This window comes from uncultured Brevundimonas sp. (assembly GCF_963977465.1).
Taxonomy (GTDB): Bacteria; Pseudomonadota; Alphaproteobacteria; order Caulobacterales; family Caulobacteraceae; genus Brevundimonas.
On record NZ_CAXBOQ010000001.1, the window covers coordinates 611,476 to 666,980 of the forward strand.

Consider the following 55,505-nt stretch of genomic DNA (forward strand, 5'->3'; position numbering starts at 1 on the left):
CGGCAACGCGGTGCGGCCGGGTCAGACCTCTAGACGGGCCTACGTCGCCCGTGACGACCGCCTTCCTCCGGGTGATCCCGGGGGAAGGCGCTATATCGACTGGAGGTCCGGTCGATCCTCAACAGGGCGGATTGATTGCCCCATAGCGCCCGGTCACCGCATGGGCCCCGGTCGGCGTCAGCGTCAGCACCGTCAGCCGGTCATATTCACATTCGTCCATCGCCGCCGCCCCGGTCGCGCCCAGGGCCCGGGCGATATCGGGCACCGTATTACTGTGCCCGACCACCAGCACCACCGCCTCGGGCGACAGCCGGCGAACCTCGCCCACCAGCCGCGCCACATGGGCGGCAGCCCCGCCGTCCAGCGACACCGCGACCGGTTCGGACTCCGCCGCCACGGCACTGGGGCCGGCGGTCAGGCCGGTGCGCTGCAGCGGGGTCACAAAGACATGCGTCACCCCGGCCCCGGCCAGCGTCTCCGCCAGAGCTGCAGCCCGGGCCTCGCCCAGGTCGGACAGCACCGGGTCGGCGCTCTGTTCGGCCTTCTCGGCGTGACGAACGACAATCACGGTCTGGGCCGCCGCCGGTGCGGCCAGCATCACGATCATGGCCGCGGCCAGGAGCAGTCTCTTCATCAGGATTCCCTCTCGCTGCCCCGACCCTGACCCGCCGACGGGGTCGCTGTCCAGCGCGCGGTCTAGGGAAGGATCCGGGCCTCGGCCGGGGCGGCGAACGCTGCCTCACCGCTGACGTCGGCGTACACGGTACACAGGTCCTCGAACACCCGGTTCCAGGCGAAGCGTTCGACGGTCCGGGCCCGGGCCGCCTGGCCGATCGCCTCGATGTCCCGTCTGAACAGGGCCTCAATCGCCTCGGCATAGTGACCGGGGTCGGCGCTGCGGGCCAGCTGGCCGACGGTCTCGTCCACCGTTTCGGCCACACCGCCGGCGTTGACCCCGACCACCGGCCGGCCGCAGGCCATGGCCTCCAGCACGATCAGGCCGAACGGCTCCTTGTCATTGGCGTGCACGAAGGCGTCGCAGCTGGCGATGATCTTCGCCACGATCTTGGGATTGGCCTCATACGGCAGAGAGATGACCCGCTCCTCGGCCGGCATGCCGGATCCGGCCCCGACCAGCACCAGATGATAGGGCGCGCCCAGCTTCTGCACCGCCTCGATCAACACGTCGATGTTCTTCTCCCGCGCCGGTCGCCCGGCGAAACACAGCAGTCGCGCCGAATCGGGCAGGTCCAGCTTCTTCAGCAGCCAGGCGCGATCGCGCCGGTCCGGGTGGAAGGTGTCGATCTCGACTCCCAGCGGCCGAATCACGATGTCACGCACCCCGGCCTCTTCCAGCCGCCGGGCGATAAAGCGACTGGGCGAGACCACCCGGTCGAACTGCGAGAACAGCTGGGCCCAGCGCTTCTCGACCGGCTTCTTGGCCCATTCGCCGAAATGCAGGGCCGCCAGACCCGCAGGATCCGAGTGACAGAAGCCGACGACCGGACAACCCGCCCTCTGGCCCGCCTCCAGCGCCCCCTGCCCCGGGGTATAGGGGTCACCGGCCTCGATCACCGAGGGCTCCAGCGCCGCAACCCACGCCCCCCAGCGCCGCACCGACGACGGCCAGCGATAGCCGTCACCGAACGGCATCTTGGTCGCATGCAGCTTGATCACGCCGTCGTCCCCGGCCTCGTGCCGGGGCCCCGGCACGACCAGACTGTGGGCCACGCCCGGTCGATTGCTCTCCAGCCACGCCTTCTTTGACAGCAGATAGCGTTTCACCCCGCCCGAACGCGGCGCGTACAGCATGGTGGTGTCGACAAGCCGGGGCCGGGCGTCCGCCGTCGACGCCCGCAGGCAGCGCAGCGTTTCCGAGACCTCCTCGTCCAGACCGGGAATCAGGCGGAGTTCGCTTTCCTCGACCTTGACCCCGACCATACTCAGCAGTTCGCTCTCGGTCGGGGGACGGCTTCCCGTGCGAATAGAACGCTTCTGGATGCGACGAACGCGGCGGACGGTAGCCAGTCTGGACTTCACCATATCGCCGCCCTAGCCCCGGAACCGGCTCAGCTCAAGTGTCCTCAGTCGGCGGAGGCGTATCCGTCACCCGGATGCCCCGCCGGGACAGGGCTTCACGCAGCAGGGTCTCGACCTGGGCATTGACCGAACGCAGCTCGGCGGCGGCCAATCGCTCGACCGCCGCCATCACGCCCGGCGTGGCCCGCATCAGAAAAGGCTTCCGGGGTCGCGCCATGTCAGCTGTACAGGGTGCCTGTATTGACGATCGGCTGGGCGTCGCGGTCGGCGCACAGCACGACCAGTAGATTCGAGACCATCGCCGCCTTGCGGTCCTCGTCCAGCTCGACCACGCCACGTTCGCCCAGATCCTGCAGGGCGTTCTCGACCATGCCGACCGCGCCACGGACGATCAGACGCCGCGCCGCCAGAACCGCTTCGGCCTGCTGGCGACGCAACATGGCTCCGGCAATTTCCGGCGCATAGGCCAGATGGGCCAGACGCGCCTCGTCGATAGCCACACCCGCGACCCGGACACGACCGACCAGTTCGTCCCGCAGCCGGGTCGCCACGTCCTCGGCGTCGGCCCGCAGGGTCATCTCCGGCACGTCCTCGTCCGCGCCATGGTCATAGGCATAGTGGGAGGCGATATCGCGCAGCGCCGTATCAACCTGGATGTTGACGAAGGCCTGGTAGTCATCGACGTCGAACAGGGCCTGGGCCGAGTCCTCGACCCGCCACACCACATTGGCGGCGATCTCGATCGGATTGCCGCGCTTGTCGTTCACCTTCAGCTTGTCACTGGTCAGGTTGCGGACCCGCACCGACACCTTCTTGCGGCTGTACCAGGGCAGGACCCAGCGCAGTCCGTTGGTCCGGTCAGTGCCGCGATAGGCCCCGAACAGCATGATCGCCACCGCCTCATTGGGCTGCAGCGAATAAAGGCCGGTCAGGAACAGAACCCCCACGCCCGACACCGCCAGCCCGCTCAGAATGACCGGCTTGTCGCCGAGATTCATCCCGATGATCACCGGCCCGGCGACGATGATCGCCAGACCGACCAGCAGCATGCCGATCCCGCCCATAACCCGTGCCGGCCGCTCGGCTGTTTTGAAATGTTCGTTGCCCATCAAACCCTCCTGTTTCGTCAAAAGTGATATCACTTTGATAGCTGGTTTGGCAAGGCTGGCGGGGAGGATTTCCCCACCGAAACGTCCTTAGGCCTTGCATTCGCCTCAAATTCGCGAAACTTGAGGCATGCTCGCGCAGTCCCTGTTAGAGGTGACCTGCGTCCTTGCGCGTCTGTCCACCAGGGGTTTTTTTCGAATGCGTAGACTGCTCGCGACCGCAGTGGCGATCGCCCCCCTGATGATCGCCTCCGGTGCCCACGCCGAGATTGTGATCTCGACGACCCGGACGACGCCGATCCAGACGTCCAACGCCACCGGCTCCGGCGCGGATTCCATCCGCATCGCCAGCGGTGGCGCAATCAGCGTTCTGACGGGCAATCTCGTCACGCTCGACTCCAGCCACAGCATCACCGTCGACTCCGGTGGCTCTATCGGTGGCGCGAATACGGCCAGCGGCACGACGGGCATCCTTGCCAACGGCGGCAATACCGGTTCGATCACCGTCAGCGGCGGCATCACCGTCGGCGACGATATTGACGCCTATCCTGACAGTGATTCCGACGGCGATACCGATGGCCCCTGGGCGACCGGCAGTGATCGCTATGGCATCCGTGTCGTCGGCGCATCGCCCCTGATCGGCAATATCCTCCTGAACGGCGGCAGTTCATTGCTGGTCGACGGAACCAACGCCGTCGGTATCTCGATCGAATCCGGCCTGACCGGCAATCTGACCACCCTCGGCGGGATGCGGGTCGTCGGCGACAATGCCATCGGCGTGCGGTCAACCGCGCCGATCACCGGCAATGTGATGCTCAGCGGCACCATGGCCAACTTCGGGGCCAACACCTCGGCCGTCGTGCTCGAGGGCGATGTGGACGGCCAGGTCGCCATCCAGGGCAACCTGATGTCGACCGGCTATCGCTATACCACGCGTCCGCCCGCGGCCTTCATCGCCCATCTCGACGCCGACGACCTGCTGCAGAACCGCTCGACGGTGATCATCGCTGGCAACGTCAGCGGCGGCGTGGTGTTGGACAAGCCTCCGCTCGATGCCGACACCGCCAATCCCGATGAAGACGGCGACGGCGTGCCGGATGCGACCGAGACGACGGGCTTCGTCACCAGCTTCGGCGCGGCCCCGGCCGTCACGGTCGGCTCAGCCACCCGGTCCATCGCGCTCGGCGTCGCCGGTACCGGCGATTCGGCCTACGGCTTCATCAACCGCGGCACCATCACCGGCCAGGGTATCTACGACGGTGTCCAGGGCAACGGCCTCGTGTTCGGCGTTGCCGGCGGCAACACCGTCACCGTGGACGGCGGCATCCGCAACGAAGGCACGATCTCGGGTCTGTCCTTCGAGGCCAATGCGACCGCCCTGCGCCTGGCGGCGGGGGCGATTACACCGCAAATCGTCAACTCCGGCAGTATTTCAGCGGGGGGCTCGTCCGACTTGGCCACCCAGACCACCGCCGTTCAGATCGATGCCGGGGCCTCGGTCCCCACCCTGACCAACAACGCCGTGATCCTGGCCACCGCCATCGGGTCAACGGTGAACGTCACGGCGATCCGCGACCTCAGTGGTACGTTGAACACGATCAACAACACCCGGATGATCCAGGCGAACCTGACCGCCAACGCCGCCGGGGATCCGATCACCGGCACCGCGACCGCCATCGACGCCCGCGCCAACACAACCGGCGTGACCCTTCTGCAGACAGGTGTGGTCAGCGCGAGTGGTCTGGACAGCGACAATGACGGCGTGCCCGACGTCTTCGAGCCAGTGATCACCGGCAATATTCTCCTCGGCAACGGCAACAATATCGTCGACATCCGCAACGGTGAGGTCCGGGGCGGAATTTCGTTCGGTAGCGGCCTCGACCAACTGCTCATTTCCGGTGGGGCAGTGGTAAGTGGAGCCCTGTCCGATTCGGCTGGAAACCTCGACATCACCGTTAGCGACGGCACGCTCCAGGCGCGCCAGCTGACCCCGTTGAACATCAGCAACCTTAACGTCGGCACCGACGGTAACCTGATCGTGACACTGGACCCGGCGAACGGGACCAACTCGGGATTCGTGGTCTCGGGCACCGCCACCCTGGCCGACGGCGCGGGCGTGGGCGTTCAGTTCAACTCCCTGATCGGTGCCCCCGAACGTTTCACCATCATCCAGGCGGCGACGCTGAACTACGGAGCCATCGACCTGTCGTCGGTGACCGACAATTCGCCCTACCTCTACATCATCGACGCCGGGGCGAACGTCCCGGCCGGTGAGGTCTATGTCGACGCGCGTCGGCGGACCGCCGCCGAGGCCGGTCTGGAGACGGTCGAGGGCGCGATGTTCGATGCCTTCTACGGTGCCCTGGGCACCGACCAGACGCTGCGTGACGTCTTCCTGTCGCAAACGGCACGCCCCGGCTTCATCGATATGTACGAGCAGCTCCTGCCCGACCATTCGGGCGGCCCCCTGCTCTCGCTGGCCAGCGGCGTTGATGCCGTGACCCGGGCCCTGACCGGACGCAACTCGTCAGCCGCGCCCGGCGAGGTCAGCGCCTGGGTGCAGGAGATCAATTTCTACGCCGACAAGGACCGCACCGACACCTACGGCTTCCGCTCGGAAGGTTTCGGCATCGCCGGCGGTGTCGAGCGCGGCAGCGACCTGGGCGCGATCGGCGTCTCGGTGGCCTTCACCTCATCGGACCTCGAGGATCCCGAGGCCGAGGCCGAGGAGATCCTGTCCGCCAGCCTGCTGGAGCTGGGCCTCTACTGGCGCGCCCAGGGCCAGAACTGGACCACCTGGGCCCGCGCGGCGGCCGGCTACGCCACCTTCGACGCCACCCGTCAGTTCGTCGGCGGCGGCCTGAACCTCAGAAACGAGTCGAGCTGGAACGGCTTCACCCTGGCGGCGGCCGGCGGGGCCTCCTACGAGCGCAGCTTCGGCCGCTTCAGCATCCGTCCCGAAGTCTATGCCGAGTATTTCTCGCTCAGCGAGGACGCCCGCAGCGAAACCGGTGGCGGGGCCGGCTTCGACCTCGACATCGACGCGCGTGACGGCCACATGTTCTCCACCGTGGCCGCCGTCAACATCGGCATGGGCATGGGCGAGAACAGCTGGTTGCGCCCCGAGGTCCGGGTCGGCTGGCGCCAGAACATCTCGGTTGATCCGGGCGAAACCATCGGTCGCTTCTCCAGCGGCGGCCCCGACTTCCGCCTGACGCCCGACACCATCGAGGGCGGTGGTCCGATCGTCGGCTTCCGCCTCAACGTCGGCAACGAACTGGGCATGCTCTCGATCAGCGCCGATGCGGAAATGATCGAGGACTACGTACGTTACATGCTTCTGCTGCGCGCCAGCTTCCGCTTCTAGGCCGGACGCAAACCCGAAACACGAAAGGCCGCCGGATCGCTCCGGCGGCCTTGTTCGTGGGGTGATGCGGTCTGGTAGGCGGCGACGGGTTCGAACCGCCGACCCTCTCGGTGTAAATGAGGAGGTGCACCGTGTCACGCTGTTTCCTGCCGATTGACCTATCGTCGCAAAGTCAGAGCTGGCGGGAATAATCGGAGGACTGCGTTGCATTCTGATTCCCTCGCTTGCCTCTAATGTGGTATCTGTCTGGTATCTGGCGAGGGGTCAGATACCAGGAGGCGGCGCGATGGCCAGGCACAAGGCGAAGCTGACGAAGCGGACGGTGGATGCGGTCACGGCCCCTGCCGAGGGCGAGACGTGGGTGTGGGACACCGAGATCAAGGGCTTCATCCTCCGGGTCCGCCCCAGCGGCCGGAAGGTCTATGCCGTCCGCTACCGCCTCGGCACCCGTCAGGCGACCTATACGATCGGCACGCACGGTTCGCCCTGGACGCCTGACACGGCGCGGGAGAAGGCGCTTTGGGCGCTCGATCGCGTGCGCAATGGTGAAGATCCGACCACCGAGAAGCGGGCCGCCCGCGAGGTGGTGACCGTCCTCCAACTGATCGAGGCCTATATCGCGGACGGCCCGGCAACGAAGCCGAACAAGCGTGCCAGCACCTGGACGAATGACGCATCGAACCTGAGACGCCATGTGGCCCCGCTCTTGGGCCGCAAGCTGGCCGACTCCGTCACGAACGGCGATGCCGCCCGCGCCTATCGTGACATCGCCAACGGCAAGACGGCGGCCGACGTGAAGACGGGCCTCCGGGGCCGGGCGATCATCACCGGCGGCGAGGGCGTAGCCCGCCGCACCAGGACCACCGCCGCCGCCATGTTCGCTTGGGGCATCGCCCACGGCCTGGTGAAAACGAACCCGTTCGCCACGGTGAAGTTGACGGCAGCGCCGACGCGCGAGCGGTTCCTGTCCCGCCTCGAGGCCGCGACCTTCCTCGGCAAGCTGACGGAGCTGGAGGCGTCAGGTGTCGTCGCCAGCGCCTTCGCCGACGCCACCCGGCTGCTGTTGCTCACTGGCGCGAGGAAGACGGAAATCCTCGGCCTCCGGTGGTCGGAGGTCGATACCCAGCGACGATCCCTTAGGCTCCCGCCCGAACGCACGAAGGCCGGGGGCACGTCGGGCGAACGGCGAGTGGTCCTGTCCCCGGCGGCGCTGACCATCCTCGCCCGTCGGATGGAAGACCGGGATGCCGCTGCCGCGAAGGCCACGGCCGCCGGCGACGCCCCCCGACTGTCGCCCTATGTCTTCCCGTCCAGCCGGGGTGAGGGTCATGTCATCGGCCTGCGCCGGCCGTTCAAGCTGGCGATGGAGGCGGCGAAGCTGACGGACGTTCGGATTCACGATCTCCGTCACTCGTTCGCGTCGTTCGCCATGGCGGACAAGCAGAGCCTATTCATGGTCGGGAAGCTGCTGGGCCACGCCAGCACCCGGACCACCGAGCGATATGCGCACCTGGCCGACGACCCCATGCAAGACGCCGTGGCGCTGATCGGCAAGCACCTGTTCCCCACGGTGGTCGAGGACGGCGGCGAGGTCATCGCCTTGCCCCGGCGCGCCTAGCGCAAGGCCTCTTGGGTCGCCTGCCGTTCGGCTTCAGGGCGGGACCGACCGCACTGATATTCAAGGATCGCGGCCCGTTCCGCCCATTCCAGCCAGGCTGAAACGTGGGCGTCGAGCACGTCTGAACGCGGACCCTTCTCATTTTGGGTGGGGACGGTGGGTGCGGTGGGGACTGAGGCCTTATCCCGTTGGCCGGAAACCCCTTTTTCGGTCCCCACCTCGCGCGAGACCGGTCCCCACCGCGGCGGTGGTGGGGACGCGTCGCCGGGGTAGACGAACGCCGTTCGTGCCCGATCCTCAACTTGCCCGAAGCCCCCTTTTCCGGGCTCCGCCTCTTGCGGACCGGGCATTCGCCCGGTCCCCGGCAGACCCCGGCCGGGACGCCACCGAGACCGGGCGCGCTCGATCGCGGCGGCCAGCGGGTCAGTCAGTGTCCAGCTCCAGGATCGAGGCCTTGACCCAATAGAACCGGCGATTTTGGGACTGGACCTTCTTTTGCTTCTTCATGTGCTTGCCGTCGCCCTTCTCCAGGTATCCGACCTCCAGGAGAGTTTGAGCGGCGAAGCGCAGATCGAAGCCCTTGAAGACCTCGGCCCAGCCGGCATCGTGGAAGAGATAGTAGGTGTCGGGCCCGAAGACGTGGCGGAAGCCCAAGGTCTTCAGCGAGCGGGCCTCCCCAGCCCGATCGCTGGCGGGCTCTTCCCATTCCGCGCCGCGATCCTCGCCCAGGTTGGCGAACCGGCTCAGGTCTTGCTCGATGGCCCCTTTCAGCGTCCGCAGCACGTCACGCTCTTCCCGAGGCGCGGACCGGCCGAAGGCGTCGGCCCAACGGTTGAACAGCATCAAACCCGCCGCCGACGCCTCTCCGCCCTCCCACGGCGCGACACCGAAGGCGGAGGCCAGCTCGCCCGCCGCCGCCACCAACGCGAAGCGGAGGGCGGCGCGGTGCACCTGGCCGTGATCGTCAGCCCGCTTCGCCGTGGCCATGAAGCCCGCCATGACTTCCCCAGCGATCCGCTTCGCGTCTTCGATGTCCCTGACGAAGTGCTCCAGGAACGCCGGCCCCGCGTGGCCGTAGTGGTCCCGCGTTGCCGCCTTCAGGGCGTCGGACAGCTCAGCTGGCCCGGTGAAGGCGTGCAAGGTCTCCCACACGCCCATGCTCTTGCCGGCGTCGGCGGCGATGTCCAGGAGCCGCAGCTCTTGCCCCGCCATTGCACGATCACCCCGGCGGCTGGACCGAATGTGGTCGGCGAGGCCGATCTCCCCCGTCGACAGCATGATCGCCCGCCATTCCGACCGCTTGCGCAGCTGGCCGTCCGTTTTCGAGCGCGCCTTCCCTTGACCCGTCGCCAGGGCATAGGCCGCCTGTCCGGCTTCCTCCGGGGCGACCAGCGCCAGTTCGTCCAGCACCAACAGGGTTTCGGAGTGGCCATAGGCGATCATCTCCAGCGCGTTCGCTGTGGCGCGCCAGGAATGGGCCGAGCCGAGCGGGCCACCGCCGCCCCAGATCGAGCCGGCGGCCAGGCCGAGCGTCGTCTTCCCGCTTGAAGATCCTCCCCGGAAGTGAAAGCCGCCGCCCTCCATCCCCAGCGGACGCAGCAGCGGCCCGGCGAAGCCGATCGACAGGGCCAGCAGCAGGAGCGGGTTGCCTGACGCCTTGGCGGCGACGTCCTGCCGCCACCCGTCCAGCGTTCCGGCCGCCCGATAGTGCAGCGCCCCGGCGTCGCCGGTGAACAGAACCTGTTCCGCGCCCGGCGGTCCGACGACGCGCGCCGGCAGCACGAAGCGGTCACCCGGAGCCCAGCCGGTGGCGTTCACGAGCGTTATCCGGCGCGTGCACCGCAGCTCCGCCAGACAGGCGGTGAAGCGGTCATACTGGCCTCGGCCGGGGACGATCATCAGCCCCTCGCTGGCGAGCCGTGCGCGCACGCCGGCGCCCTCGGACACCAGGGCGGCACGGGAGACCACCTCCGTCTTCACGCGGCCGTCTGGATCGCGGAAGCGGATCACCACCGCCCAGCCGCTGCCGTCAGGGTCGCGGGCTTCGCCCAGCGGCTCAAACGGCGCTGAGACCTTCACCGCGAACTTCTCGCCCTTCTTGCCCGGCACCTCGAACCACAGGCCCTCCGCGTCCAGTTTGAAGCCGTAGGGCAGCTCGACACCACCGGCGATGCCCTCGAAGCGCGCTTCCTCGATCGCGGTGGTGGCGTCGGCCAGGCCAAAGCCCACCGTCCAGTCATCGGCCAGGTCCCAGCCCTCCGGGAGGAAGGTCGGAACGTTCACCACGGCCACCGAGTCCGCCCCGATGGCGCTGGCGCGGCGGGCCACGTCGTCGGCGGCCTTTCGGCCCGGCGCGTCGGCGTCCGGGAAGATGATGACCTCACGCCCGGCGAGGGGCGTCCAATCGACCTTCCCCGTCGCCTTGGAGCCGCCGGGCCAGGTCACCACCGCGAAGCCGGGGAACCGTTCGCGGGCGGCGTCGGCGGTTTTCTCGCCTTCCACCACCAGGACAGGCGCGGTCGGCGCTTTCGCCAGCTGATCGAGGCCATAGAGCGGACGGGGATCAGCGAAGCCCTTCCACCGCCACCGCAAACCCCCGGCTTCGCGCCAACAGGTCAGGGGCAGCACCTGCTTTCCATCGTCCCCGTCGATCCGAACCACATGACCGAGGACGGCCCCGGTGGCGTCACGGTAGGTCCAGCGCGCGGACCACCGCCCCTTGCTCGGGTGGCGGTCGGGCGGGTCAGGTGCATCGGCCGGAACCGGCATAGCCAGCTCGCCTTCGGCTTTGCCGCGAACGGCGTTCGTGTCGCCGCCGGCCTCGGCCGCCGCCTTCACCCGATCAAAGGGGTTCGAGGATTCGGTCACAGGCGCCGCCCAACCCCGCGCTGAAACTCGACAATGCGAGCGGTGGTCGCCTGGTCTTCCATGCGACCGGCGTCGTGACGGCCCACCGTCCACGGGGCGTAGATCAGACCGCGCCACCCAAACCAGCTGAACAGGCGCACCTCATAGATGCCCCGGCGGTTGAAGAAGCGCCGGAGTGCCTTCTGCTCATGTGGCTTCAGGGCGTCGCTCCAGTCCTCAACATACTGGCGGATGCGCGCGATCGGCACGTCGATCTCAGCGGCCAGGAAGCCCTCGGACTTGTCGGCCAGGGCGAGGCCGGCGGTCAGCAGATGGCCGTCAAACGGGGCATCGGGAAGATTGTCGGCCCAGCCCTGGACGCTGCGCGCCGTGCGCTCGCCCAGGTCGGCCACCTTGCGGACAACGGTGGTCAACATCGGTGTTTTCCTTGAAGCCGACGCACGCCGTGCGTCGGGCGTGATCGGATCAGGAGCGGGTGTCGAACGGATCGACCCCGAGGCTTTCAGCCAGACGGATAGCGGCCTCGCGCTGGGGCAGGGCGGCGACGAAGGCGGCGAGGCTCACCAGATCGCCACCCCGGTCGGATGTGGCGAAATCCCCCCACTTCCCCGTCATCAGGTTGACCTTGAAGCTGCCGGGCTTGCGGTCATCGCGGAGCGGATTCCGGGCCACCCACTCGGCACCGTCGCGGCGGCCGTCGGGCAGGAGGCCGCGCACCACCGCTTCCGAGCTGCGAAGCGCGGCGGCGTTGACGCGGTCGAAGTCGATCCGCCGGGGCTTGGAGACGCCGGCCGTCACGCCGGGGCTCCATATTCCGAGGTCGATCCGGCGGCACCGGCCTTCGCCCACGACTCCAGGTCTTCAATGCGGTAGCGAATGGACCGGCCCAGGCGAACGAATTTCGGACCGCCGCCCGTCAGCCGCGCCTTATTGAGGAAACTCTCAGAGACCTTGGCCCACCGGGCGGCCTCCGAAACGGTGAAGAGTTCAGACGACATTGGCTTTCCCTGCATTAGCGGGTCCACCTCGGACCCATGCAGGAGAGAAAGCCTCAGCCGCTGGCCGTGTAATCCCCGGAGATAACCGCCGGGGAGGGTTCAACGTGCCCCATCGTTACGGTCGGGGACCGCCGGACTTTATCAGGCTGGAAATGCGCTCGCCGACCTTCTTAGAACTGGCCGAAAGCCCTTGGGCCGCGAGTTTCACGCCGCGCTCATTCTGGCTGTCGCGATCGGCAACGAGCTGGTGGGCGAGGACATATGGCTTCACGGTGGACGGGCCGCCCTCAGCTTCGATGATTTCCCACAGAAGCTGATCCAGGCCGACCTTCCCTGGACTCCGGGCGGCCTCGCTCGCTCGGGCCGCACCGGCGGCGCTCAGGTATCCCAAGACATCGCCGGCCCGGAAGCCGGTGCGATAGGCGTCCGCCAACACACTCTGGATGCCCCCCTGATCGATCCAGTAGCCCAGATTGTGAAGGGCGTTATTGACGGCCAAATCTCCCCGGCGAGAAGCAGCGGCGGCGAGTGTCGCCCACTCCGGAGTCCCGGTCAGCTGCTGAAGGTCTCTCAGGCGGTCCGCGACAACGCCTCTCATGCGACGGGCGTAGGAGACGTGCTCCAGCACTTCCATCGCCCATTCAAGAGGCCCATCGACCCCACCCAGGTCTTCAAAGAAGGGATAGGGAACATCGGCGGGGCTGAACGTGTCCAGCGGCCCGATAGGCCAGCATTTGGAGCTGTCGTCGTCATCCGGTCCCAAGAGATCACCGAAGTAGTCGGGCAGCATCCACCATGTGCCGCCGGCATCGCGAAACACCCACTGCATGGGTGCGTGGAAATCGAGGCCCACTGATCGTGCGATCTTCAAGGCCCGGAGATAGGCTCGAGGCAGCTGCTTTACTGACCACCGGAAAGGCGTGATGGCCGTCCAATCGTGAGGTTCAGGCGGCCCATAGATGTCCGGGGCGGGCAATAGCCGCGCCACCTCGGATGGGTCTGGCTTAAACCTCCAAGTCTCGAACTGGCGGCCGAGACGCTTCAGGCCAACGGGCTTCTGGCGCAGCATCTGGGCCGGATCGTCGCCGGCAAGCAGATGATACGGCGGCGGGGCTTGCGGGACCCGATCAGTCCCGTGCTCGCCCTTTGGACGGTAGGGACTGGCCATCGCATCGGGTGGGTAGAGCCTTTGCCACCGCCCGACATCGACCGGCTCCGTTTCCCACGGCTTCACCCCGCCCGGCTGACGGAAGCCGGGAATAGGCCCCGCCGGCCCGGGAGCGGTCGCGGTCGCGGACAAGTCTTAGCTCCGGTCAGGGAGCAGCGACACGGTTGCCCCGGTCCGGTGGTCCGTGTGCAGCAGCTCGACACCGCGAGCCTCAAAGGCGGCGAGGATCTTCGCCGCTGTCGCGTCCCGCGCGCCGGCTCCGGCCTCCAATCGGTTGATCGTGGTCCAGGCAACTCCGCTGTGCTCTGCAAGGTCGCGCATCGACCATTTCAGGATCGCCCGTCCGGCGCGGCAGGCTTCCGGTGTGACCGCCATCGTATCGCTCCGTCTAACTCAAAGACAAAGGATACGAGTGTATCAATCTCGTTGACAAGCGGTGAATGAAGTAGATACAAGTGTATGCGTAAGGAGACGGTTATGCAGACCACCAACGAGACCCGCCGCAGCGTTATGAAGATCGCTTGGAGCCTCTTCCGTGAAGCCATGACGGCTGGCGATCCCCGCTCCTTCGCCGATGCCCTCGCCGGGGCGTGGCGCTGGATCAAGAAGCTCGCGATGATGAAGCGCCCCAACTGGTCACGGGGTGGTGGCATTGCTCGCAGCGCCATCGGCCGCCGCTACGGCGCTGCTGCCTACATCGGCGGCCGGTCGAGCGTGGCTTACCTCGCCGCCCGCGTCGGTTCGTGAGGGAGGCCGACATGGCGCGATCATTGCCCAAGAAGCCGTCAGCCGGCCCGTCCCGGCGTCAAACCAACCCAAAGGGAGACACTTCCATGTCCGCAGCAGTCGCCTTCCATCCCCAGGCCGCCACCGCCCGCCAGCGGATCGCCGCCGAAACCTGCCCCGTCGCCACCCTCGCGGACGAAGCCGCCGCGCTGATCGACGCGTGGGCGGGCATGAATGCCGCGATCGCCAAGGCCCGTGAGGCCGGCGATGGGGACCAAGCCCCGGTCGGTCCGATGATCGGCGACACCGCCGGCGACGAAGACGCGGAGCAGCTGACCGCCAAGGTGGTCCGGAAGGAACTTAGCGACCGGATCAAGGCGGTCGGTCTGATCGCGACCCACCGGCCAGCGGCCAGCGCCAAGGGGGCGGCGTATCAGGCGCTGATCCTGAATCACCAGCTGATCGCGATGCTCGATGCCGGAATCGACGGCGGGGCGAAGGCGGCGGATCGAGATCGCCTTCAGAACGCCACCTGTGAGGCTGAACGCGCGCTGGTGTCGATCGTCCGGTACCTGGACGACGCTTCAGGCGGCCTTCCGCCCCCCCTGGTCGACTATTATTGCCTTAGTGCGACCGAGCGCGCGCCCGACGCCGCTGATCGAGCCGTGGTGCACTTCTCTCGTCGGTGATCCCAACGAACGCCGTCCGTTAGCATTGAGCCCGCCGGTCCTGCCGGCGGGCTTTCTGCATCCTCAATCCAATCCGGAGACGTCGGGCGTGGCCCTTCGCGAGATCGCGACCACGGGGGGCTTGGGTCCCCGGTGACTCTTTCCCGCTGTCATCGGTAGGGGGCGGTTGTCCGGGCCTCCTACGGGACGGCCAGTGCCCGGAGCGGACGACGGGGCGGGGCGGCCGTCTGATAGACGAGCGCACCGCTTTGCCAGTTCCCCCCACTCTGTCACGCAACAGGGGCGATCGTGTCGCCTTGAGCCTTTACCGCTTGCCGCGCCGCGCCCGCCGGGGGTGAGGGGGCCACACTCGCGCGGGGATTTTGGGCCGTCGCGGGAAGGATCGTGCCGAGCTGGCGGCCGGCGGTCGGCCGTCGCCGGATCACAACCCGGAGCCGGTTCCCACCGGTCCCCACCGACCAGACCCAAGTGGGGACCGACGAGGACGATAGATAAGATAGATAGATCAGTTAGTTAGAGGGAAGGTTCCCACTAGCCCCCACCGTCCCCACCGGTTTTATCACAACCCCGCACAAGGCAAACCACAAGGTTTCGGTCTAAGGAGGCACTGCGAAAGGGTTACGCTCGGCTCTACCGTATAGGGTCGAGCACCCTGGGAAGGACCCGCGACGCCGCTGGCCGCACCTCGCGCGCGAGTGGGGCCTCCCCGCCCCCCCGCGCGGCGGCTGGACGAAGGCGTCGACCCAGGTGACGAACATCGTCCGTGCAGCTTCGAAACCGTGCGTGCGGGTATCTATTTGGTATCTGGCCCGGCCACGCTTCGCCCGTGCGCTCGGGCGTCAGATCGTATCTAGCTGTAATCGCTAGAGAACGATGGTGGGCGGCGACGGGTTCGAACCGCCGACCCTCTCGGTGTAAACGAGATGCTCTGACCAGCTGAGCTAGCCGCCCGTCCAGATACGCCACCCTGTCATGCCCGTCCGGGGGCCACCGTTCAAGCCGCTTTCGACCGTCTCCCGCCCACGCGACCAAACGAGAACGCGGCCCGGGTTGCCCCGGACCGCGCCGTGTCATTCACTCGCGCCGGATCAGTGGCTGACGGAGGCCGAACCGCTGGACAGGGGGGCGGTCGGCATCGGCAGCGGATCGGCTATCTCGTCCCATTCCGTCGGCGTCAGGGTTCCGGTCAGGGCCCATTTCAGGGCCTCGTCCGCGGTCGAGATCGGAATGATCTCCAGACCCGACTTCACATTGTCGGGCACCTCGGCCAGGTCCTTCTCGTTCTCCTGCGGGATCAGCACCGTCTTGACCCCCGAGCGCAGGGCCGCGAGCAGCTTCTCCTTCAACCCGCCGATGGCCGTGACCCGGCCACGCAGGGTGATCTCGCCGGTCATGGCGATGTCCTTGCGGATCGGCACCCCGGTCAGGACCGAGACCATGGCCACGGTCATGGCCACACCGGCCGAGGGACCGTCCTTGGGCGTCGCGCCGTCCGGCACGTGCACATGGATGTCGGTCTTCTCGAACACCGGCGGCTTGACCCCGAAGGTCAGGGCCCGGGCCCGCACATAGGAGGCCGCGGCCGAGATCGACTCCTTCATCACATCCTTGAGGTTGCCGGTCACGGTCATGCGACCGCGGCCCGGCATCTTGATCGCCTCGATGGTCAGGATGTCGCCGCCGAACTCGGTCCAGGCCAGTCCGGTGACGATGCCGACCTGATCCTCCTCGTCCATCTCGCCGTAGCGGTATCTCTTGACCCCGGCGTATTCGGCCAGCTTGGCCTCGTCGACCGTGATGGTGGTCGCCTTGGTCTTGGCCATCTCGCGCACGGCCTTGCGCGCCAGACTGCCCAGGGACCGCTCCAGCGACCGCACACCGGCTTCCCGGGTATAGTAGCGGATCAGGGTCCGGATGGCGTCATCCGGCACGATCAGTTCCTCGGCGCTCAGGCCGTGATCAGTCAGCAGTTTCGGCAGCACGTGACGCTTGGCGATCTCGACCTTCTCGTCCTCGGTGTAGCCACTGACCCGGATGATCTCCATCCGGTCCATCAGCGGCTGCGGCATGTTCAGGCTGTTGGCCGTGGTCACGAACATGACGTTGGACAGGTCGTAATCGACCTCCAGATAGTGGTCGCCGAAATTGGCGTTCTGGGCCGGGTCCAGCACCTCGAGCAGGGCCGAGGACGGATCTCCGCGCCAGTCGGCACCCAGTTTGTCGATCTCGTCCAGCAGGATGAAGGCGTTGGTCGTTTTGGCCTTCTTCATCGACTGGATGATCTTGCCGGGCATGGAGCCGATATAGGTGCGGCGGTGACCGCGGATCTCCGCCTCGTCCCGCATGCCGCCCAGCGACATCCGTACATATTCCCGGCCGGTCGCCTTGGCGATCGACTTGGCCAGCGACGTCTTGCCGACGCCCGGAGGGCCGACCAGGCACAGGATCGGGCCCTTCAGCGCGCCGGTGCGCGCCTGGACGGCCAGATACTCGATGATCCGTTCCTTGACCTTCTCGAGGCCGTAGTGGTCCTCCTCGAGGATGTCCTCGGCCTTCTGCAGGTCGATGGGCTTGGCCTTCGCCTTGCCCCACGGGATCGACAGCAGCCAGTCGAGGTAGTTGCGGACCACCGTCGACTCCGCCGACATCGGGCTCATGTTGCGCAGCTTCTTGACCTCGGCGTCCGCCTTGACCCGCGCCTCTTTCGACAGCCGGGTGCGACGGATGCGCTTCTCCAGATCCATGATCTCGTCGCGCTGATCGTCGGTCTCGCCCAGCTCGCGCTGGATCGCCTTCATCTGCTCGTTCAGATAATATTCGCGCTGGGTCTTCTCCATCTGGCGCTTCACGCGCGAGCGGATCTTCTTCTCGACCTGCAGCACCGAGATCTCGCCTTCCATCAGGCCATAGACCCGCTCCAGACGCTTGGGCACGTCGGTGGTCTCGAGCAGCGCCTGTTTGTCGGCGATCTTGATCGACAGATGGGCGGCGACGGAATCGGCCAGTTTCGACGGTTCGACGATCTGCGGGATCGAACTCAGGGCCTCAGGCGGCACCTTCTTGTTCAGCTTCACATAGTTCTCGAACTGCTCGACCACGGCGCGCAGCAGGGCCTCGGTCTGCGACGGATCGCCGGCCTCCTCGGGAATCTCGACCGCCTCGGCCTCAAAGAATTCGGTGCGGTCGGTGAATTTCACCAGACGCGCGCGGCTCTTGCCCTCGACCAGCACCTTGACGGTGCCGTCCGGCAATTTGAGCAGCTGCAGCACGGTGGCCAGCACGCCGACCGGATAGATGGCGTCCGACGCCGGATCATCGTCGACGGAGTTCTTCTGGGTCGCCAGCAGGATCTGCTTGTCGCCCTGCATGATCTCGTCCAGCGCCCGCACGGACTTCTCGCGTCCGACGAACAGCGGCACGACCATGTGCGGAAACACGACAATGTCGCGCAGCGGCAGGACGGGCAGGGTTTTGGTCTCAGTCATGATGCACACTTTCCCGGGCCATTGGTGATCTCCGGCCCGTCACCCGACGTCCCCCGGCGCGATGCCGGACCCCGTCAGGGCGACCCGTCGATTCCGACGGTGTTCGTTAGAGTATGTGGGTCGCAGGCCGCCCGGTTCAAGCGTAACCACAAATCGTCACGCCTCCCGACCGGCGGCAATGGTCCGGCACGATATGCTTCCGGACACCGTCGATCCGGAAAATATCTTGCGTGGCGGACCCTGAAGGGCGGTTTCAGCGGCCGGTCCCGGCCCTGGGGCGACCACATCGACCACCCCGCCTGACGCCGACGCCGGGCTTCATCCCCAGACAACCGCGTCTGCCCGCCGATTCGCAACGCCACCGGCCCCGGTTTGCACTGCGGAACCGACAGGACTAGGGCTGCGCCCTGAATTCCCATGGAAGGTCACGGCATGGCGGCTTCCCGCCGCGAAATCCTTCACGCCGCCTGGCGCGAGCGGATCGGTCCGGTCTGGAAGAGCCGCCTCGCGACGGGTGCCGGTGCTGTGCTGGTCGGCCTGTTCGCCTTTGGCTTCGCCTGGGCCGCCGACCACGCCCAGATGGCCTTCGGACGCCTGTCGACGGGCTGGCCCTATGCACCGCTGGTCATCACCCCGATGGGGTTCCTGCTGCTGGCCTGGCTGACGCGCCGCTATGCGCCGCTGGCGCGCGGCTCCGGCATTCCCCAGGTCATCGCCGCCGCCCGCGATCCGGCCCGGTCCCGACCGCTGGTGTCGATGCGGAGCGCCCTGTTCAAGCTGCTGGCCACCCTCGTCGCCATGCTGGTCGGCGGCTCGGTCGGCCGCGAAGGCCCGACCGTCCAGGTCGGGGCCGCCATCATGGCCGCCTCGCACCGGCTGCTGCGCATCCCGGTCAATGGCGCGGTGATCATCGCCGGCGGGGCCGCCGGCGTCGCCGCCGCCTTCAACACGCCGATCGCCGGAGTCGCCTTCGCCCTTGAGGAACTGGCCGCCGCCTATGAGCAGCGCCTGACCCTGCTGGTGATGGCCGCCGTGGTCATCGCCGGTCTGATCCCGCTCAGCCTGTCCGGCGACTACATCTATTTCGGCGTGGTGTCCGAGACCATGTCCGCCTTCCAGGCCCTGCCCATCTCCCTGCTGGTCGGAGTCGTCGGCGGGGCGGCCGGCGGGCTGTTCTCGCGGATCTCGCTGCGGCTGCTGGCCAAGGGTTCGATCCTGGGCCGCAAGCCCCTGACCACGGCCCTGGTCTGCGGCATCGTCGTCGCCGTGGTCGGCGTCGCCGCCCACGGCCTGACCTGGGGTACCGGCTATGACGCCGCCCGCACCCTGGTCGAGGGCGGCCGCCAGCCGATCTGGTTCGCCCCGGCCAAATTCGTCGCCACCCTGGCCTCCAGCCTGTCCGGCGCGCCGGGCGGCATCTTTGCGCCGTCCCTGTCGGTCGGGGCCGGCCTCGGCGGTCTGCTGGCCAATGTCTTCCCGGAAGAAAGCCGCAGTGCCATCGTCCTGATCGGCATGATCGCCTATTTCGTCGGCGTGGTGCGGGCCCCGCTGACGGCCGTGGTCATCATCTCCGAGATGACCGCCAACCGCGGCATGATCCTGCCGCTGTTCGCCGCTGCCGTGGTCGCCGACTTCGCCGCCAGGGCGGTCAGCGGTCGCCGCCTCTATCACGGCCTGGCCGACAATTTCACCGCCGAGCCGGACGGCGACGAGGCCGGCGACGCGGACACGAAAAAGGCCCCGGACGCGACGCCCGGGGCCTGATTATCGGAATGACGGAGGCGGTCAGGCCGCCCCGTCAGCCTTCTTCTTCTCGGCATAGATCAGCAGCGGCTGGGCATTGCCCTCGATCACCTCGGCATTGACCACGACCTCCTCGACGCCCTCGAAGGTCGGCAGTTCGAACATGGTCTCCAGCAGGATCCCTTCCAGGATCGAGCGCAGGCCGCGCGCGCCGGTTTTGCGGGTGATGGCCTTCTTGGCGACGGCATTCAGTGCGTCGTCGGTGAAGGACAGTTCGACGTTCTCCATCTCGAACAGCCGCTTGTACTGCTTGACCAGGGCGTTCTTCGGCTCGGTCAGGATCATCACCAGCGCCTCTTCATCGAGGTCTTCCAGCGTGGCCAGAACCGGCAGACGGCCGATGAATTCCGGGATCAGGCCGAAGCGCATCAGATCGTCGGGCTCGACCCCCTTGAGGATGTCGCCGGTGCGCCGCTCATCGACGTCCTTGACCTTGGCCCCGAAGCCGATCGAGGCTCCGGCACCGCGCGCCGCAATGACCTTCTCGAGGCCGGCGAAGGCCCCGCCGACGATGAACAGGATGTTGGCGGTGTCGACCTGCAGGAACTCCTGCTGCGGGTGCTTGCGGCCGCCCTGCGGGGGCACGGAGGCGACGGTGCCTTCCATGATCTTCAGCAGGGCCTGCTGCACGCCCTCGCCCGAGACGTCGCGGGTGATCGAGGGATTGTCAGACTTGCGCGAAATCTTGTCGATCTCGTCGATGTAGACGATGCCGCGCTGGGCCCGTTCGACGTTGTAGTCGGACGACTGCAGCAGCTTCAGAATGATGTTTTCGACGTCCTCACCCACATAACCGGCTTCGGTCAGGGTGGTGGCGTCGGCCATGGTGAAGGGCACGTCGATGATGCGCGCCAGCGTCTGGGCCAGCAGCGTCTTGCCCGAGCCGGTCGGCCCGATCAGCATGATGTTGGACTTGGCCAGCTCGACGTCGTTGTTCTTGGACGCGTGGTTCAGCCGCTTGTAGTGGTTGTGAACGGCGACGCTCAGAACCTTCTTGGCGTGCTTCTGGCCGATCACATAGTCGTCAAGGACGTCGCGGATCTCCTTCGGAGTCGGCACGCCGTCCTTGGTCGTCTTGAAGGCAATCTTGTGCTCTTCGCGGATGATATCCATGCACAGTTCGACGCATTCATCACAGATGAATACCGTCGGACCGGCGATAAGCTTGCGCACTTCGTGCTGGCTCTTCCCGCAGAACGAGCAGTACAGAGTGCTTTTAGCGTCGCCGCTGGCTGCTTTGGTCATAGACCCATCTCACTCCGACGAACGGCCCCGATATGCGGCCGAGCGCGTATCCAACGCGTTGATTCCTGAACTCTAGGCGCGAAGGTCTTCAAAAATTGACAATCACCCATCATTGCCGCGGCTACAAGCCCACCGGGGCCCGGCGAGGCAAGAAGGACGGCACATGTTCACAGTCGACGGGGATCACGGCGAATGCGTGACATGGGCACCCGGCCGGTGATTCGCCAGACCTTTGACTCCACGCCGTTGCCGGGCGTGCCGATTGTCGCCTTCGATTTTGACGGCACCCTGACCATCCGCGACAGCTTCACCGCCTTCCTGCGCTGGCGCGCCGGCCCGGCGCGCTGGGCCTTGGGTCTGGCGAAGCTGGCACCCGCCGTGCTCGGCTATGCCCGGGACCGCGACCGGGGACGGATCAAGGCGGCCTCGGTGCGGGAATTCCTCGGTGGCGTGGATCGCCCCACCCTGGAGGCCGAGGCCGAAAAATTCGCCGAACACATCTGGCCCCGCTTCATTCGCCCCGACGCCCTCGCCTGCTGGCAGGACTGGGGACGCAAGGGCGCACATCGCGTGATCGTGACCGCCTCGCCCGAGATTACCGTGGCCCCGTTCGCCCGCCGCCTCGGGGCCGAGGCCCTGCTGGGCACCCATATGACCTTCGACGACGATGATCGCGTCACCGGGGCCTTCACCGGCCCCAATTGCCGGGGTGAGGAGAAGGTCCGCCGCCTGCGCGCCGCCTATGGTAAGGACCTGCAGCTGGCCGCGGCCTATGGCGACACCAGTGGCGACACTGAAATGCTGGCCTTTGCCGCCGAGGCGGGCTTCCGGGTGTTTACGAAACGGCCTTAGTATCCGTTCGCATCCACGTCGAAGACAACCGGCTTGCCGCGTGACGTGGGATTCCAGCCCGCCTCGATGGCGGCGGTCACGGAATTGCGCACGGCGTCGATATTGACGCGCTGCTTCTCCAGGTCCGGACGTCCGTTCGGGCGCATCGGCATGGGGAACTGCACGATCGCCTCGCGCTTGAAGTCCTTCAGCCGCAGGGCAATGGCCATGCCGTCCCACGTGCCATCGGCCGACGGCTGGGGCTGGGGCTGCCGTCGCACCTCCCAGTCATAGATGTCGCCGTCGATCTCGACCACGCCGCGAGTGTCACGTCCGTACTGCATCGGCGGCTCATAGCACGAACCCGCCCCAAGTCGTCGAACCCTGACCGCAGAAACGAAAAGGGCGCGCCGTCACCGGCACGCCCTCCCTGATATCCAGTGATCCTGGCCGGATCAGACGGTCTTGATGCCGTCGCTGTCGGCTTCCTCACGCTTTTCATAGACGTGGTCGATGATGCCCCAGTCCTTGGCCTGTTTGGCATCCATGAAATGGTCGCGGTCGAGGGTCTTCTCGACCTCCTCATAGGTGCGGCCGGTGTGGTGGACGTAGATCTCGTTGAGCCGCTTCTTGGTTTCAACGATGTCCTCGGCGTGGCGCACGATGTCCGACGCCTGGCCGCGGAAGCCGCCCGAGGGCTGGTGAACCATGACGCGGGCGTTCGGCAGGGCGATGCGCTGGCCCGCCTCCCCGGCCGTCAGGATCAACGAGCCGGCCGAGGCGGCCATGCCCATGCACACGGTCGAGACCGGGCTCTTGATGTATTGCATGGTGTCGTAGATCGCGAGCGCCGAGGTCACCTGACCACCGGGGCTGTTGATGTACATGCTGATTTCCTTCTTCGGGTTTTCCGATTCCAGGAACAGCAACTGGGCGCAGATCAGCGAGGCCATCGTGTCCTCGAACGGCCCCGTCAGGAAGATGATCCGCTCGCGCAGCAGCCGCGAGAAGATGTCGAATGAGCGTTCGCCGCGGCTGGATTGCTCCACCACCATCGGCACGAGGTTGCTCTGGATGAAATCGATCGGATCGCGCATTCGATGGCCTTCTCGGAGATGCTGCCCGTGGCCGGGCGTCTGGCGCGACTCACCGGCCGCTGCCCTGTTGAACAGGATATCGCGTTGCCAAGTGGTTGACGCAAGGTATGTGCGGAAAAAGCAAATCCCCGCTCCGGAGACCGGAACGGGGATCACTGTCGTCAAAATGTAGGCGGGACGGCCTATTCCTCGTCGTCTTCCTTCAGAAGCTCTTCCTTGGTGATCGGCGTTTCCTTGACCTTGGCCATGTCGAAGATCAGGTCGCAGACCTTCTCCTCATAGATCGGCGCGCGCATCGAGGCGGCGGCGTTCTGGTTCTGGCGATAGAACTCCAGCACCTGCTGTTCCTGGCCCGGATAGTTGCGGGCCTCGGCCATGATGGCGTTGTTCAGTTCCTGATCGGTGACGCCGACGTCGTTTGCGCGGCCGATCTCGGCGAGCACCAGACCCAGGCGCACGCGGCGCTCGGCGATCTTGAGGTACTCTTCCTTGAGCTTTTTCTCGGACTTCTTGGCGTCTTCCGGCGGCAGGTTGCCGGCTTCCTTGTCGGCCTGCACCTGTTGCCAGATGCCCTCGAACTCGGCGTCGACCATTTTCGGCGGCAGGTCGAAAGTGTGGGCCTTGTCCAGCGCGTCCAGCAGGGCGCGCTTCAGCTTGAAGCGGGCGGCACCCTTGTACTGCTGGTTCAGGTTGTCGCGCATCAGTTCCTTGAGCTTGTCCAGCGACTCCAGACCGATACGCTTGGCGAAGTCCTCGTCGACCGTGGCCTCGACCTCGGCCTTGATGGCCTTGACGGTGACGTCGAAGGTCACGGCCTTACCGGCCAGATGCTTGGCCTGGTAGTCCTCGGGGAAGGTCACGTTCAGGACCTTCTCATCGCCGACCTTGGCACCCTTGAGCTGCTCTTCGAAGCCCGGAATGAAGCGGTTGGAGCCGATCACCAGCTGGGCGTCCTCGGCGGCACCGCCCTCGAAGGGCTCACCGTCCAGCTTGCCCAGGAAATCGATGGTGACCTCGTCGCCGTCGGCGGCCTTAACGGTCTTGCCCTTCTTGTCCTCATAGGACTTGGCCTGACCGGCCAGTTCCTTCAGCGCCTCGTCGAGGTCAGCGTCGGTGGCCTCATAGACCGGACGCGACAGCTTCAGCGTCGTCGGGTCGACCGGCGTGAACTCCGGCATCACTTCCAGGGCCATCTCGAAGACGAGGTCTTCCAGACCGGCCATGACCTTGTCCATGTCCGAGGTCAGCTTCATGTCAGCCGGGGCGGCGGGCCGCACCTTGGCGTCCTCGAGGGCCTTCTGGCTCGACTCGTTCAGGGCGGTGTTGATGATCTCGCCCATCATTTCGCGACCGAAGGTCTTGCGCACATGCGACGCCGGCACCTTGCCGGGACGGAAGCCCTTCAGCTTCATCTGCGGGGCGACCTCCTTCAGCTTGGCGTCGAGCTTGGTGTTCAGCTCGGTCACGGGGATGGTCACCGCGAGGACGCGGCTGAGACCTTCGTTCGACTTTTCGACGACTTGCATGGACAGAATCTGACGCTCTGGGGCAGCGCCGGAGGAACTGGCGCGCACGGGGATTGAATAAAGCAGAAAGGCCGCCCCGGTGGGAGCGGCGCTCGAAGCCCGCCCTTATGTCGAGAAGGGCCGAAAAGGTCAACGCAGGGGACGGTTTCGCCGCCCCTCGGTCTCGCCTATGTGATGGACATGAACCAGTCTGTCTCCCCCATCGGCGTCTTCGTCACCCCGGTGACCCCGCTGCAGCAGAACTGCACCACCGTCTGGTGCGTAAAGACCGGCAAGGCCGCAGTCATCGACCCGGGGGCCGAGATCGATCGGGTTCTGGCGGAAATCACCCGACGCGGCCTGACGCTCGACGCCATCTGGATCACGCACGGTCACCTCGACCACGCGGGCGGTGCCGCCGAAATGCAGGAAAAGTCCGGGGTCAAAATCATCGGGCCCCATCCGGACGATCAGTTCTGGATCGACGGCATCCCCGAACAGGGCCGCACCTACGGCCTGCCGACCGCCCGCAGCTTCACGCCCGACCGCTGGCTCGCCCACGGCGACGCCCTGACCCTCGGCGACACCGAATGGGAGGTCCTGCACTGCCCCGGCCACACCCCCGGCCATGTCGTCTTTTTCAACCGCGCAGCCCGGTTTGCCCAGGTCGGCGACGTGCTGTTCCGCGGCTCGATCGGGCGGACCGATTTTCCGCGCGGCAACCACACCGACCTGCTCACGGCCATCACCACCCGGCTGTGGCCGCTGGGCGATGACGTGACCTTCGTGCCGGGGCACGGCAGCCACTCGACCTTCGGAGCCGAGCGGCGCGACAACCCCTATGTCTCCGACGCCGCCATGCAGCGTGCGCCGATCGCCCGCCCGGCGACGGGTCCGTCCTGACGCCCTGTCGGTAGCCGGGCCCCACGGCTGAACATCCGCGCCCGCCCGGCGTTGAGGGGGCGAAAGGATACCGCATGACCGATCCCGCCCCCGCCTGGCCCGACGCCCCGACTCCCGAGATTCCGCCCCCCGGAACGCCCGGCCCCGACATCGACCCCGGCGGCACGCCCGACGACCTGCCGGTCCTTGATCCCGTGCCTGCTCCCGACCCCGGCGTGGAGGTCCCGCCCCTGCCCTCCGGCAGCGATTGACCGCACCCGGGACACAGTCGTTGCCGGGCGTTCGATTGGTCGTTCCCCGGAACCTCCGGCCAGCCCCCGGGTTCAGATGGCAACCGACATTGTCTTCTGGAAAGGATCGCACCATGGCCGAAGGTCAACCCACCCGGACGTCCGGTGTTTCGCGACGGGGCTTCGCCTCGATGGACCCCGAACGCCAGCGTGAGATTGCCCGCAAGGGCGGGGCCAGCGTGCCCAGCGAGAAGCGCAGCTTCTCCCAGGACCGCAGTCTGGCGGCCCAGGCCGGCCGCAAGGGCGGCGAAGCCTCCCACGGGACCCGCAAGGAACCGCGGGCCGACTAGCACCCGACAGGCCCGGCGGTTGGACCGTCGGGCCTTAGCCCTGCAGCAGGGCCAGGGCGACCGAGGGCGCGGGCCCTGACCGGAATCGCGCCACCGTCCAGCCCGCCGCCTCGACCATGCGCCGCAGCGAAGCCTCGGTGAATTTACGCGAACTTTCCGTGTGCACCGTCTCGCCCTCGGCAAAGGCGATGCGACGGTCACCCAGCTCGACGGCCATGTCGCGCGTCGCTGCCAGATGCATTTCCATGCGGGAATCGGCTTCGTTCCAGACCGCCTGATGCTGGAAGGCCTCCAGATCGAAATCAGCGTCCAGTTCGCGGTTGGCCCGGCCCAGCAGGTTCAGATTGAACGCCGCCGTCACCCCCTGACTGTCGTCATAGGCTGCGACCAGAGTCGCCGGATCCTTGACCAGATCGACCCCCAGAATGAACAGGGCATTATCACCCAACAGGGCCCGCGCGGCCTTCAGGAAGGCCACGGCCTCGGCCGGCTGCAGATTGCCGATGGTCGAACCCGGAAAGAAGCCGATCCGCCGCCCCGGTCCGGCCGCTTCGGGCAGCGCCTCCAGATGCAGAAAGTCGCTGACCAGCGGCGCGACCGTCAGGTGCGGATAGGCGTCGTCGATCCGCGCCGCCGCCTCGCTCAGGGCTTCCGGGCTGATGTCGATCGGCACATAGGCGGCCAGGTCCTTGCCGGCGTCGAGCAGGATGCGCGTCTTCTCGCTGGCACCCGAACCGAACTCCACCAGCACCGAGCCGGGCCCGAATTCCGCCGCCCAGTCCGGCGCGACCTCGCGCAGCAGGGCAGCCTCCTGCCGCGTCGGATAATATTCCGGCAGCCGGGTAATGTCCTCGAACAGGCGCGACCCTTCTGCGTCATAAAACCATTTCGGCGAGACGGCTTTCTGCGGCTGGCTCAGGCCCGCGACCAGCGCCTCGCGGAAATCGGCGTCCTCTGCCGCCGGCGTTTCCGTGTTCGCCGTTCCCGGTTCGATGTCCCGTGCCAGTCGAAGTCCCATGAAGGCCCACCTTTGTTGCGGATAGTAGAAGTTGCGATAGCTGACCCGGGCATGACCGGGCGGTGTCGCGAAGGATCCGCCGCGCAGCACCATCTGATTGGCCATGAATTTGCCGTTGTACTCGGACGCGGTCCCTTCGGTCGGCCTGAAGCCGGGATATGGGGCGTAGGCGCTCGATGTCCACTGCCAGACCTCACTCGAAAGACTGGCGAAGGCCGACCCTGCCGTGGTCGCCGCATGTTCCCATTCGGCCTCGGTCGGCAGGCGGGCCCCGGCCCAGCGCGCATAGGCGTCGGCCTCATAAAAGCTGATGTGGCGCACCGGAGCCGCCGGATCGACCGGATGCCGTCCGGTCAGGCCCAGCACCGTCCAGTCCGCCCCGTCCCGTCGCCAGTACAACGGCGCGTCCCAGCCCCCGGCCTGCACCGCCGCCCAGCCGTCCGACAGCCACAGGTCGGCGCGTTCGTAGCCGTCGTCGGCGATGAAGCGGAGCCAGTCGCCGTTGCTGACCAGATCGTGGGCCATCGCGAACGGCTGCAGCCAGACCGGATGGGACGGGCTCTCATTGTCGAAGGCGAAGCCCCCTGCCCCGGTGCCGATCCCCGTCCCGACCTCGACCCGACCGCCGACGAACGGCGTCTCGCCGCCCCGCACCGGCTCAGGCGTGCCCGTGCGCGGCTCTGTCTCATAGGCGGCGGGATCCAGCGGCGAACGCGACATCAGGTTCAACAGGTCCATCAGGAACAGCTCCTGATGCTGCTGCTCGTGATGCAAACCCAGCGTCAGCAAATAACGCTGCGACGCCTCCAGCCCGCCGGCGTTCAGCCGGATGACCATCCGTCGGTCGATCTCGCTGCGATACTCCAGCACCGCCGTCAGCGACGGCCGGGTCATCAATCCCCGCTCGGCCCGCGCCACCCGCGAACCCAGGGCCTCGTAATAGGAGTTGAACAGGGTCTGGAAACGGGCGTCGACCGGCTCATAGTCGGCCCGCGATGCCAGAATCATCGCCTCGAAGAACCAGCTGCTGTGGGCGAGATGCCATTTGCCCGGGCTGCAGTCGGGCATGGACTGGGCCTGCAGGTCCTCGGGCGACAGTCCCGCCGCCAGCGCCGGCATCACCGACCGCACGCGACGGTAGGCGGCGATGTCGCGCGCTTCGGTCGTCTCGATTCCGGCCGGTGCATTCATCCGCAATGACGTCCGCTGTTGCCTGTCGTCACCGTTGACGCTCCCGTTCCACCCAATGCCCCTGTGGGGCCCGGGTTCCTCGTCAGGACCGCAAGCCTAGCCGTAGATCGGCGCGGGATCACCCCGTTTCAACCCGGCGAGGGGTCTGACCGTCAACCGAGGTCGGCGATGGCGTCCACAATCTCGTCGACGGCCTCGACCCGCGTGGCCCACGAACAGACGAACCGCACCGAGCCGTCATCGAACCTGTAACAGGCCCAGCCAAGGGCATTCAGGCGCGCATGGGCGGCCTCGGGCATGCGCACAAACACCGCATTGGCCTCGACCGGATGGGCCAGGGTGAAGGGCGAACGCGTCGCGATCCCGGCCGCCAGTCGCTGGGCCATCAGATTGGCGTGGGCGGCACCATCCTCCCAGGCGTTGGACTCCAGCAGCCCCAGGAAGGGGGCCGCCAGGAACCGGGCCTTGGACGCCGTCTGCCCGGCCTGTTTCAGCCGGTTGTCGATCCGGCGTGCCAGCGTCTTGTCGAACATCACCAGGGCTTCGGCGCAATTGGCCCCGGCCTTGGCTCCCCCGAACACCAGCACATCCACGCCCAGACGAGCGATCTGCGTCAGGTCGAACCCCGCCGCCGCCGCATTGGCCAGCCGCGCCCCGTCCATATGAACGCCATGGCCCTTCAGCTTCACCGGCTCGATCAGGTGCCGCAGTTCCTCCTCGGTATAGACGGTTCCGTATTCAGTGGACTGGGTCAGCGACAGGGCGGCCGGCGGCTGGCGATGGCCGACCTCGGGCTCGGCCAAGGCTGCCGTCAGGGCCGCCGGCTCGATCTTGCCCGAAAAGCCCGGCAGGCCGATCAGACCGACGCCCTGGCCGAAGAAGCCGGGTGCCCCGGTCTCGTCGGTGCAAATATGCGCGGCGTGATGGGCCAGCACCGCCTCATGCGGAAAAGCCAGCATCGACAGGGCAATGGCATTGGCCGCCGTGCCGCTGAACACGAACCGCACCTCGGCATCGGCGTCGAGCCGCTGGCGGATCTGGTCGGCGGCGCGGGCAGTGACGTCGTCCGTCCCGTAGGCGCGGGTAAAACCGTCGTTGGCTGTGACCATGGCGTCCAGCGCCGCGGGGGCCATGCCGGCCGTATTGTCGGATCCGAAGTCGTAGCGCACCCGTCAGTCTCCCTGGGTTTCGTCTGCCGGCGCGGCGAGGATGCGGGCGAATGAAGCGCCCTTGGCCGGGACCTCGACCTGGTGCGGGAACGGGATCTCGATACCGGCGGCGTCCAGCGCCTCCTTGCCGGCCTGCATCAGGTCCGCCTGGGTCTGCCACCAGTCGCCCGACTTGACCCAGGCCTGCAGGGTCACCTGCACGGCACTGTCCAGCAGGCCGGTGACGCCGGTCCACGGGGCCGGATCCTTCAGGACCTTGCCATGGCCTGCGGCCGCGCTCTCCAGCACCTGCCGGGTCTCGCCCAGATCCTCGCCATAGCCGACGGTGAAGTCGATCTCGATGCGACGGGTTGTCTGGCCGGACAGGTTCAGGATCACATCGCCCAGCACCTTGCCGTTGGGCACGACGATCTTGTGATTATTGGCATTGGACAGCTGGGTGGTGAACAGGTCGAGGCGCTGCACCGTGCCGCTTGCGCCGCCGATATCGATCACGTCCCCGACCTTGTAGGGGCGCAGGATCAGCAGGACCACGCCGGCGGCCACGTTGGCCAGCGTCCCCTGCAGCGCCAGGCCGACGGCCAGGGAGGCGGCCCCGAGCACGGCGATGATCGAGGTGGTCTGGACCCCGAGACGCTGCAGCACCGCGATCAGGCCGATGATGTAGACAACGACCCGCACCACCTGGACGGCGAAGGTCAGAACCGTCTGGTCATCCTGAAAACCGCGCACCCGCGACAGGGCCCGACGGGTGACCTTCGAGGCCCAGCGTGACAGGAACACCGTGGTGATCAGGATCAGCAGGGCAATAACCAGGCTGATGGCCAGGTTGCCCACCATGTCGGTCACCTTGGCCAGCATGGCGGCGTCGACGGTGATTGCCGCCCGGCCGGCGGCCACCGCGTCGTTCAGAGGTGTTGCGAGGTTGGTCATGGTCCGGGTCTAACGCCCTGCGCCCGGATGTGAACCCCGGAGCCTGTAATTACAGGGCGACCCCCGCAGCAGACAACCGGCGCGCAGCAGGCAGAATGCCTTTCCAGTCAGACGCGGCGCTCGAGGCGAGCTGGATCAGGCTGCGGCCACCTTTTCGTCGCCGCCTTCGACCGCCTGCAAGCCTTCGCGTCCGCTCCCGACCCGGTTCATTACCTTGGCCAGGGCCGCGAAATCGATCGGCTTGTTCAGATAGGCGTCGGCACCGGCCTCGAGACCCGCCTCATGGTCCTCATTTCGCGCCGAGGCCGACAGCACAACGATCGGAGTTTCGGCATTCGGGCCGGTACTGTCGCGGATCGCGCGGGTCGCTGTCAGCCCGTCCATCACGGGCATGTTGACGTCCATAATGATCAGATCGAACGCCTGGTCCTGCGCCATGTCCACGGCGATCTGGCCGTTCTCCGCCGTGGCCGAGACGTGGCCGGCGGACCCCATCCAGGCCTCCAGGATCATGCGATTGACGGGATGGTCCTCGACCACCAGCACGGTCAGGTGACGCCCGTCGCCGACCTCGGCCTCGATCGCCTCGGCCGGGGCGATATGCGCCCATTCGACCACCTCCGCCTCGACGCTGAAGGTGAAGACCGAGCCCTCGCCAAAGGTCGAGGTCACCGCGATGTCACCGCCCATGATATTGGCCATGCGCCGGGAAATCGTCAGGCCCAGTCCGGTGCCACCGAAGCGCCGGGTCGAAGAGCCGTCGACCTGGGTGAAGGGCTGGAACAGACGCTCCAGATCCGGGGCCGCGATCCCGGATCCCGTATCCCGAACCTCGTATTCGAACCGCACGACCTTGTCCGACAGGCGCTCGCCGCGGACGGTATAGGTGACGGCTCCGGCGTCGGTAAATTTCACCGCATTCGCCAGCAGGTTCTGGATCACCTGGCAGATCCTGAGCGGGTCGCCCTTGACCATCGCCGGGTTCTCGCCCTCGAACACCATCCGGAAGTCCAGACCCTTGGCCTCGGCCTGGGCCTGGAACGGCCCGACCACCCGCTTTTGCAGGTCCTCGACCACGACGTCGACGACGTCGAAGGTCATCTTGCCGGCCTCGATCTTGGTCATGTCGAGAATGTCGTTCAGCAGCGACAGCAGATTGTCGCCCGAGTTGCGGATGATCGACAGATATTCGCGCTGGGTCTCTTCCAGCCGCGTGGCGCTCAGCAGCTGGGCGGCACCCAGGACGCCGTTCATCGGCGTGCGCAGCTCGTGGGAAATAACGCCCAGGAAGTTGGATTTGGCGTCGCTGGCGGCATTGGCCCGGTCGCGGGCCGTCTCCAGCTCCTCGATCAGATGGGCCTGATGCTCCTGGAAGGCGCGAATCCGCTCTTCCCGCAGCATCGTCATCATCACCAGAACGAACAGCCCGGCCGCCGTGAACGGTACAACGCCGAGGAAGGACCAGAACACCGGCGTGCCCCACAGGCTGGCCAGAATGATCAGGGCGGACAGGCCATAGGGCGACGAAATCACGAGGGCCTGACGCGGCGAGCTTCGAAGCTGCGAAAACACGAGCACATAACCGCAAACCAGCAGGGTCATGGCCAGGGCGCGGCCGAACGGCGCGTCAGAGAACCAGGCCAGGAGCGGTGCGGTCGCCCAGACGGCAGTGGTGATGGTCGCCACGGCGGGGAATACCAGGCCCCACCCGGCACCGACACGGTCGCTGATGCGTTTTTCGACGGCACCACGCAGCGTACCGGCTGCCAGGGTGCTGACCAGCCAGATGGCTGCCACACCGACGCCGATCGTGCCCAGCAGGCCCAGGGCCCAACTCATAATGATCAGATAACGGAGATATTGGGTCTGCAAGATCGCCCGCAGGGCCTGTGCGGCCTCTCCGGGGCGTTGATCGCCAGCCAGACCCTTATCTATCGCATCGGATTCAACCATTTGTCGCCCCACGGATAACAACCCGGCGTGACGCTAGGACCAACCCGCTAAGATGAGATGAACGTGATTCTACCTAAGCGTCGGATATCGACAGCTAATCAGCGCCGGCTTCAGCGGGGGTCAGGGTCCGGATTGACAGGGCGTGGATCGGTCCGGCCAGTTCCGTGCGCAGGGCCGCAGTCACAGCCCGCTGGCGGGCCAGCCGCCCCAGCCCCTCAAACGCGCCGGAAACCACCGTCAGATTGAAATGGCTTTCGCCACCCGGAGTCGCGTCCATACCACCGTCATGATGGTGCCCGGCGTGCCGCCAACTGTCATCCTCGATCTCCAGACGCTCCGGATTCAGGGCCAATGTCAGTTTTTCGCGGATAATTGTCGCGATTGGGCCCTCTGGCATCGGTAGTTCCTTGATGATGACCAATTCCCCCCTACACTTGCGGGCATGAGCGCCGATTTTCAATACACGCCCCGATTCAAGGATATGCGGATCAAGCCGCAACGCGCCGAGGAAGAGGCGGCGGAGAAGGACGTCCTGCACCTGAAGCCGGGCGAGAAGGCCTGCGACTGGCCGGACTGCAGCAAGGCCGCTACCGCCCGGGCACCCAAGTCGCGTGAGCGGCTGAACGACTTCTATGACTTCTGTCAGTCCCACGCCGGGGCCTACAACAAGAACTGGAACTTCTACGCCGGCATGAGCGAAGGCCAGGTCCGCGCCGCCCAGGAGAATGAGGCCATGACCGGTGGCCGCCCGACCTGGGACATGAAGGCCAGCAAGAATTCGCGTGAGGCGGCGGGCAATGCCGCCAAGCTGGGCAAGGCCCACACCGGTCCCGCCGGCTCGTGGAGCAACAGCTTCGGCCTGTTCGACCGCCGCACCCAAGAGCAGGTCAATCCGGCCGACGACCACCGCGTCGGCAAGCTGGAACGCGCCGCCATGTCGGACCTCGGTCTCGAGCCGGGTGCCGAGAAGTCGGACATCAAGGCCCGCTACCACGAGATGCTGAAGCGGTTTCACCCTGACACCAACGGCGGCGACCGCGGGGCCGAGGCCAAGCTGCAGAGCGTGATCCGCGCCTGGAAGATCCTCAAGAAGGCCGGCCTGGCCTAGCAGAGGGTGCAATCGTGCCTAGGTAAGGTGTCCCCCACGAAGGACCCCATCCCATGGACGTACTCTACAAGGCACACGCGACCGCTGAAGGCGGTGGACGTGAGGACGGCCACGCCCGCACCGACGATGGCAAGGTCGACGTCAAACTGTCCGTCCCCACGGAAATGGGCGGCAAGGGCGGCGACGGGACCAATCCGGAACAGCTGTTCGCGACCGGTTATGCCGCCTGCTACCTCGGGGCCCTGCGGCTGGTCAGCGGCAAGGCCGGCACGCCCGTCGGCCCCGACACCAAGGTCCAGGCCACCGTCGGCTTCGGCAAGAACACCCGCGGCGAGGGCTTCAATCTGGATATCGCCCTGAAGATCACCGACCACGGGCTGGATAAGGCTGTCATCGATGACCTGATCCAGAAGGCCCATCAGGTCTGTCCCTACTCCAACGCTACCCGCAACAATGTGGACGTCGCCCTGAGCGCCGGCTGAAACCCGTTCCCACCGTTCGGAACCAGTAAAACAACCACGCTCGCTCCATCTGGATCGACCGGTGTTCGCAACCAACGTTCTGCAGAGGGGTTTCATCCGTCTGCAGCGCTTGGAGGCGCGCCCCCGGAATGTTCGACAAGTTTCAGAGACGCAATAACCGCAAGGCGCGCCTGTCGCACTGGTTCGCCAGCGAACGGGACAGTGATTTGCACGCCTTTGACGTCGTCGGTGTCGCGTCCCGTGTCGGTGCCCTTGTCGTTGCCGTGCTGCGCAAGGGCTCGTCCCGCAATCGTAGCTGACGGTGCCCGGGCCGGTCCTCTCGTCGGAGAGGCCGGGCCTCAGTCCAGCGTCGTCCGGTAGCGAATCATCGCCAGCGTCCCGACCGCCAGCAGGAAGGCCGCCAGCGCCGCCAGACTGGGCCAGGAATCCATCACCCCGCTGCCCTTCAGCAGCGAGCCGCGCGCCACACGCAGCACATGGGTCACCGGAATGATCGAGCCGATCACCTGGGCCCACTCCGGCATGCCGCGGAACGGGAACATGAAGCCCGACAGCAGGATCGACGGCATCATGTAGAAGAACGACATCTGCATTGCCTGCAGCTGGGTGCGCGACACGGTCGAAATCAGAAAACCCAGCGCCAGCGACCCGATGATGAACAGCAGCAGGCCCAGGCTCAGCGCCAGCCAGCCCCCGCTCATCGGCACCGCGAACAGCAGCCGCGCCAGCACCAGAATCAGCCCCGCCTGCACCACGCCGACCAGGACATAGGGCGTCAGCTTGCCGACCATCACCTCCATCGGCCGCACCGGCGTGGCCAGCAGGGCCTCCATCGTGCCTCTCTCACGCTCGCGGGCCATGCCCAGGGCCGTCATCATCACCAGCGTCATCGACAGGATGATGCCCAGCAGCCCGGGCACCACATTGAAGGCGGTGATGTTCTCGGGATTGTAGCGGCGGTGGACCACCACCTCGAACGGCGGTGCGGACTTCGGCCGGGCCAGCGGTCCGGTCAGTTCCCGCGCCAGCGCCTGGGCCGGCAGACCGGCCAGCGCCGACACGGCCCCACCGACCGCCGAGGGATCCGAGGCGTCGGCCTCGACCAGAATCTCGGCTGCCTGCCCGCGCACCACCTTGCGGCTGAAATCGGCCGGGATCACCACCGCGAACTGAACGTCCCCCCGCGCCAGCGCCCGGTCCAGCTCGGCCTGGCTGTTGGCGGCGACGGTGATGCGAAAATAGCCGGTATTGGTCAGGGCGTTCAGCACCGGCCGCGCCATCACCCCCTGATCTTGCACCAGCACCGCCGTCGGCAGGCTGCGCGGATCGCTGTTGATGGCATAGCCGAACAGCAGCAGCTGCACGATCGGCATGATCAGGATCATCGCATAGGTCAGCCGGTCGCGGGTCAGCTGGATGAACTCCTTGGACATCACGGCCCAGGCGCGGCTCAGCGACAACATCAGGCCGCCTCTTCCTGTCTCAGACCGGCGATCAGATGGATGAACACATCCTCCAGCGACGGTCGCGTCTCAGTCCAGGTCAACGGCGGTTTACGCAGCGGCGCGATGGCCGCTTCCAGCGCCGCCCGCTCGCGGCCGGACACATGCAGGGTGGTGCCAAAGGCCGTGGCCATCTCCACCCCCGACTTTCCGCGCAGCTGCGGGGCCAGCCGGTCGGCCCCCGGCCCCTCGGCCAGGAAGGTCACCAGCCCGGCCCCGTCGATGATCTCGTCGGCCGTGCCGCGGGCCAGGATCTGCCCCGTCGCGATATAGACGATCTCGTGGCAGCGTTCGGCCTCGTCCATATAGTGGGTCGACACCAGCACCGTCATACCGGCCGCCGACAGGGCGTGAATCTCGTCCCAGAAGGTGCGCCGCGCCTCCGGATCGACCCCCGCCGTCGGCTCGTCCAGCAGCAACAGGTCCGGCTCGTGCAGGGTCGCCGCCGCCAGCGCCAGCCGCTGTTTCCAGCCGCCCGACAGGGTCCCGGCCAGCTGCGCCCGCCGCGCTTCCAGTCCCAGTTTGACCAGCGCCGCATCGACCCGTTGCTGACGCCGGTCCAGCTCGTGAACCCGGGCCATGAACACCAGGTTCTGCTCGATCGACAGATCCTCATAGAGCGAGAATTTCTGCGTCATATAGCCGACCCGCCGCTTGATCGCCCGCGCCTCGTCCAGCACGTCCAGCCCCAGCACCGTGCCCGACCCGCTGTCGGGTTTCAGCAGGCCGCACAGCATGCGCAGGGTCGTGGTCTTGCCCGCGCCGTTCGGCCCCAGAAAGCCGCAGATCCGGCCCTTCTCGACGGTGATGCCGAAGTCGCGCACCGCATGCAGGGCCCCGAACGACTTGTTCAGCCCGCGCACGTCGATCGCAGGACCATCACCAGCCGGGGCTGCTCCCTCACTCACCGCGCAACCTCCAGCGGCACCACGTCCACAGGCAGGCCGGGGTTAAGCGACGTTGGGTCTTCCGGCGTCGCCTCGACCATGAACACCAGCCGGTCGCGGCTGCCGCGGCTGTACAGCACCGGCGGGGTGAACTCGGCCGTGGCGCTGACCCAGGTAATCCGCGCGCGGCGCAGGCCCGGACAGCCGTCACAGCCGAACTGCACGGTGCCACCGGGCTGGTACAGGTTCGCCGACCGCTCCGGCACGAAGAACCGCACCTTGATCCGCGCGTCCGGCAGCAGGGCCAGCACCGGCTGGTTGGCCTGGGCCCATTCGCCCTGACGGAAGAATATCTGCTGCACCCGCGCCCCGGTCGGGGCCGGCGGTGACAGGGTCCGCAGCACCGCCTCGGCCCCGTTCAACCCGCCCCGCGCCTGCGCCGCCTGCTGGTCGGCGGCCATAATCGCGTCTGCGCGGGCGCTCAGAGCCCCGACCGCGCGCTGGCGTCGCACAGTCTCGACCTGGGCCCGGGCGGTGTCGCGTGCCGCCCGCTCCTGATCCAGACGCGCCGGAGCATAGATGCCACGCGCCACCAGCGGGGCGATCCGGTTGTAACTGGTCTCGGCCTCGCGCAGCTGCGCCTCGGCCGCCGCCAGCTGGGCGTCATAAACCGCCTGCTCCTGGGCCCGCTGACCTTTGCGCAAATCATCGGCATGGGCCTCGGCCGCCGCCAGCGCCGCCGCCGCCGACTCGGCCTGGGCCTGCGGCACCCGTGGATCGATCAGGAAGGTACGGCCACCCGCCGCCACCCACTCGCCCTCGCGCACATACAGGGCCTCGACCGCGCCCGAGACCGGGGCCGCCAGATAGATCAGATCGCCCTCGACATAGCCCGACAAGGTCCGGGGGCCGCTGTCGCGCAGGAACAGGCCCCACACCAGCAGCGCTGCCAGCGCCCCCACCACGACGATCCCCACAACCGGTCGAATCCGTTTCATGGCCGCATGCCTCCCAGCACCGTATCCAGATGTTGCGCCGCCAGTGCCTCGATATCCACGGGCTCGGCCCCGACCGGCTCGAAGGTCTCGCGCCACAGCACGCCCAGCAGCAGCGGCCCCATGATCCCCAGGGCGAACAGGCGCGGATCGCCGGCCCGGATCTCGCCCTTCGCCTGTCCCTGACGGATCAGTCCGGTGATCAGACCCAGCGCCGGAACGATCACCGTCTCGTGCCAGATGGTCGCCAGTTCCGGCAGGTTGCGGCTCTCGACCAGCACCAGCCGGATCACGCCGGACACGCGCCGGTCGCTCGCCAGGGTCCGTGCCAGCAGGCCGACCCCGGCCCGCGCCGCCGCCTCGAACGGCACCTCGGCCCCGGCCAGGTCCTTCAGGTGCGCCAGATTGCCGCCGATGGCGGTGCCGACCACGGCCCGGAACAGGTCTTCCTTGGTCTCGAAATACAGATACAGCGCGCCCTTGGACACGCCGGCGCGCCTGGCCACGTCGTCCAGCCGCGTCGCCGCATAGCCGCGCGCCGCGAACACCTCCAGCGCCGCCGCCAGAATCTCCGCCGGCCGCTCGGCGGGACGACGACGGAATTTCGGTTCACCGGGAGGCAGCATGGACACCCTTTTAATAACTGACCGGTTAGTTATTAAATCAACGGAGTCATTTCGTAAAGCCTCCCCGGCGGATTCCGCGACCACGGCGCTGGACCCCGCCCCTGCGGTTTCATAAGTGTCTGTGCATGACCTCTCCCCTCGACGCCTCCCCCGACCCGCTGCTGACGCTGGAACCGCACCGCAAGGTGACGGTGCGCGAGGCTTTCGGGGTCGATTCCGACATGATCGTGCCGATGTTCGAGACGCGCGACAGCCATGTGCCCGAGCTCGACGAGGCCTATCGCTTCGACCCGCAGACGACTCTCGCCATCTGCGCCGGCTTCGCCTTCGACCGGCGGGTGATGGTTCAGGGCTATCACGGCACCGGCAAGTCGACCCATATCGAACAGGTCGCCGCCCGGCTCAACTGGCCGATGGTCCGCGTCAATCTCGACGCCCACGTCAGCCGCATCGATCTGGTCGGCAAGGACGCCATCGTCCTCAAGGACGGCAAACAGGTCACCGAATTCCGCGAGGGCATGCTGCCCTGGGCCATCCAGCGCCCGATCGCCCTGGTGTTCGACGAATATGACGCCGGCCGCCCCGACGTGATGTTCGTGATCCAGCGCGTGCTCGAGGCCCAGGGTCGCCTGACCCTGCTGGACCAGAACCGCGTCATCCGTCCGAACCGGTTCTTCCGCCTGTTCAGCACCACCAACACCATCGGCCTCGGCGACACCTCCGGCCTGTACCACGGCACCCAGCAGATCAATCAGGGTCAGATGGACCGCTGGAACATCGTCACCACGCTCAACTACCTCGACCACGACGTCGAGGGCGAGATCGTCGTCGCCAAGGTGCCCGAGTGGAACGACGCCGAGGGCAAACGTCGCATCGCCGCCATGGTCCGCGTCGCCGACATGACCCGCAACGCCTTCATGAACGGCGACATCTCCACCGTGATGAGCCCGCGCACCGTCATCACCTGGGCCCAGAACGCCATCATCTTCGAAGGCGACGTCGGCCTGGCGTTCCGGCTGACCTTCCTGAACAAGTGCGACGAGCTGGAACGGCCGACGATCGCGGAATTCTACCAGCGCGCGTTCGGGGAGGACCTCCCCGAGGCGGCGACGCGGGTGAAGGTGGGTTAGGCGTCAGCGTACACGAGCAAGCCCTGCACGTGACCCGCTCTAGTTTCACGTTGGGTCTTGTTGTTCACAGCTTCCCGAGCGGCAAAAGCATAGTCCGCCGGCAAGGCCGCCTCGAAAGCTAGCAACCCAGCCCGCGTCGCGGCCACGTTCAACTCCCGTCCTCCGAAGGAGAACATCTCGACAATCAAGGTGAAGAAATTTGCCTTATTCCACCAGATGGACTCAGCGGGTAGATTCAGCGCGTCAACCTCACTCGCGACCGCATTGAGACGATCCACCACTTCATCAGAAGCATCGAATTCTTCACTGAAATCTTCGAGATACGATTTAACTCTCACGTTTCTATTATAATATCCAGAAAGTACTGTGGTCATAATATTCAATACGAACATTAGAGGCACTTTCCGCTGGAACTCATAGGGTGAGAAGACGTCCGCGGTCGCCAAAAGAACCGGAAAATTTCCACGGGCTCGATCTACTAGCCACGCCCATTTTTCTTCCGATATCCCAGGGTCACGAAGGAAGGCGTTCTCGAATATCTCTACAGGCACCCCTTCAACAGGCTCTCCGCCTGCATCATCCACCTCGTCGATGCCTGCGCTGGCTTCTTGATCAGCTTCATCATCAACTGGAATGTCATCACTCAACAAACGGGCAATAAGCATGTACTCAGAGGCGCTGAATTCCGTTGCCATTCGTTCGATCGCCGAGAGCGAATAGAATGTTCGGTTCAATCGTTTGAACACGTCCTTCAGTCGCGGATCGCCCACGTCAAGATCGAAGTCAATCACCGGTACTTCGTATTTGACGAACTCCGTTTTCTCCTCCGAGGTAAGCTGAAAAAATTTGCGCCCGCCGACTTCAATGTTGCCGGCGGCAAACTCTCTAATTGCGTTAAGTCGCTGCTGGCCATCAACGACGCACGTGAAGGCCCGCATGGTTTCAAGATCTATCGGACCCCGAGCAAGAAAAATTTGCGGAAACGGATAACCTTCTAGAATCGTTTCAATAAATTCTCTCTTGTGAGTGTCTCTCCAGACAAGATTTCTCTGAAAGTACGGGGAGACAATCAGCGTTCCCGCTTTGAGGCCTGAGAGCAAGTCGCCAATTTCGCGGGACGTTACTCTATAGCGCAAATCATTTTGCATCTTCTACCCCATCAACGCATTGATTGCTGAAGATTGCTTCCAGCAAAAAGCGTACTCATTCATGTAAATTGCGATAGAGACTCTACCAAAGAATCTTCTGTAGTTGCGACTCAGTTCATCTTGAAATGCTATCTCAGCGCTTTTCAAGGTAGACTTTGGCATGAAATCCACCAGGATCATTCCTCGCCGTGAAATTTGGTCTTTGAATCGAGAGAGTTTTTCGGCTGAACCAAACTTCGATTGGTCTGAAAAGGCCCCGCTCGCTCCAACAGCAGCCTCCCAGAACTCTATGTACAGTTTCGCATCTATACATGCGATATCTAAATCTGAACGGCCTACCTCATACATTGTGTCCTTTACAGGACTGAAGCCGAGCTGAGAGGATCCAGTAAATACGACAGATCGAAAAGCGATCTTGTACCGCTCAGCGACCTTACTCTTAATTGCAAATTCGTTTTGATGTTTGTCGGCAAGAGCGAACGACTGACGGTCGAGATAGAGGTGCCGAGCACGATCAATGACACCGGAGACACCGGCAAGAGACTGGCGGACACCGCTTCTAATTTGATCTTTCGAAGGTTCTGTCGCTGCCACGCCTCTGCCTTGAATCAACCCGTCCAGGCCGAACAATCTAACGTTTAGAAAGTTTGTTCAAGCACGCGGATAAGTGAACTCGCCGTCGCGTGTCGAGAGACCGGCGCGCCCCCTCATCCGTCAGCCTGCGGCTGCCACCTTCTCCCGCAAGGGGAGAAGGGCGGGCAAATCCCCTGCTTCAGTGCCCCGCCACAAATCCCGCCGCATAGTCCCGCACATCCCCCGGCCACGCCGCCGTCGCCGTCGCGAACCCCCCTCCATCCCCGGCGAACAGGGCCCGCGTCGCGGCCTCATACCCCGGCAGATCCCCGGCCACGGCGGTCATGAAGCGATAGGCCGCCTCGCGCCCCTTGCGCACCCGGTCCGGCCCCTCACTGGCCCGCGCCGCCGCCTCGACCAGTTTGCGCAGGGCGACCGAGGCCCCGCCGGGCTGGGTCGCCAGCCAGTCCCAATGGCGCGGCAACAGGGTGATCTCGCGCGCCGTCACCCCCAGCTTCGGCCGCCCCGGCCCGCGCTTTTCCGGCTCGGGCGACGCCGGGGTCAGCCGCGCCCGCACCGCCGCCAGGTCGCCGCGCAGGTCGAACTCCAGCGGTCGGGCGTCGGCGTCATTGAACACCAGCACCGCCGCCTCCCCCGCCTCACTCGCCGCCTTGACCGCCGCCACCACTTCATGCGGTGACCCCCGTCCAATCAGACGGTGGCCGGCGAAGGCGGTACAGGTGATGTCAGGGGTCTGGGTCATGGGCCGGATTTACCCGGATAAAACCGGCGCGTCAATATTACCCGGGTGAAACAATCAAAGCCCCTCTCCCGGGGGAGAGGGGTTGGGGTGTGGGCGTACGGTGCCACCGTGATCGCACGATAACCCCTCACCCTTTGACGCTTCGCGCCGCCCTTCGGGTCGCGCCAGAACCCTCGCTGACGCTCGGATTCGCTCAAGCCCTCTCCCGCCGGGAGAGGGACGCGATGCGACATGTTTGCCAAAAATCCGCCTATAGGCGCTACTCAAATCCCCTCCTATTCAACCATCTACCCTTTTCCCCCCGCAAAATTCCCGCCCTGGTTCCGGCCCGTGCCATCATCCCCCTGTCCCGTCGCACGGGGGGCTCGCTCGGCCGGCGATCCGCAGCGGCGGCGGGAGCGGATGGAGCGGGCGCAACCCGGAGCCAGACCCTGCGGGGTCGCTTGCCGAGGGGATGCGAGGTCGAGCCGGGTGGAAGGCCGGACGGCCCAGGGGCGGGGAGGAGTACCCGTACCGGTCCAGGAGATGGTCGCTGCCATCCCTGCCCGCCGCGTGCAGACGGACCGCTCGTTAAAAGCGATGCCCATGGTCTAGGCACAGTGGAAACCCGTCCGCGCGGAGCGTCTGACGTTCGCCGAAACGGTATTTATTCAACACACCGGGCGTGCGCCCGGCGCTCCGCCAACGCCCCTCACCGCCCGGGAAACCCGCGCGGGGCTTTCGCGTGGGCTCAGTCGCGCCGGGCATAGCTCCGGTCGTCACCGATCATCGAGCCGGCGATCCAGCTGACGACGCCGGTGACCACGGCGGTGCCGATGCCCGGCCACAGGCCCGCCACGGTGAACCCGCCCAGCAGCCAGGCGACGATGCCGATGGTCGCGGCGTTCACCACCAGCAGGAACAGGCCGAAGGTCACCAGGGTGATCGGGAAGGTCAGGAACACCAGAATCGGCCGCACCACGGCATTGACGACGCCCAGCAGCAGGGCCGCCGCGATCAGCGACCCGGTCGAGGCAAAGTCGACGCCCGGAATCAGGCGCGCCGCCAGCCACAGCCCCAGGGCGGTGACCAAGGCCTGGACGAGGAATCTCAGCATGACGTCTCCTGTCGATAGCCGGACCACGATAGCGCATCGCGCGCCGTCGGGCTCCCCCTGCCTGCCCCGTTTTGATAGTGTGGCACCGACGAGGAGATCCCATGAGTCTGACCGGCCCCTACGACCCCGACAACATTTTCGCCAAAATCCTGCGCGGCGAGATTCCGGCCGTGAAAGTCTGGGAAGACGATCACGTGCTGGCCTTCATGGACGTGTTTCCCCAGTCCGAGGGCCATGTGCTGGTGATCTCAAAGACCTCGCAGGCCCGCAACCTGCTCGAGGTCGAGCTCGAGGTCCTGACCCGGCTGACGGCCGCCGTGCACCGCACCGCCCGCGCCGTCGACCGCGCCCTGACGCCCGACGGCCTCAGCATCATGCAGTTCAACGGCGAGGCCGGCGGCCAGACCGTGTTCCATCTGCACGTCCACATCATCCCGCGCTGGGCCGACCGGCCGATGAAGGGTCACGGTCACGCCCCGATGGCCGAGGCCGCCAACCTGCGCCCCATCGCCGAGCGGATCGCCGCGGCCCTCGATCCCGGCTGATCGGCATCTTGCATCGCGGTCCGTGCGCCAGCATAAGGGCCGCCGTCCGTACACACGGGGCCGGTTTAGCTCAGTTGGTAGAGCGCCAGTTTTGTAAACTGGATGTCGCGGGTTCGAATCCTGCAACCGGCACCATGTTTTCAATAACTTAGCCCGGCTCATTTCCCAAAATTGAAGATCGGGGGCACACCGGGGGCACAGCGCTGGATCCCATCAGACGGTTTCAGGACGCGTCAGAGGGTTTCCGAATTCGGAACAGGACCGGCTGCAACAAGCACATCGCGGGGTAACAAAGGGGCAGTGATCATCGCTGTATGGAGCGATGTCGCGCCTTGTTGCCCATGCAAGCAGCGGCGACCGAGACAAGGTGCCGACTTCGGACATTGCCCCGACACCCCGTCACCTCCGAGAGATATGACACTCGAGGGTCGTCCGATTGGCCGCAGTGTCATGCGGCGGATCCGAGCTCCTGGGGACAGGGGAAGCCTTCGGGCTGGTCGACAATATTGCGAAGCTGAGCCATCAGACCGTGTGTTACGGTTCCCGCTAAAGGCGCGCTGTCCAGTTCTTCTGGCTGGCGTCCGGAACTGACGTACGACTGCGCTAAGGTCGATTTCGTGGATCAGCAGGGAGGGGCGCACATGAAAAGGCTGGTGTTTTGTTTTGATGGAACGTGGAACCGTCTGGAGGCTCCTTTTCCGACCAACGTCGTCATAACGGCGGAGAGTGTAGACCCGCTCGATGGCGATCACGCCCAACTCATCTACTACGACGAGGGCGTAGGGACGAGCTTCCTCCAAAGCCTAGCAGGCGGGGTCTTCGGTGTCGGTATGGTGGCGAACCTCGCCCAAGCCTATCGGTTCCTGATCTTCAACTTCAGTCCGGGCGACGAGATATACGTCTTTGGCTTCTCGCGCGGGGCCTATACGGCACGATCGTTCGTCGGCCTTCTTCGAAACTGCGGCATTCTGCGGCGAGCGGAAGCGGCTCGTGCTTCCGAAGCGATTGAACTTTACAAATCCCGCAGGGACTCCACGCATTCGGATTCTGACGCCATGCGCCAATGGCGGCTGGACTTCACGTCGCAAGTCGTTGTCTCGGACGACGAGCTGGCCTGGCGCCGGGCCCGGCAACCAGAGACGGATGTCGAGGAAGTCCCCCTTCTGAAAATCACCTATCTGGGGGTCTGGGATACCGTCGGGTCGCTCGGCATTCCCTTCCGCTATCGCTGGTGGTTTGATCCAGCCAACCGTCGGCACGCATTCCACGACACGCGGGTCACGGATTTCGTCAATAGTGCCCGGCACGCAGTCGCCCTTGATGAGCGTCGCCGCGACTTCCAACCTACGCTTTGGGAAAGCGCGGATGCACTCAATAAGACCGTTGGGGTCGACCCTGATGATGAACTCGCGCCCTATCAACAGAAGTGGTTCCCGGGCACCCATGGCTCTGTGGGTGGCGGCGGCCCGGAGCGAGGCCTTTCGGACCAGGCCCTGGACTGGGTCCTGTCAGGCGCTCGCAGACGAGGCCTGAAACTGGATTCCACCTCGACCTCCCGAATCTACAGCCTGAATCCGTCGCACCTCGTACCCGTCGATAACGTCCCCCCCGGCTTTTCATTCATGGGATGGATCATGGGACTGTTCCCCTCTGATCGCCGCGGTCCGCGCGCACTCTACGAGGTCAGCCTCAGCGCGCGACGGCGCTATTTGGAATCGGCCGAGGCCTTGCCCGAGCGTTGCGCCTATCGACCGGGGGCCTTGAAGGCGGTCGCCGCTGATCTCGACGCTCTTGACCCTGCAGAGGTCGGTCTCGGCCAACCCTACAGCGGCCTCTACAGCCTCTACGAGGTTCGGGCTCGTGATGCGCTCGGCAAGCTGGCCAAACGCTTCTATGGCGACGCGCAGCAGTGGCCGAGCCTCTACCGCGCCAATCCTCAAATCGAAGACGCCAATCGCATCTACCCTGGCTGGATCCTAAAAATTCCCAACGATCCCTGGGTCGAGCCCGCTTCGAAACCGGCAGCCAAGGACAAGCAGCCATGAAGCGACTTTTCCTGATCCTGGCCGTTACGGTGTCGGCACTGCCGGCAATCGCCCAGGATCGCGCCGAACTACATACCTTGCATTGCCTGAACGGGTGCCCGACCGGGGCCTCGGCGACCAACGACGTGATCGTGCGAGAAATCTATACCCTGTCGTCCAACGACCGTCGCAAGTTCGCGGACTGGGTGGCCTACCGTATCACCAGCGACACGGTCGGAACCTCCGGGGGACGCCGGTGGCAGGCCGACCCCTGGCTGTCAGAGGCTGAAACGCTCGAACCCAATGATTACGACGACGCGCCTGGTACCCTTCAGATCGATCGAGGCCACCAAGCGCCCCTGGCGGCCTTTTCGGGTACCCCCTTTGCCGAAGACACCAACATTCTCTCCAACATCACGCCACAGCGATCCGCGCTCAACCAGGCTTCGTGGCAATACCTCGAAGCACAAGAGCGCCGGTTTGTGGCGCGGCCCTCTCCTGACGATCCCGTGCGGACGCTCTATGTTCTCACCGGCCCCCTCTATGAGCGAATGATGCCGTCGATGCCCATGCCGAACGGCTATGAGCGGCACCGCCTGCCTTCTGCCTATTGGAAGGTTCTCGCGACGTCGGATGGCCGGGTGGCGGCCTTCATCTTCGATCAGGACACTCCGCGATCAGCGTCCTATTGCACCATGCGAACAACGCTCGAGGAGGTAGAGATTCGAGCGGACCTGGAGCTTTTCCCACGGCTCCAAGCCAGGGCGTTCTCGGACCTGAGCCCGGACCTGGGCTGCGTTTCTGCGCCCGTTACGCCTCTGCCTGAGTAGGGGGGCTGTCGTTTCTGAGCGACAAACGCTTTGTACGAGACCCCTGTCAGCCCCTCACCCGAGCCTGCATCGGTAGCTCTTAAATTGAGCTTACAGTCGAAACACACGCGGTAGAAATTCAGGCCAGCTCAGCGTTCACGAGCCTGACGACGTTTAAGCTTCGGCTTTTGCTGAACCTTGGCTTTTTTGCCCTGGCGACCACCTGCGCCTAATCCCATCGCCTTGGCCGACGCGGACCGTTCGGCTGAATACACTGCAGCGACCATTGGAAAGTCCACGGGAAGACCGAACGCTTCCCGATAGCTTTCCGGCGTATAACCATGTGCGCCAATGTGACGCCTGAGCGACTTGAATGTCCGGCCGTCGATCAGACTACGAATTCCCTGAGGGGTGATGAGCTTTCTCACTTCGGCGTCCCTCAACGTCTTTGCAGCCTTGTCTTCAACAATGGCCGTACCAGCTGTCGCCAATGACTGGTGCACGGACTTGATGAAGCCTCCGATTTCGTCCGCGTTCAGACGATTGGAAGACACGTAGTTGGCGACGATGCCAACCGTCATGTCCAAGAGGCGATCCGTCAGGTCGGTCATAAGAGGTCTCGATCAATGTGCGGCTGATACGACCAACCGATCGTTAGGAAGTAACTCGATAAAATACAAAATTCCCTTATCAGATTAAGCAATCCACACGCCAGAAAACCCATAAGACAAGGGTGCAATGTCAGATTTGTTCTTTGCGAATATTCGAACAGATCGCTTCCAGACGCTGACGGGACAGGGGGATATCGTGAAGCCAAACTATAAGTTTGGGACCGAGCGACCGCCCTTGCGGGACCGGGCTGGGTCCGCCGGCCGTAGGCAGAACGTTCACACCGAGGGGGTCACAGGTTCAATCCCTGTCGCATCCACCACTTTTTTTCGACTAAAAATCAGCTGGTTAGCAGAACACGATAGTCTGCTCACGGATGATTTTTCTACTAAAAACGAGTTAGTGGGGCAGTAGTGGGGCAGTCGCCGCGCAAAAATGTCGCTCGAAACGATACGACGTGCCCTGAAAAGCATTGATTGGAGCGGAGACAGGGCCTGATTCGACCTCGCTCGGCTGCGGCCTTTTGCAGGGCGTTTCATCCAGGCCAGTCTCCCAGACTCAATCCACTGCCACCGTTCATCGAAGGAGCCGCCATGGCGTCGATCCCGGACCACCCCAACGACGCCGGAACCTGGACCCGCCTGGAGGGCCGGGAGGGGTTCGCCCTTTGGCGTCGCGAGCGTCAGTCACTGGCGCCGGTGACGATGTACTATGTCGTCGCGCCTCCTCGACAGAGCGAGATCCTTTATGACGAGGCCAAGGCCCGTGCCCGTTTTGACGAGCTCGCTGGTGCCGCCTGTCCGGAAGCGGCCTCCTGACGGTCTGGTCGCCGGTTTCGAGACCCCGTTCCGGCTGAAGCCGGCAATACGCGCACGCGGCCTGACGGTCGGGGACCGAGCAAAGCCAACATGAGAAACCGCATACGTGCGGCCTTATCCGCCTTTAGGCCGGCTCTATCGGTTGAAGGACAGGATTCGCCGCACCTTTCTTGGCCGATGCGGCGCGCCTTGGTCGCGCCTCGGGCCCTGAGGCACTTGGTCGATTTCTCATAGTCCACCAGATCGGGGGCAAAATGTCCGCCGGACCCTAGCGTGCCAAAATGTCCGCTCAGGTCACTTAGCGAATAGGCCGAAGTGTAATCGGCGGTACGCTGTAAGACCCAGGCGCTGCCTTCCTCGAAGTCGCGGAGCGCATCCCGGCCTAAAACCCGAAATCGATCTGGTCGACCGAGGCTGGCCTCTTCCGCCGTCGGGTCGCCGCAGGCGACGAGGCCGAGCCTGAAGGCGTCGACGAGACCGCGCCTGTCGCGACGACCGCCTCCTTGTCAGGCTTGCGGCGGGGCGACCGCGTGGTCTGGATCAGCTTCGGCTCCCGGGGCCGGGCCAGCGGCTTGGAATGCGGCAGGCCGCGGACCGTCCGGGTCGCCTTCCACGCGGTCAGCTCGCTTTCCCACCAGCCTACCCGGTTGGGAGAGATACGCACGGGTTCGGGGAAATCCCCGACCTGTTGCAGTCGCCATGCGGTCGACCGGCTGAGGCCGGTGACGTCCCTTACCCGATCCCACGGCAACAGCCGGTCTTCCGGCCCGCCCGTCTCGACCGGTCCGTTTTCGGGTTCGAACGTCATGACGCGCCTCCAAGCATCCCGTCAGCGGCGGCCTCGAAGATCCTGCAAAGCGCCCGGGCGTCGACCGCGGCGTCGACGCAATCGCGCGCCGCCCATCGCCGTGCCACCGCCTTGACCGCGAAACTGGCGGCGGGGTCCGCCAACAGAGCCGCGATCGTCGGGGCCGCCGCGACGTCCCTGGTCAACCGGTCAGCCACGGCGACGCCCCCTCGCAGCGGGCGGCGCGCCGGTGCGGATGTCCGAAATCTGCGACCGCGCCCAGTCCCGCAACAGGTCTCGTGGATAGAAGGGCCTGGACCGGATGTGACGGCACGGGGGACCGTTCCCGCCGGTGGACCACAGCCGCGCCAGGGTGGCCGGCTTCAGTCGAATCCCGAACGAGACCAGGAAGGCTGAAGCCTCCACTCGCGTCAGCAGCGGCTCGTCGATCGCCGGAGCAATCTCCCCGGCGTCCTCCGTCTCCCCGATCATCGCCCGCCTCCCCGGGGACGGCACTGCCGGGCATTGACGACGCCCTGGCCCGCCGTCAGCGCCAGATAACAGTCCACCACAGTCGCCACATACGACCGGGTTTAGGCTATGTCCGGAACCCGACCCAGTGTCGCCACGCGCGCCGGGCCGGCGCTGTACACAGGGGCGTGGTCCACGGTGCCGTGCGCCACCAGTTCATCCCGCATCAGGATGTTCCGTCGATCCAGAAACAGGGTCCGGAACTGTTCGCGGGGCTCTTGAGCGAGCGCCGCCCGGACATAGGTCAAAAGGGCGGTCCACGACGTGATCACGGGGCGGCGACAGCTGTCTTCGCGCGCAAGTCGAACCGCCAGTTCACGCAGCAGCTTGATATCCGAAAGGGCAAGAGGGTCGAGGCCAGGCGTGCGCCTGAGTTCGCCGGGCTCGGCAGCGACGACAGCCCCCAGGCCCGCAAACCGCTCCAGCAGAATACCGGCAAGCCGATCCGTGTCGGCACCCGGGCCATTGCCGGTTCGCCTCAACATCAAACTCAGCAGGGCCTGATCATCCAGCACCGCATGAACCAGGGTCGGCCCTGCAGGCAGGCGTTCGTTCGGGCACGGACCCAGGGCCCGGGTCGGAATCGGTCTCATGGCGGTCTCCTTCTCCGCTCCACCACGGAGCACCCGCCGCCCGGCCTTTCTTTCTCTCCCTGGTTAGACTTGTGACAGACCCGCGGCTTGGCCGGCGGTCCGCCACCTTGAGCCGGTGGAACGACTTCTGATCAGCGCCGCGGTCATGCGGACTGCAGCCCTCGCCCGAGCCGATCCCAGCGAGGGTCGACTGCCCGGATCATCATTGTCAGCACCTCAGCTCCATGATGCGAACTCGAACGCAAGGACGCGGCGTGTCAGGAGCGGTGCCTGCCCAACCGTCGAAGGGAGTTCGCGTTGCACCCCGCCGGCGTCCGGCGTGATGATCTCGTCGGTTCTCGCACCGGTTCCGCGCGCGCGTTCGAGGTCTTCGCCTCATCGATGAGCAGACCGTCAGGGGTTCGCTGCCGCCTCAGGATAAATCGTCACAAGGCAACCGCTCATCGATCGGACTGTTCTCGGAGACAAGCAAACGCCGTTCCTCGTCGATCATATAGTCCCGAGTGGCCGGAGAAGCCTTGATGTCTCGGGTAAGCTGGATCTGAAAGACGGTCATACTTCCGACCCTGAACGCGGCTTCGCAGGCCGCAAGATAGAACTCCCACATGCGGCAGAAGCGCTCATCGTAGATCTCGGCGGCGCGGGCCCGATTAGCGCGGAATCGTTCCGACCAGCACCGAAGGGTTTCAGCATAGTGGAGCGGCAAGAGCTCAACGTCAGTCACCCGTAACCCGCTATGTTCGACCGCCGTGAACACTTCCGACAATGACGGGCAGTATCCGCCGGGAAAGATATACTTCTCGATCCATGGGTCGTTTTCGGCTGGCGGACCCGTTCGTCCGATCGCATGGATGACCGCGAGCCCGTCCGGCGCCAGTAATCGGTGGACGATATTGAAGAACTCCCGGTAGTGCGGTTGACCGACGTGTTCAAACATCCCGACCGACACGATGCGGTCGTAGGTTCCAGTCTCATGGCGGTAGTCGCGAAGATGAAAGCGTACGTGCGGCTCCAATCCGCTGGCTGACACACGAGCAGAGGCGACCCTCAATTGTTCGTCGGATAGGGTAAGGCCATCGACTTCGACGCCATGCCGACTTGCCAGTTCGAGCGCCAGGCCACCCCAGCCACTTCCAATATCGAGCACACGGCCACCCGTCTCCAGGCGCAGTTTCGCCGCGATATGACGCTTCTTCTTGGCCTGGGCGACCTCAAGGCTCTCGTCGCCGTCCTGAAAATATGCGCACGAGTATTGCAGGTCAGGGTCAAGAAACAGGAGATAGAGGTCTTCGGACAAGTCATAATGATGGGCGACATTGGCTCGAGCCCGGGCGATTGGATTGCGCCGTTGGCGTTTCTGGAAAGGTCCGGCCAACTCACGCGCCGCGGGTGATGCTTTAGCGAGGTCATCGGCGATGGAAACGCCGATCACTAGTAAGTCGCGCAGCGAACCCTCTTCCAGGACCAGAGTACCGTCCATGTAGGCTTCACCCACACCGAGCATGGGATCAGCCAGCACGCGGGCCGGGGTTCGGGGATCATCAAGCCGAACGCTTGCCCTTGGCGTGTCTTCAGAGCCGAAGACGTGGCGCTGCCCCCAAGGATCGACAACCACGAGTGACCCTTGCTGAACAGCGCGCTCGAGCGCCTTGGCAAGAATTTTGAAGGCGATGCGTTCGGGCAGGATCGAACGAAGGGCTTCTTTCATCATCGGTATCACCTTACATGCACAGGGGTCGCAGGTGAGACGCGTCAAAGAGGCAGGCCTTACACGAAGCGCAGGATTCCGAGCCCAGAGTCGAAACCCTTGCCGACGCTATGACGTCTTGGAGTCGGACGTGGCGACCGTGCCTGAATGTAATGAAATGGAGACTGCATCGTCCGTTGAGTGACTGAAGCGGCCCTTCTGGTCGCCGCCCGCACGGAGGGTCAGGTGTCTACGCTGCGTTCGCTCATTTTTGGTGCCCTGTGGGGCCTTTGGACGGTGCTGTTTGGTTTGGCGATCCCATTTTTGTGGATCGCCAGGGCGAAGCCCTCAACGGTGCGAATGTTGTCGCGGGTCTGGGCCCGTGGCGTTCTGTCCATGCTGGTCGGCATCATTGGCTTGCGGCACCGGGAACGGGGCCGGGAGCACGTTTCCCGTACGCCTGGCCTGATTGTTTCCAACCACCAATCGACATGGGAGACCTTGGCGGCACTCGTCATGTTTCCGGATGTCGCGATCGTGGCCAAACAGGAACTCCTGCATATTCCGGTGATGGGCTGGTATCTAACGAACTCGCCCATGATCCTGATCGATCGGACATCGGCATCCGCTGCGCTCCGAGAGATGACGTTGCAAGGTCGAGCGGCTCTGGCCGCCGGACGCCCGGTACTGATCTTTCCTGAAGGCACCCGAAAGGCAGTCGGTGAACCGATCGAATTCCGACGCGGTGTCGAATTTCTCTACAAGGCACTAGGCGTCCCGGCCCTTCCTGTTGTCCTGGATTCGGGGCGTTTCTGGAGTGTCGGCGGCCTTCCCAAACGGGCAGGGATCATCACTGTTTCGTTCCTGGAACCAATCAGTCCCGGCCTGAGCACGAAGGATTTTACCCGAACCGCGCAAGCTTCAATGCACGCCGAGGCGGTTGGGATCGAAAAGCGACGAGTGTCCTCACTGTCCTGTTTGTCGGCGAACTGCCTCGCCTCCCCCCAAATTCCGGAACTCCGCTCATGAAGATCGCGCAAGTCACGCCGCTGTATGAAGCCGTGCCGCCGAAACTGTACGGCGGGACGGAACGGGTGGTCGCTCATCTGACCGACGCCCTGGTTGAACTGGGCCACGACGTTACGCTGTTCGCCAGCGCCGATGCTATCACGCGCGCGCGGCTGATCCCGGTGCGCGATCAGGCCATGCGACTGGATCCGGCACCGTTCAAGTCGGACCTCGCGGCCCATATGGTCATGCTGGCCGAGGTGCTGAAGCGCGCCGACGATTTCGACGTGATCCATTTCCACACCGACATGATCCAGTTTCCGATGTTCGAACGGTATGCCAACCGTACGCTGACGACGTTGCACGGCCGACTGGACATGAAGGATATCGGCGGCGTCTACGAACACTGGCCCGAGTTCGGCCTGGTGTCGATCTCCGACAACCAGCGTCGTGCCCTGCCCCACGCCAATTGGAAGGCGACCGTCCATCACGGCATGCCGGGCGAGCTTTACCGCTTCTGCCCAAAATCGGAGGGCTATCTGGCCTTCCTCGGCCGCATCTCGCCCGAGAAGCGACCGGATCGGGCCATCGAGATCGCCACCAGACTCAACAGGCCACTAAAGATAGCGGCCAAGATCGACGCCGCTGACAAGGTCTACTGGGAGACCGTCATAAAGCCGCTGATCGACGGCAATCCCCTCATCGAATTCGTCGGTGAGATCGGCGATCACCAAAAGTCCGCCTTCCTCGGCGGGGCCGAGGCCCTTCTGTTTCCGATCGACTGGCCCGAACCGTTCGGTCTGGTGATGATCGAGGCCATGGCCTGTGGCACGCCGGTGGTGGCCTTCCGCTGCGGCTCCACCCCCGAAGTTATCGAGGATGGCGAAACCGGCTATCTGGTCGACACCGTAGAACAGGCGGTCGCCGCCGCCGGCCGGGCGCATCTGCTGGACCGCGCAGCGATCCGGGCCCGCTTCGACCGGCGGTTCTCGGCCACCGCCATGGCTCGCCGGTATCTGGACGTCTATGCGGATATGTCGGCGCGACGGCCCTTTGCCAGGACACTGACGAACAGCTCCGTGGCCGCAGTGCGCGAACAGAAGAGCTTCGCCGTCCTGGATTGATCCGCAAGCCCATGTTGCCCGGCCCTTCGAGAGCCGAGCATTATGAGGCACCCCATGCCTTACCCGCTCGAACCGTGACGCACAGTCACATTGCCGGCGACTGAAGCTCTGAAGTCGGCGGTTGCTCGGACGGCTTTTTCGATCGTGGAGGAAAGTACAGCAGCACCATGACGCTGAGCACTGCTGCGAAAAAGCACCACACGGAGATAAGCCACACGGAATAAAAAACGTAGGCCGCGACGAATGCCACAAAGGCCGCGAGACCAAACAGCCTGACCTTCGTGTGGCTGGAGAAGAGCATGCTGACGCAAGTGCTGAGGACATACAGCAACATCACAACGACGATATAGAAATGCGTGGAGACGTAGGCGATATGCCGTCCCTGCACTTGTGAAACGATCGGCAAACTTACCAAAAAATACAGGAGGTAGAGGCCCACAGCGGCCCCGACCAACGCGATGGAGAGCAATGCCCGGCGACGCCAGAGCACGGGCTCGATCAATAGAATCGCGATTGGAACATAGATCGGCCAAAGGACGTGCGAGAAGAGCGAATAGACGAGCGTAAGCACGGTATTCATCATCGGCGCCTTGTCGGGAAACGTTAGCCAGATGGTTCCCTCAATCAGCTGCTGAATGCCGAACAGGACGGGGATCAATGCAAAGGGCAGCTCGGCGCGCCGCCGTGCGCGACGAGCCGTTATCGAGCCGATGATCAGCAGCGAAGCCCCTGCCGTGAAACTGGCTGTAGCGGAAAAGCACATGCGATCGTAAATCCTCAGATCTCAACAGACTCAGGGATGGGTTGGCAGCTGCATACTGGCACCAGCCCACAGAATTTCCGAGCCGAAACTGGCGGTGATCAATCTCAATCGGCATTAGGGCCAGCCGGACGCTCTGAGTTGCGCTTTGTCCGAGCGACACCTTCTTGGGCATGCGGCTTCATCGACAGAACTGCCGAGAGAGACTTGGGAAGAGCCGAAGCTGCTCTGTAAGGAATTTTGGCTTGCCGCGTCATTGCTCCGTGGGCGCGACCCCGGCAACTGGTGACCAGGCCGGCGCGCGGACAATACGCTCCAACGAAGATCCAGGAGAGACTGATGAATTGGATGGTAGAAAACTGGCCCTGGCTTTTGATCGGGGCAGCCTTTGTGGGACTGCACCTCGTGGGTCATGGCGGCCACGGCGGTCATGGGTCGCATCGATCCACAAAGGGTAGCGACAGCGCTCGCTCACGAAAGGGCGACCTGAAACCGCCCCATGAGCACTGAGCGAGTCACCTCGGCAGCTTTACAGAAATCCCGGCGGAGCCGACCCATGATAGACACGAAAATTGTAAGCTGGACTCTTGGAATTTGGGCTTCAGTAACGTTTCTCATTTGCGTGGTCTACGGACTGATCGCGCCTGAGAACCTGCATGCACCGGCTATGTTGGAGCAGTTGTTGCCTGGCTTCACGTGGCTAACCTGGCCCGGATTCCTGTTGGGATTTGCAGAAAGCTTTCTCTACGGAGCTTACGCCGGATTGGTTTTTTGCCCGATCTACAACTGGCTGAACCGGCGCTGGGGTCGGGGTTAGAGTTGGGGGCTATGGGATGATGAAGCCATCATGACCGGCAACTGCATAGGCGGAAACCCGCAACCGCGCGGAGCGGCCAAAGGTGCTGGAGCAAGTGGCGTCAGCCAGGATTTCCGGCAAGCCCGGGACGGCGTCGACGTCGCGTAGGGCCATCCGCCTCCCAGGTCTGTAGCGCCGCCGCTATGAGCGGCGCGAGCGTGATGGCATTGCTTGCATGTGGGACGCTGTCGCTGGACACGACCCTTTCGGAGAGCCGGGAGAGTTCTGCGAAGGCCTCCCCCGCGAAGATTCCATGGACGACAACGCAGACGGGCGGTGGCAAGCCTTGTCGCTGCAACTGATGGGCGGCCTCAATGAGTGTACGCCCGGAGGACGCAATGTCATCAAGCAGGACCGGGCGGCGGTCTTGCCAGGGCGTGAGATCCGGAAATGCGATCTCGACCTCCCGATCTCCGTGCCGAATTTTTCTCAGCACGACGTGAGGCGCACCAACTGCTGCGGCGACCGCCTGGACCCACTGCTCACTTTCTTCATCGGGTCCGATTATCAACGGACGGGGGACTTCAGCGGCGATCCAATCGGCCAGCAAGGGCGCGGCATGCAGCGTGCGCGCCGGAATGTTGTACAGGGCAGCCAGCGCTGAATAGCGGTGCAGATGCGGATCGACAGTGACCAGTCGGTCAAAGCTGCTCGAGATGAGCCGGGAAAACGCACGCGAGGTTACGGCCTCACCGGGCGTGAAGCGCTGGTCCTGGCGCATATAGGCGAGATAGGGCGCGACCAAGGTCAC

General features: G+C 65.2%; 57 protein-coding genes and 2 tRNA genes (2 of these 59 only partly in view). 22 read left to right on the top strand and 37 right to left on the bottom strand.

Annotated features, from left to right (window positions below; translation table 11 throughout):
- Positions 1-33, top strand: partial view of a M56 family metallopeptidase gene (locus AAC067_RS03230; protein WP_339929462.1) — the 3' portion only. Its footprint begins 1,731 nt before the window's first position; the window shows 33 of its 1,764 coding nt (coding positions 1,732-1,764); the start codon falls outside the window, past its left edge; it ends in the stop codon at positions 31-33.
- Between the two features lie 85 nt (positions 34-118).
- Here AAC067_RS03230 and AAC067_RS03235 read toward each other — a convergent pair whose 3' ends face one another.
- From AAC067_RS03235 to AAC067_RS03250, 4 genes are all read right to left on the bottom strand, one after another.
- The gene (locus AAC067_RS03235; protein ID WP_339929464.1) at positions 119-634 is read right to left on the bottom strand and encodes a phosphoglycerate mutase family protein; all 516 of its coding nucleotides are present in this window, start codon (positions 632-634) and stop codon (positions 119-121) included.
- Between the two features lie 62 nt (positions 635-696).
- On the bottom strand, positions 697-2,043 hold the full coding sequence (locus AAC067_RS03240) for a glycosyltransferase (RefSeq protein ID WP_339929466.1): 1,347 nt from the start codon (positions 2,041-2,043) through the stop codon (positions 697-699).
- Between the two features lie 31 nt (positions 2,044-2,074).
- A complete protein-coding gene (locus tag AAC067_RS03245; protein ID WP_339929468.1) occupies positions 2,075-2,230 on the bottom strand; it encodes a hypothetical protein in 156 nt (51 codons plus the stop codon).
- A gap of 28 nt (positions 2,231-2,258) precedes the next feature.
- Positions 2,259-3,149, bottom strand: coding sequence for an SPFH domain-containing protein (locus tag AAC067_RS03250; RefSeq protein WP_339929470.1), 891 nt, complete (start codon positions 3,147-3,149; stop codon positions 2,259-2,261).
- A 196-nt stretch (positions 3,150-3,345) separates the two neighbouring features.
- On the opposite strand from AAC067_RS03250, the gene AAC067_RS03255 reads away from it, so the two are divergent.
- Positions 3,346-6,513, top strand: coding sequence for an autotransporter domain-containing protein (locus tag AAC067_RS03255; RefSeq protein WP_339929472.1), 3,168 nt, complete (start codon positions 3,346-3,348; stop codon positions 6,511-6,513).
- A 286-nt stretch (positions 6,514-6,799) separates the two neighbouring features.
- Positions 6,800-8,131: a site-specific integrase gene (locus AAC067_RS03260; protein ID WP_339929474.1), complete on the top strand. Its 1,332-nt coding sequence runs from the start codon at positions 6,800-6,802 to the stop codon at positions 8,129-8,131.
- Positions 8,132-8,554: 423 nt separating this feature from the next.
- Here AAC067_RS03260 and AAC067_RS03265 read toward each other — a convergent pair whose 3' ends face one another.
- From AAC067_RS03265 to AAC067_RS03290, 6 genes are all read right to left on the bottom strand, one after another.
- On the bottom strand, positions 8,555-10,999 hold the full coding sequence (locus tag AAC067_RS03265; RefSeq protein ID WP_339929476.1) for a DUF927 domain-containing protein: 2,445 nt from the start codon (positions 10,997-10,999) through the stop codon (positions 8,555-8,557).
- The gene (locus tag AAC067_RS03270; protein ID WP_339929478.1) at positions 10,996-11,415 is read right to left on the bottom strand and encodes a hypothetical protein; all 420 of its coding nucleotides are present in this window, start codon (positions 11,413-11,415) and stop codon (positions 10,996-10,998) included. Before AAC067_RS03270 ends, AAC067_RS03265 begins: the two co-directional genes overlap by 4 nt.
- A 49-nt stretch (positions 11,416-11,464) precedes the next feature.
- Positions 11,465-11,797: a hypothetical protein gene (locus AAC067_RS03275; RefSeq protein WP_339929480.1), complete on the bottom strand. Its 333-nt coding sequence runs from the start codon at positions 11,795-11,797 to the stop codon at positions 11,465-11,467.
- Complete coding sequence (locus tag AAC067_RS03280) at positions 11,794-11,997, bottom strand: helix-turn-helix domain-containing protein (protein WP_339929482.1); 204 nt, start codon at positions 11,995-11,997, stop codon at positions 11,794-11,796. Before AAC067_RS03280 ends, AAC067_RS03275 begins: the two co-directional genes overlap by 4 nt.
- A gap of 115 nt (positions 11,998-12,112) precedes the next feature.
- On the bottom strand, positions 12,113-13,297 hold the full coding sequence (locus tag AAC067_RS03285) for a hypothetical protein (RefSeq protein ID WP_339929484.1): 1,185 nt from the start codon (positions 13,295-13,297) through the stop codon (positions 12,113-12,115).
- 3 nt (positions 13,298-13,300) lie between these two features.
- Entirely contained in the window at positions 13,301-13,540 is a 240-nt protein-coding gene (locus tag AAC067_RS03290) for a helix-turn-helix transcriptional regulator (RefSeq protein ID WP_339929486.1), read from the bottom strand.
- A 102-nt stretch (positions 13,541-13,642) separates the two neighbouring features.
- Here AAC067_RS03290 and AAC067_RS03295 point away from each other — a divergent pair, with 102 nt between their 5' ends.
- Together AAC067_RS03295 and AAC067_RS03300 are read left to right on the top strand one after the other, a co-directional pair.
- Positions 13,643-13,912, top strand: a complete 270-nt coding sequence (locus tag AAC067_RS03295; RefSeq protein WP_339929488.1) for a hypothetical protein — start codon at positions 13,643-13,645, stop codon at positions 13,910-13,912.
- 86 nt (positions 13,913-13,998) lie between these two features.
- A complete protein-coding gene (locus AAC067_RS03300; protein ID WP_339929490.1) occupies positions 13,999-14,580 on the top strand; it encodes a hypothetical protein in 582 nt (193 codons plus the stop codon).
- Between the two features lie 874 nt (positions 14,581-15,454).
- Here the strand turns inward: AAC067_RS03300 and AAC067_RS03305 are convergent.
- Together AAC067_RS03305 and lon are read right to left on the bottom strand one after the other, a co-directional pair.
- Positions 15,455-15,531 (bottom strand) — tRNA-Val (locus AAC067_RS03305).
- A gap of 137 nt (positions 15,532-15,668) precedes the next feature.
- The gene (gene lon / locus AAC067_RS03310) at positions 15,669-18,065 is read right to left on the bottom strand and encodes an endopeptidase La (RefSeq protein ID WP_339929492.1); all 2,397 of its coding nucleotides are present in this window, start codon (positions 18,063-18,065) and stop codon (positions 15,669-15,671) included.
- Positions 18,066-18,497: 432 nt separating this feature from the next.
- On the opposite strand from lon, the gene AAC067_RS03315 reads away from it, so the two are divergent.
- Complete coding sequence (locus AAC067_RS03315; protein WP_339929494.1) at positions 18,498-19,829, top strand: chloride channel protein; 1,332 nt, start codon at positions 18,498-18,500, stop codon at positions 19,827-19,829.
- Between the two features lie 21 nt (positions 19,830-19,850).
- Here the strand turns inward: AAC067_RS03315 and clpX are convergent, their stop codons facing one another.
- Positions 19,851-21,113, bottom strand: a complete 1,263-nt coding sequence (gene clpX, locus AAC067_RS03320; RefSeq protein WP_339929496.1) for an ATP-dependent Clp protease ATP-binding subunit ClpX — start codon at positions 21,111-21,113, stop codon at positions 19,851-19,853.
- Positions 21,114-21,305: 192 nt separating this feature from the next.
- Here clpX and AAC067_RS03325 point away from each other — a divergent pair, with 192 nt between their 5' ends.
- Positions 21,306-21,965: an HAD-IB family hydrolase gene (locus AAC067_RS03325; protein ID WP_339929498.1), complete on the top strand. Its 660-nt coding sequence runs from the start codon at positions 21,306-21,308 to the stop codon at positions 21,963-21,965.
- On the opposite strand, the gene AAC067_RS03330 is transcribed toward AAC067_RS03325, so the two are convergent.
- The 3 genes from AAC067_RS03330 to tig form a co-directional block, all read right to left on the bottom strand.
- The gene (locus tag AAC067_RS03330; RefSeq protein ID WP_339929500.1) at positions 21,962-22,288 is read right to left on the bottom strand and encodes a hypothetical protein; all 327 of its coding nucleotides are present in this window, start codon (positions 22,286-22,288) and stop codon (positions 21,962-21,964) included. The two genes, AAC067_RS03325 and AAC067_RS03330, sit on opposite strands and share 4 nt — an antisense overlap.
- Before the next feature lie 111 nt (positions 22,289-22,399).
- The gene (locus AAC067_RS03335) at positions 22,400-23,041 is read right to left on the bottom strand and encodes an ATP-dependent Clp protease proteolytic subunit (protein WP_339929502.1); all 642 of its coding nucleotides are present in this window, start codon (positions 23,039-23,041) and stop codon (positions 22,400-22,402) included.
- A 182-nt stretch (positions 23,042-23,223) separates the two neighbouring features.
- Positions 23,224-24,567 (bottom strand): trigger factor, encoded by a 1,344-nt coding sequence (gene tig, locus AAC067_RS03340; RefSeq protein WP_339929504.1) that lies wholly within the window; start codon positions 24,565-24,567, stop codon positions 23,224-23,226.
- 180 nt (positions 24,568-24,747) lie between these two features.
- Here tig and AAC067_RS03345 point away from each other — a divergent pair, with 180 nt between their 5' ends.
- From AAC067_RS03345 to AAC067_RS03355, 3 genes are all read left to right on the top strand, one after another.
- The gene (locus AAC067_RS03345; protein ID WP_339929506.1) at positions 24,748-25,449 is read left to right on the top strand and encodes an MBL fold metallo-hydrolase; all 702 of its coding nucleotides are present in this window, start codon (positions 24,748-24,750) and stop codon (positions 25,447-25,449) included.
- 74 nt (positions 25,450-25,523) lie between these two features.
- Entirely contained in the window at positions 25,524-25,700 is a 177-nt protein-coding gene (locus tag AAC067_RS03350) for a hypothetical protein (protein WP_339929508.1), read from the top strand.
- Between the two features lie 113 nt (positions 25,701-25,813).
- Positions 25,814-26,029 carry a general stress protein gene (locus AAC067_RS03355; RefSeq protein ID WP_339929510.1) on the top strand — a complete coding sequence of 72 codons (216 nt, stop codon included), beginning with the start codon at positions 25,814-25,816 and terminating at the stop codon, positions 26,027-26,029.
- A 34-nt stretch (positions 26,030-26,063) separates the two neighbouring features.
- Here the strand turns inward: AAC067_RS03355 and egtB are convergent, their stop codons facing one another.
- The 5 genes from egtB to AAC067_RS03380 all read right to left on the bottom strand — a co-directional run bounded on the left by egtB (position 26,064) and on the right by AAC067_RS03380 (position 32,690).
- A complete protein-coding gene (egtB, locus tag AAC067_RS03360) occupies positions 26,064-28,238 on the bottom strand; it encodes an ergothioneine biosynthesis protein EgtB (protein WP_339929512.1) in 2,175 nt (724 codons plus the stop codon).
- Between the two features lie 152 nt (positions 28,239-28,390).
- The gene (locus tag AAC067_RS03365; protein WP_339929514.1) at positions 28,391-29,407 is read right to left on the bottom strand and encodes a beta-eliminating lyase-related protein; all 1,017 of its coding nucleotides are present in this window, start codon (positions 29,405-29,407) and stop codon (positions 28,391-28,393) included.
- Positions 29,408-29,410: 3 nt separating this feature from the next.
- Positions 29,411-30,340, bottom strand: coding sequence for a mechanosensitive ion channel family protein (locus tag AAC067_RS03370; RefSeq protein WP_339929516.1), 930 nt, complete (start codon positions 30,338-30,340; stop codon positions 29,411-29,413).
- A 135-nt stretch (positions 30,341-30,475) separates the two neighbouring features.
- Entirely contained in the window at positions 30,476-32,293 is a 1,818-nt protein-coding gene (locus tag AAC067_RS03375; protein WP_339929518.1) for a response regulator, read from the bottom strand.
- A gap of 94 nt (positions 32,294-32,387) precedes the next feature.
- Positions 32,388-32,690 (bottom strand): BolA family protein, encoded by a 303-nt coding sequence (locus tag AAC067_RS03380; RefSeq protein ID WP_339929520.1) that lies wholly within the window; start codon positions 32,688-32,690, stop codon positions 32,388-32,390.
- A 45-nt stretch (positions 32,691-32,735) separates the two neighbouring features.
- Here AAC067_RS03380 and AAC067_RS03385 point away from each other — a divergent pair, with 45 nt between their 5' ends.
- From AAC067_RS03385 to AAC067_RS03395, 3 genes are all read left to right on the top strand, one after another.
- Positions 32,736-33,401, top strand: coding sequence for a J domain-containing protein (locus AAC067_RS03385; RefSeq protein ID WP_339929522.1), 666 nt, complete (start codon positions 32,736-32,738; stop codon positions 33,399-33,401).
- A gap of 53 nt (positions 33,402-33,454) precedes the next feature.
- On the top strand, positions 33,455-33,883 hold the full coding sequence (locus tag AAC067_RS03390) for an organic hydroperoxide resistance protein (protein ID WP_339929524.1): 429 nt from the start codon (positions 33,455-33,457) through the stop codon (positions 33,881-33,883).
- A gap of 128 nt (positions 33,884-34,011) precedes the next feature.
- Entirely contained in the window at positions 34,012-34,182 is a 171-nt protein-coding gene (locus AAC067_RS03395; RefSeq protein WP_339929526.1) for a hypothetical protein, read from the top strand.
- Positions 34,183-34,221: 39 nt separating this feature from the next.
- Here AAC067_RS03395 and AAC067_RS03400 read toward each other — a convergent pair whose 3' ends face one another.
- The 4 genes from AAC067_RS03400 to AAC067_RS03415 are packed head-to-tail and all read right to left on the bottom strand — an operon-like array spanning position 34,222 to position 37,893.
- Complete coding sequence (locus AAC067_RS03400; protein WP_339929528.1) at positions 34,222-35,346, bottom strand: ABC transporter permease; 1,125 nt, start codon at positions 35,344-35,346, stop codon at positions 34,222-34,224.
- The gene (locus AAC067_RS03405; protein ID WP_339929530.1) at positions 35,346-36,293 is read right to left on the bottom strand and encodes an ABC transporter ATP-binding protein; all 948 of its coding nucleotides are present in this window, start codon (positions 36,291-36,293) and stop codon (positions 35,346-35,348) included. The genes AAC067_RS03400 and AAC067_RS03405 overlap by 1 nt, the downstream gene beginning before the upstream one ends.
- Positions 36,290-37,270: an HlyD family efflux transporter periplasmic adaptor subunit gene (locus AAC067_RS03410; protein WP_339929532.1), complete on the bottom strand. Its 981-nt coding sequence runs from the start codon at positions 37,268-37,270 to the stop codon at positions 36,290-36,292. The genes AAC067_RS03405 and AAC067_RS03410 overlap by 4 nt, the downstream gene beginning before the upstream one ends.
- The gene (locus AAC067_RS03415) at positions 37,267-37,893 is read right to left on the bottom strand and encodes a TetR/AcrR family transcriptional regulator (protein ID WP_339929534.1); all 627 of its coding nucleotides are present in this window, start codon (positions 37,891-37,893) and stop codon (positions 37,267-37,269) included. The genes AAC067_RS03410 and AAC067_RS03415 overlap by 4 nt, the downstream gene beginning before the upstream one ends.
- A 125-nt stretch (positions 37,894-38,018) precedes the next feature.
- Between AAC067_RS03415 and cobS the strand changes: the two genes are divergently transcribed.
- On the top strand, positions 38,019-39,023 hold the full coding sequence (gene cobS / locus AAC067_RS03420) for a cobaltochelatase subunit CobS (RefSeq protein ID WP_339929536.1): 1,005 nt from the start codon (positions 38,019-38,021) through the stop codon (positions 39,021-39,023).
- Here the strand turns inward: cobS and AAC067_RS03425 are convergent.
- From AAC067_RS03425 to AAC067_RS03440, 4 genes are all read right to left on the bottom strand, one after another.
- Positions 39,020-40,171, bottom strand: coding sequence for a DUF262 domain-containing protein (locus AAC067_RS03425; protein WP_339929538.1), 1,152 nt, complete (start codon positions 40,169-40,171; stop codon positions 39,020-39,022). The genes cobS and AAC067_RS03425 overlap by 4 nt on opposite strands.
- 3 nt (positions 40,172-40,174) lie before the next feature.
- Positions 40,175-40,801, bottom strand: coding sequence for a hypothetical protein (locus tag AAC067_RS03430; RefSeq protein WP_339929540.1), 627 nt, complete (start codon positions 40,799-40,801; stop codon positions 40,175-40,177).
- Between the two features lie 142 nt (positions 40,802-40,943).
- Positions 40,944-41,507 (bottom strand): DUF2239 family protein, encoded by a 564-nt coding sequence (locus AAC067_RS03435; RefSeq protein ID WP_339929542.1) that lies wholly within the window; start codon positions 41,505-41,507, stop codon positions 40,944-40,946.
- A gap of 730 nt (positions 41,508-42,237) precedes the next feature.
- The gene (locus tag AAC067_RS03440) at positions 42,238-42,603 is read right to left on the bottom strand and encodes a phage holin family protein (RefSeq protein ID WP_339929544.1); all 366 of its coding nucleotides are present in this window, start codon (positions 42,601-42,603) and stop codon (positions 42,238-42,240) included.
- 101 nt (positions 42,604-42,704) lie between these two features.
- Here AAC067_RS03440 and AAC067_RS03445 point away from each other — a divergent pair, with 101 nt between their 5' ends.
- The 4 genes from AAC067_RS03445 (at position 42,705) to AAC067_RS03460 (ending at position 46,002) form a co-directional block, all read left to right on the top strand.
- On the top strand, positions 42,705-43,148 hold the full coding sequence (locus AAC067_RS03445; protein ID WP_339929546.1) for an HIT family protein: 444 nt from the start codon (positions 42,705-42,707) through the stop codon (positions 43,146-43,148).
- A 59-nt stretch (positions 43,149-43,207) separates the two neighbouring features.
- A tRNA-Thr gene (locus tag AAC067_RS03450) sits at positions 43,208-43,283 on the top strand.
- Between the two features lie 506 nt (positions 43,284-43,789).
- On the top strand, positions 43,790-45,193 hold the full coding sequence (locus AAC067_RS03455; protein ID WP_339929548.1) for a DUF2235 domain-containing protein: 1,404 nt from the start codon (positions 43,790-43,792) through the stop codon (positions 45,191-45,193).
- Complete coding sequence (locus tag AAC067_RS03460; protein WP_339929550.1) at positions 45,190-46,002, top strand: DNA/RNA non-specific endonuclease; 813 nt, start codon at positions 45,190-45,192, stop codon at positions 46,000-46,002. Before AAC067_RS03455 ends, AAC067_RS03460 begins: the two co-directional genes overlap by 4 nt.
- A 128-nt stretch (positions 46,003-46,130) precedes the next feature.
- Here the strand turns inward: AAC067_RS03460 and AAC067_RS03465 are convergent, their stop codons facing one another.
- Positions 46,131-46,592: a MucR family transcriptional regulator gene (locus tag AAC067_RS03465; protein ID WP_339929552.1), complete on the bottom strand. Its 462-nt coding sequence runs from the start codon at positions 46,590-46,592 to the stop codon at positions 46,131-46,133.
- 591 nt (positions 46,593-47,183) lie between these two features.
- Between AAC067_RS03465 and AAC067_RS03470 the strand changes: the two genes are divergently transcribed.
- The gene (locus AAC067_RS03470; RefSeq protein ID WP_339929554.1) at positions 47,184-47,408 is read left to right on the top strand and encodes a hypothetical protein; all 225 of its coding nucleotides are present in this window, start codon (positions 47,184-47,186) and stop codon (positions 47,406-47,408) included.
- 382 nt (positions 47,409-47,790) lie between these two features.
- Here the strand turns inward: AAC067_RS03470 and AAC067_RS03475 are convergent, their stop codons facing one another.
- The 5 genes from AAC067_RS03475 to AAC067_RS03495 form a co-directional block, all read right to left on the bottom strand.
- On the bottom strand, positions 47,791-48,216 hold the full coding sequence (locus tag AAC067_RS03475; RefSeq protein WP_339929556.1) for an AlpA family phage regulatory protein: 426 nt from the start codon (positions 48,214-48,216) through the stop codon (positions 47,791-47,793).
- Positions 48,213-48,413 carry a hypothetical protein gene (locus AAC067_RS03480; RefSeq protein WP_339929558.1) on the bottom strand — a complete coding sequence of 67 codons (201 nt, stop codon included), beginning with the start codon at positions 48,411-48,413 and terminating at the stop codon, positions 48,213-48,215. The genes AAC067_RS03475 and AAC067_RS03480 overlap by 4 nt, the downstream gene beginning before the upstream one ends.
- Positions 48,406-48,687, bottom strand: coding sequence for a hypothetical protein (locus AAC067_RS03485; protein WP_339929560.1), 282 nt, complete (start codon positions 48,685-48,687; stop codon positions 48,406-48,408). The genes AAC067_RS03480 and AAC067_RS03485 overlap by 8 nt, the downstream gene beginning before the upstream one ends.
- 101 nt (positions 48,688-48,788) lie before the next feature.
- Entirely contained in the window at positions 48,789-49,319 is a 531-nt protein-coding gene (locus tag AAC067_RS03490; RefSeq protein WP_339929562.1) for a JAB domain-containing protein, read from the bottom strand.
- A gap of 412 nt (positions 49,320-49,731) precedes the next feature.
- A complete protein-coding gene (locus tag AAC067_RS03495; RefSeq protein WP_339929565.1) occupies positions 49,732-51,030 on the bottom strand; it encodes a class I SAM-dependent methyltransferase in 1,299 nt (432 codons plus the stop codon).
- A gap of 222 nt (positions 51,031-51,252) precedes the next feature.
- Here AAC067_RS03495 and AAC067_RS03500 point away from each other — a divergent pair, with 222 nt between their 5' ends.
- Positions 51,253-52,035 carry a lysophospholipid acyltransferase family protein gene (locus AAC067_RS03500; RefSeq protein WP_339929567.1) on the top strand — a complete coding sequence of 261 codons (783 nt, stop codon included), beginning with the start codon at positions 51,253-51,255 and terminating at the stop codon, positions 52,033-52,035.
- Positions 52,032-53,138 (top strand): glycosyltransferase family 4 protein, encoded by a 1,107-nt coding sequence (locus AAC067_RS03505; protein ID WP_339929569.1) that lies wholly within the window; start codon positions 52,032-52,034, stop codon positions 53,136-53,138. The genes AAC067_RS03500 and AAC067_RS03505 overlap by 4 nt, the downstream gene beginning before the upstream one ends.
- A gap of 85 nt (positions 53,139-53,223) precedes the next feature.
- Here the strand turns inward: AAC067_RS03505 and AAC067_RS03510 are convergent, their stop codons facing one another.
- A complete protein-coding gene (locus AAC067_RS03510; RefSeq protein ID WP_339929571.1) occupies positions 53,224-53,901 on the bottom strand; it encodes a DUF6629 family protein in 678 nt (225 codons plus the stop codon).
- A gap of 553 nt (positions 53,902-54,454) precedes the next feature.
- On the opposite strand from AAC067_RS03510, the gene AAC067_RS03515 reads away from it, so the two are divergent.
- Positions 54,455-54,715, top strand: a complete 261-nt coding sequence (locus tag AAC067_RS03515; RefSeq protein WP_339929573.1) for a DUF5676 family membrane protein — start codon at positions 54,455-54,457, stop codon at positions 54,713-54,715.
- Between the two features lie 100 nt (positions 54,716-54,815).
- Here AAC067_RS03515 and AAC067_RS03520 read toward each other — a convergent pair whose 3' ends face one another.
- Positions 54,816-55,505, bottom strand: partial view of a ribose-phosphate pyrophosphokinase gene (locus tag AAC067_RS03520; protein ID WP_339929575.1) — the 3' portion only. The gene runs 243 nt beyond the window's last position; the window shows 690 of its 933 coding nt (coding positions 244-933); the start codon falls outside the window, past its right edge; it ends in the stop codon at positions 54,816-54,818.

Coding starts and splice junctions, on each gene's coding strand:
- AAC067_RS03235 (WP_339929464.1), bottom strand. CDS start 634: ATGAAGAGACTGCTCCTGGCCGCGGCCATGATCGTGATGCTGGCCGCA.
- AAC067_RS03240 (WP_339929466.1), bottom strand. CDS start 2,043: ATGGTGAAGTCCAGACTGGCTACCGTCCGCCGCGTTCGTCGCATCCAG.
- AAC067_RS03245 (WP_339929468.1), bottom strand. CDS start 2,230: ATGCGGGCCACGCCGGGCGTGATGGCGGCGGTCGAGCGATTGGCCGCC.
- AAC067_RS03250 (WP_339929470.1), bottom strand. CDS start 3,149: ATGGGCAACGAACATTTCAAAACAGCCGAGCGGCCGGCACGGGTTATG.
- AAC067_RS03255 (WP_339929472.1), top strand. CDS start 3,346: ATGCGTAGACTGCTCGCGACCGCAGTGGCGATCGCCCCCCTGATGATC.
- AAC067_RS03260 (WP_339929474.1), top strand. CDS start 6,800: ATGGCCAGGCACAAGGCGAAGCTGACGAAGCGGACGGTGGATGCGGTC.
- AAC067_RS03270 (WP_339929478.1), bottom strand. CDS start 11,415: ATGTTGACCACCGTTGTCCGCAAGGTGGCCGACCTGGGCGAGCGCACG.
- AAC067_RS03280 (WP_339929482.1), bottom strand. CDS start 11,997: ATGTCGTCTGAACTCTTCACCGTTTCGGAGGCCGCCCGGTGGGCCAAG.
- AAC067_RS03290 (WP_339929486.1), bottom strand. CDS start 13,540: ATGGCGGTCACACCGGAAGCCTGCCGCGCCGGACGGGCGATCCTGAAA.
- AAC067_RS03295 (WP_339929488.1), top strand. CDS start 13,643: ATGCAGACCACCAACGAGACCCGCCGCAGCGTTATGAAGATCGCTTGG.
- AAC067_RS03300 (WP_339929490.1), top strand. CDS start 13,999: ATGTCCGCAGCAGTCGCCTTCCATCCCCAGGCCGCCACCGCCCGCCAG.
- lon (WP_339929492.1), bottom strand. CDS start 18,065: ATGACTGAGACCAAAACCCTGCCCGTCCTGCCGCTGCGCGACATTGTC.
- AAC067_RS03315 (WP_339929494.1), top strand. CDS start 18,498: ATGGCGGCTTCCCGCCGCGAAATCCTTCACGCCGCCTGGCGCGAGCGG.
- clpX (WP_339929496.1), bottom strand. CDS start 21,113: ATGACCAAAGCAGCCAGCGGCGACGCTAAAAGCACTCTGTACTGCTCG.
- AAC067_RS03325 (WP_339929498.1), top strand. CDS start 21,306: ATGCGTGACATGGGCACCCGGCCGGTGATTCGCCAGACCTTTGACTCC.
- AAC067_RS03330 (WP_339929500.1), bottom strand. CDS start 22,288: ATGCAGTACGGACGTGACACTCGCGGCGTGGTCGAGATCGACGGCGAC.
- AAC067_RS03335 (WP_339929502.1), bottom strand. CDS start 23,041: ATGCGCGATCCGATCGATTTCATCCAGAGCAACCTCGTGCCGATGGTG.
- tig (WP_339929504.1), bottom strand. CDS start 24,567: ATGCAAGTCGTCGAAAAGTCGAACGAAGGTCTCAGCCGCGTCCTCGCG.
- AAC067_RS03345 (WP_339929506.1), top strand. CDS start 24,748: ATGAACCAGTCTGTCTCCCCCATCGGCGTCTTCGTCACCCCGGTGACC.
- AAC067_RS03350 (WP_339929508.1), top strand. CDS start 25,524: ATGACCGATCCCGCCCCCGCCTGGCCCGACGCCCCGACTCCCGAGATT.
- AAC067_RS03355 (WP_339929510.1), top strand. CDS start 25,814: ATGGCCGAAGGTCAACCCACCCGGACGTCCGGTGTTTCGCGACGGGGC.
- egtB (WP_339929512.1), bottom strand. CDS start 28,238: ATGAATGCACCGGCCGGAATCGAGACGACCGAAGCGCGCGACATCGCC.
- AAC067_RS03370 (WP_339929516.1), bottom strand. CDS start 30,340: ATGACCAACCTCGCAACACCTCTGAACGACGCGGTGGCCGCCGGCCGG.
- AAC067_RS03375 (WP_339929518.1), bottom strand. CDS start 32,293: ATGGTTGAATCCGATGCGATAGATAAGGGTCTGGCTGGCGATCAACGC.
- AAC067_RS03380 (WP_339929520.1), bottom strand. CDS start 32,690: ATGCCAGAGGGCCCAATCGCGACAATTATCCGCGAAAAACTGACATTG.
- AAC067_RS03385 (WP_339929522.1), top strand. CDS start 32,736: ATGAGCGCCGATTTTCAATACACGCCCCGATTCAAGGATATGCGGATC.
- AAC067_RS03390 (WP_339929524.1), top strand. CDS start 33,455: ATGGACGTACTCTACAAGGCACACGCGACCGCTGAAGGCGGTGGACGT.
- AAC067_RS03395 (WP_339929526.1), top strand. CDS start 34,012: ATGTTCGACAAGTTTCAGAGACGCAATAACCGCAAGGCGCGCCTGTCG.
- AAC067_RS03400 (WP_339929528.1), bottom strand. CDS start 35,346: ATGTTGTCGCTGAGCCGCGCCTGGGCCGTGATGTCCAAGGAGTTCATC.
- AAC067_RS03410 (WP_339929532.1), bottom strand. CDS start 37,270: ATGAAACGGATTCGACCGGTTGTGGGGATCGTCGTGGTGGGGGCGCTG.
- AAC067_RS03415 (WP_339929534.1), bottom strand. CDS start 37,893: ATGCTGCCTCCCGGTGAACCGAAATTCCGTCGTCGTCCCGCCGAGCGG.
- cobS (WP_339929536.1), top strand. CDS start 38,019: ATGACCTCTCCCCTCGACGCCTCCCCCGACCCGCTGCTGACGCTGGAA.
- AAC067_RS03425 (WP_339929538.1), bottom strand. CDS start 40,171: ATGCAAAATGATTTGCGCTATAGAGTAACGTCCCGCGAAATTGGCGAC.
- AAC067_RS03435 (WP_339929542.1), bottom strand. CDS start 41,507: ATGACCCAGACCCCTGACATCACCTGTACCGCCTTCGCCGGCCACCGT.
- AAC067_RS03440 (WP_339929544.1), bottom strand. CDS start 42,603: ATGCTGAGATTCCTCGTCCAGGCCTTGGTCACCGCCCTGGGGCTGTGG.
- AAC067_RS03445 (WP_339929546.1), top strand. CDS start 42,705: ATGAGTCTGACCGGCCCCTACGACCCCGACAACATTTTCGCCAAAATC.
- AAC067_RS03455 (WP_339929548.1), top strand. CDS start 43,790: ATGAAAAGGCTGGTGTTTTGTTTTGATGGAACGTGGAACCGTCTGGAG.
- AAC067_RS03460 (WP_339929550.1), top strand. CDS start 45,190: ATGAAGCGACTTTTCCTGATCCTGGCCGTTACGGTGTCGGCACTGCCG.
- AAC067_RS03465 (WP_339929552.1), bottom strand. CDS start 46,592: ATGACCGACCTGACGGATCGCCTCTTGGACATGACGGTTGGCATCGTC.
- AAC067_RS03470 (WP_339929554.1), top strand. CDS start 47,184: ATGGCGTCGATCCCGGACCACCCCAACGACGCCGGAACCTGGACCCGC.
- AAC067_RS03475 (WP_339929556.1), bottom strand. CDS start 48,216: ATGACGTTCGAACCCGAAAACGGACCGGTCGAGACGGGCGGGCCGGAA.
- AAC067_RS03485 (WP_339929560.1), bottom strand. CDS start 48,687: ATGATCGGGGAGACGGAGGACGCCGGGGAGATTGCTCCGGCGATCGAC.
- AAC067_RS03490 (WP_339929562.1), bottom strand. CDS start 49,319: ATGAGACCGATTCCGACCCGGGCCCTGGGTCCGTGCCCGAACGAACGC.
- AAC067_RS03495 (WP_339929565.1), bottom strand. CDS start 51,030: ATGATGAAAGAAGCCCTTCGTTCGATCCTGCCCGAACGCATCGCCTTC.
- AAC067_RS03505 (WP_339929569.1), top strand. CDS start 52,032: ATGAAGATCGCGCAAGTCACGCCGCTGTATGAAGCCGTGCCGCCGAAA.
- AAC067_RS03510 (WP_339929571.1), bottom strand. CDS start 53,901: ATGTGCTTTTCCGCTACAGCCAGTTTCACGGCAGGGGCTTCGCTGCTG.
- AAC067_RS03515 (WP_339929573.1), top strand. CDS start 54,455: ATGATAGACACGAAAATTGTAAGCTGGACTCTTGGAATTTGGGCTTCA.